The sequence below is a fragment of the Edaphosphingomonas haloaromaticamans genome (assembly GCF_001853345.1).
Lineage (GTDB): Bacteria > Pseudomonadota > Alphaproteobacteria > Sphingomonadales > Sphingomonadaceae > Sphingomonas_E > Sphingomonas_E fennica.
Genome location: NZ_MIPT01000001.1, coordinates 3,865,455 through 3,916,478, shown reverse-complemented (window position 1 = coordinate 3,916,478; position 51,024 = coordinate 3,865,455). Strand labels below are relative to the sequence as shown.

53 protein-coding genes and 1 other annotated feature are annotated in these 51,024 nt (G+C 63.3%); of the genes, 17 read left to right on the top strand and 36 right to left on the bottom strand.

Going from position 1 to position 51,024, the window contains the following annotated elements:
• On the top strand, positions 1-380 hold a 380-nt coding region (locus BHE75_RS18185), incomplete at its 5' end, for a helix-turn-helix transcriptional regulator (RefSeq protein ID WP_254684498.1).
• Positions 381-414: 34 nt separating this feature from the next.
• Here the strand turns inward: BHE75_RS18185 and BHE75_RS18180 are convergent.
• Complete coding sequence (locus BHE75_RS18180; protein WP_254684497.1) at positions 415-807, bottom strand: hypothetical protein; 393 nt, start codon at positions 805-807, stop codon at positions 415-417.
• Positions 808-1,173: 366 nt separating this feature from the next.
• On the opposite strand from BHE75_RS18180, the gene BHE75_RS18175 reads away from it, so the two are divergent.
• Positions 1,174-1,881, top strand: a complete 708-nt coding sequence (locus BHE75_RS18175; RefSeq protein WP_217494739.1) for a hypothetical protein — start codon at positions 1,174-1,176, stop codon at positions 1,879-1,881.
• 111 nt (positions 1,882-1,992) lie between these two features.
• Here BHE75_RS18175 and BHE75_RS18170 read toward each other — a convergent pair whose 3' ends face one another.
• The gene (locus tag BHE75_RS18170) at positions 1,993-3,021 is read right to left on the bottom strand and encodes a sodium:calcium antiporter (RefSeq protein ID WP_254684496.1); all 1,029 of its coding nucleotides are present in this window, start codon (positions 3,019-3,021) and stop codon (positions 1,993-1,995) included.
• Positions 3,022-3,257: 236 nt separating this feature from the next.
• Between BHE75_RS18170 and BHE75_RS18165 the strand changes: the two genes are divergently transcribed.
• A complete protein-coding gene (locus BHE75_RS18165) occupies positions 3,258-5,906 on the top strand; it encodes an HAD-IC family P-type ATPase (RefSeq protein ID WP_070936078.1) in 2,649 nt (882 codons plus the stop codon).
• Between the two features lie 139 nt (positions 5,907-6,045).
• A complete protein-coding gene (locus tag BHE75_RS18160; protein ID WP_438830598.1) occupies positions 6,046-6,486 on the top strand; it encodes a potassium channel family protein in 441 nt (146 codons plus the stop codon).
• A 49-nt stretch (positions 6,487-6,535) separates the two neighbouring features.
• On the opposite strand, the gene BHE75_RS18155 is transcribed toward BHE75_RS18160, so the two are convergent.
• The 6 genes from BHE75_RS18155 to BHE75_RS18130 are packed head-to-tail and all read right to left on the bottom strand — an operon-like array spanning position 6,536 to position 12,631.
• Complete coding sequence (locus BHE75_RS18155) at positions 6,536-6,961, bottom strand: Na+/H+ antiporter subunit G (protein ID WP_070934707.1); 426 nt, start codon at positions 6,959-6,961, stop codon at positions 6,536-6,538.
• Positions 6,958-7,227, bottom strand: coding sequence for a K+/H+ antiporter subunit F (locus BHE75_RS18150; RefSeq protein ID WP_070934706.1), 270 nt, complete (start codon positions 7,225-7,227; stop codon positions 6,958-6,960). The genes BHE75_RS18155 and BHE75_RS18150 overlap by 4 nt, the downstream gene beginning before the upstream one ends.
• A complete protein-coding gene (locus tag BHE75_RS18145; RefSeq protein WP_070934705.1) occupies positions 7,224-7,715 on the bottom strand; it encodes a Na+/H+ antiporter subunit E in 492 nt (163 codons plus the stop codon). The genes BHE75_RS18150 and BHE75_RS18145 overlap by 4 nt, the downstream gene beginning before the upstream one ends.
• A 4-nt stretch (positions 7,716-7,719) precedes the next feature.
• Entirely contained in the window at positions 7,720-9,243 is a 1,524-nt protein-coding gene (locus tag BHE75_RS18140; protein WP_070934704.1) for a monovalent cation/H+ antiporter subunit D, read from the bottom strand.
• Positions 9,240-9,596: a Na+/H+ antiporter subunit C gene (locus BHE75_RS18135; RefSeq protein ID WP_070934703.1), complete on the bottom strand. Its 357-nt coding sequence runs from the start codon at positions 9,594-9,596 to the stop codon at positions 9,240-9,242. The genes BHE75_RS18140 and BHE75_RS18135 overlap by 4 nt, the downstream gene beginning before the upstream one ends.
• Positions 9,593-12,631, bottom strand: coding sequence for a monovalent cation/H+ antiporter subunit A (locus BHE75_RS18130; protein WP_254684494.1), 3,039 nt, complete (start codon positions 12,629-12,631; stop codon positions 9,593-9,595). The genes BHE75_RS18135 and BHE75_RS18130 overlap by 4 nt, the downstream gene beginning before the upstream one ends.
• Before the next feature lie 339 nt (positions 12,632-12,970).
• Between BHE75_RS18130 and BHE75_RS18125 the strand changes: the two genes are divergently transcribed.
• The 3 genes from BHE75_RS18125 (at position 12,971) to BHE75_RS18115 (ending at position 16,030) form a co-directional block, all read left to right on the top strand.
• Positions 12,971-13,795 carry a universal stress protein gene (locus BHE75_RS18125; RefSeq protein ID WP_070934701.1) on the top strand — a complete coding sequence of 275 codons (825 nt, stop codon included), beginning with the start codon at positions 12,971-12,973 and terminating at the stop codon, positions 13,793-13,795.
• A 161-nt stretch (positions 13,796-13,956) separates the two neighbouring features.
• Positions 13,957-15,243 carry an NfeD family protein gene (locus tag BHE75_RS18120; protein ID WP_254684493.1) on the top strand — a complete coding sequence of 429 codons (1,287 nt, stop codon included), beginning with the start codon at positions 13,957-13,959 and terminating at the stop codon, positions 15,241-15,243.
• Between the two features lies 1 nt (position 15,244).
• Positions 15,245-16,030: a slipin family protein gene (locus BHE75_RS18115; RefSeq protein ID WP_070934699.1), complete on the top strand. Its 786-nt coding sequence runs from the start codon at positions 15,245-15,247 to the stop codon at positions 16,028-16,030.
• 74 nt (positions 16,031-16,104) lie between these two features.
• Here BHE75_RS18115 and BHE75_RS18110 read toward each other — a convergent pair whose 3' ends face one another.
• Complete coding sequence (locus BHE75_RS18110; RefSeq protein WP_139181768.1) at positions 16,105-16,959, bottom strand: hypothetical protein; 855 nt, start codon at positions 16,957-16,959, stop codon at positions 16,105-16,107.
• 155 nt (positions 16,960-17,114) lie between these two features.
• Here BHE75_RS18110 and BHE75_RS18105 point away from each other — a divergent pair, with 155 nt between their 5' ends.
• Positions 17,115-18,434 carry an SLC13 family permease gene (locus tag BHE75_RS18105; RefSeq protein WP_070934697.1) on the top strand — a complete coding sequence of 440 codons (1,320 nt, stop codon included), beginning with the start codon at positions 17,115-17,117 and terminating at the stop codon, positions 18,432-18,434.
• A 271-nt stretch (positions 18,435-18,705) separates the two neighbouring features.
• On the opposite strand, the gene BHE75_RS18100 is transcribed toward BHE75_RS18105, so the two are convergent.
• From BHE75_RS18100 to BHE75_RS18070, 7 genes are all read right to left on the bottom strand, one after another.
• A complete protein-coding gene (locus BHE75_RS18100) occupies positions 18,706-20,196 on the bottom strand; it encodes a SulP family inorganic anion transporter (RefSeq protein ID WP_070934696.1) in 1,491 nt (496 codons plus the stop codon).
• A gap of 67 nt (positions 20,197-20,263) precedes the next feature.
• Positions 20,264-20,319 (bottom strand) — a sequence feature (sul1 is cis-regulatory element that is thought to sense ions involved in sulfur or methionine metabolism; They are found in Alphaproteobacteria).
• Between the two features lie 360 nt (positions 20,320-20,679).
• Positions 20,680-20,955, bottom strand: a complete 276-nt coding sequence (locus BHE75_RS18095) for an HU family DNA-binding protein (RefSeq protein WP_070934695.1) — start codon at positions 20,953-20,955, stop codon at positions 20,680-20,682.
• Positions 20,956-20,998: 43 nt separating this feature from the next.
• A complete protein-coding gene (locus BHE75_RS18090) occupies positions 20,999-21,913 on the bottom strand; it encodes a HEPN domain-containing protein (protein ID WP_070934694.1) in 915 nt (304 codons plus the stop codon).
• Between the two features lie 19 nt (positions 21,914-21,932).
• Positions 21,933-22,385: a type II toxin-antitoxin system VapC family toxin gene (locus tag BHE75_RS18085; protein WP_070934693.1), complete on the bottom strand. Its 453-nt coding sequence runs from the start codon at positions 22,383-22,385 to the stop codon at positions 21,933-21,935.
• On the bottom strand, positions 22,382-22,678 hold the full coding sequence (locus BHE75_RS18080) for a type II toxin-antitoxin system Phd/YefM family antitoxin (protein ID WP_070934692.1): 297 nt from the start codon (positions 22,676-22,678) through the stop codon (positions 22,382-22,384). Before BHE75_RS18080 ends, BHE75_RS18085 begins: the two co-directional genes overlap by 4 nt.
• 95 nt (positions 22,679-22,773) lie before the next feature.
• Positions 22,774-23,334: an RES family NAD+ phosphorylase gene (locus BHE75_RS18075; RefSeq protein WP_070934691.1), complete on the bottom strand. Its 561-nt coding sequence runs from the start codon at positions 23,332-23,334 to the stop codon at positions 22,774-22,776.
• A gap of 6 nt (positions 23,335-23,340) precedes the next feature.
• On the bottom strand, positions 23,341-23,976 hold the full coding sequence (locus BHE75_RS18070; protein WP_070934690.1) for a hypothetical protein: 636 nt from the start codon (positions 23,974-23,976) through the stop codon (positions 23,341-23,343).
• A 116-nt stretch (positions 23,977-24,092) separates the two neighbouring features.
• Here BHE75_RS18070 and BHE75_RS18065 point away from each other — a divergent pair, with 116 nt between their 5' ends.
• Positions 24,093-24,566: a hypothetical protein gene (locus tag BHE75_RS18065; RefSeq protein ID WP_070936074.1), complete on the top strand. Its 474-nt coding sequence runs from the start codon at positions 24,093-24,095 to the stop codon at positions 24,564-24,566.
• Here BHE75_RS18065 and BHE75_RS18060 read toward each other — a convergent pair.
• From BHE75_RS18060 to BHE75_RS18045, 4 genes are read right to left on the bottom strand one after another with little or no spacing between them, the layout of a single operon-like run.
• Positions 24,563-28,330, bottom strand: coding sequence for a conjugal transfer protein TraG N-terminal domain-containing protein (locus tag BHE75_RS18060; RefSeq protein ID WP_070936072.1), 3,768 nt, complete (start codon positions 28,328-28,330; stop codon positions 24,563-24,565). The two genes, BHE75_RS18065 and BHE75_RS18060, sit on opposite strands and share 4 nt — an antisense overlap.
• A gap of 10 nt (positions 28,331-28,340) precedes the next feature.
• On the bottom strand, positions 28,341-29,765 hold the full coding sequence (locus BHE75_RS18055) for a conjugal transfer protein TraH (RefSeq protein WP_070934689.1): 1,425 nt from the start codon (positions 29,763-29,765) through the stop codon (positions 28,341-28,343).
• A gap of 53 nt (positions 29,766-29,818) precedes the next feature.
• Positions 29,819-30,394: a hypothetical protein gene (locus BHE75_RS18050; protein WP_070934688.1), complete on the bottom strand. Its 576-nt coding sequence runs from the start codon at positions 30,392-30,394 to the stop codon at positions 29,819-29,821.
• The gene (locus BHE75_RS18045; RefSeq protein ID WP_084653303.1) at positions 30,394-31,314 is read right to left on the bottom strand and encodes a conjugal transfer protein TraF; all 921 of its coding nucleotides are present in this window, start codon (positions 31,312-31,314) and stop codon (positions 30,394-30,396) included. The genes BHE75_RS18050 and BHE75_RS18045 overlap by 1 nt, the downstream gene beginning before the upstream one ends.
• Before the next feature lie 42 nt (positions 31,315-31,356).
• On the opposite strand from BHE75_RS18045, the gene BHE75_RS18040 reads away from it, so the two are divergent.
• On the top strand, positions 31,357-31,659 hold the full coding sequence (locus tag BHE75_RS18040; RefSeq protein WP_070934687.1) for a DUF1778 domain-containing protein: 303 nt from the start codon (positions 31,357-31,359) through the stop codon (positions 31,657-31,659).
• A 21-nt stretch (positions 31,660-31,680) separates the two neighbouring features.
• Positions 31,681-32,196, top strand: coding sequence for a GNAT family N-acetyltransferase (locus BHE75_RS18035; protein WP_070934686.1), 516 nt, complete (start codon positions 31,681-31,683; stop codon positions 32,194-32,196).
• Between the two features lie 101 nt (positions 32,197-32,297).
• Here BHE75_RS18035 and BHE75_RS18030 read toward each other — a convergent pair whose 3' ends face one another.
• The 16 genes from BHE75_RS18030 to BHE75_RS17955 all read right to left on the bottom strand — a co-directional run bounded on the left by BHE75_RS18030 (position 32,298) and on the right by BHE75_RS17955 (position 46,713).
• Positions 32,298-32,903 carry a S26 family signal peptidase gene (locus BHE75_RS18030; protein ID WP_070934685.1) on the bottom strand — a complete coding sequence of 202 codons (606 nt, stop codon included), beginning with the start codon at positions 32,901-32,903 and terminating at the stop codon, positions 32,298-32,300.
• Positions 32,875-33,732 (bottom strand): type-F conjugative transfer system pilin assembly protein TrbC, encoded by an 858-nt coding sequence (locus BHE75_RS18025; RefSeq protein WP_070934684.1) that lies wholly within the window; start codon positions 33,730-33,732, stop codon positions 32,875-32,877. The genes BHE75_RS18030 and BHE75_RS18025 overlap by 29 nt, the downstream gene beginning before the upstream one ends.
• The gene (traN, locus tag BHE75_RS18020) at positions 33,704-34,828 is read right to left on the bottom strand and encodes a conjugal transfer protein TraN (protein ID WP_070934683.1); all 1,125 of its coding nucleotides are present in this window, start codon (positions 34,826-34,828) and stop codon (positions 33,704-33,706) included. Before traN ends, BHE75_RS18025 begins: the two co-directional genes overlap by 29 nt.
• On the bottom strand, positions 34,825-36,681 hold the full coding sequence (locus tag BHE75_RS18015) for a hypothetical protein (protein WP_070934682.1): 1,857 nt from the start codon (positions 36,679-36,681) through the stop codon (positions 34,825-34,827). Before BHE75_RS18015 ends, traN begins: the two co-directional genes overlap by 4 nt.
• Positions 36,682-36,932: 251 nt before the next feature.
• On the bottom strand, positions 36,933-37,949 hold the full coding sequence (locus BHE75_RS18010) for a TraU family protein (RefSeq protein WP_070934681.1): 1,017 nt from the start codon (positions 37,947-37,949) through the stop codon (positions 36,933-36,935).
• Positions 37,946-38,626 carry a conjugal transfer protein TraW gene (locus BHE75_RS18005; RefSeq protein WP_070934680.1) on the bottom strand — a complete coding sequence of 227 codons (681 nt, stop codon included), beginning with the start codon at positions 38,624-38,626 and terminating at the stop codon, positions 37,946-37,948. Before BHE75_RS18005 ends, BHE75_RS18010 begins: the two co-directional genes overlap by 4 nt.
• Complete coding sequence (locus tag BHE75_RS18000) at positions 38,616-38,849, bottom strand: hypothetical protein (protein WP_070934679.1); 234 nt, start codon at positions 38,847-38,849, stop codon at positions 38,616-38,618. The genes BHE75_RS18005 and BHE75_RS18000 overlap by 11 nt, the downstream gene beginning before the upstream one ends.
• Positions 38,846-39,172: a hypothetical protein gene (locus BHE75_RS17995; RefSeq protein ID WP_070934678.1), complete on the bottom strand. Its 327-nt coding sequence runs from the start codon at positions 39,170-39,172 to the stop codon at positions 38,846-38,848. Before BHE75_RS17995 ends, BHE75_RS18000 begins: the two co-directional genes overlap by 4 nt.
• A gap of 5 nt (positions 39,173-39,177) precedes the next feature.
• A complete protein-coding gene (locus BHE75_RS17990) occupies positions 39,178-41,694 on the bottom strand; it encodes a TraC family protein (RefSeq protein ID WP_070934677.1) in 2,517 nt (838 codons plus the stop codon).
• Positions 41,691-42,329, bottom strand: coding sequence for a TraV family lipoprotein (locus BHE75_RS17985; RefSeq protein ID WP_070934676.1), 639 nt, complete (start codon positions 42,327-42,329; stop codon positions 41,691-41,693). The genes BHE75_RS17990 and BHE75_RS17985 overlap by 4 nt, the downstream gene beginning before the upstream one ends.
• 35 nt (positions 42,330-42,364) lie before the next feature.
• Positions 42,365-43,669 (bottom strand): TraB/VirB10 family protein, encoded by a 1,305-nt coding sequence (locus tag BHE75_RS17980; RefSeq protein ID WP_070934675.1) that lies wholly within the window; start codon positions 43,667-43,669, stop codon positions 42,365-42,367.
• Positions 43,666-44,445, bottom strand: a complete 780-nt coding sequence (locus BHE75_RS17975) for a type-F conjugative transfer system secretin TraK (protein ID WP_084653301.1) — start codon at positions 44,443-44,445, stop codon at positions 43,666-43,668. The genes BHE75_RS17980 and BHE75_RS17975 overlap by 4 nt, the downstream gene beginning before the upstream one ends.
• On the bottom strand, positions 44,429-45,028 hold the full coding sequence (locus BHE75_RS17970) for a type IV conjugative transfer system protein TraE (protein ID WP_217494737.1): 600 nt from the start codon (positions 45,026-45,028) through the stop codon (positions 44,429-44,431). Before BHE75_RS17970 ends, BHE75_RS17975 begins: the two co-directional genes overlap by 17 nt.
• A gap of 41 nt (positions 45,029-45,069) precedes the next feature.
• Entirely contained in the window at positions 45,070-45,336 is a 267-nt protein-coding gene (locus BHE75_RS17965) for a type IV conjugative transfer system protein TraL (RefSeq protein ID WP_070934674.1), read from the bottom strand.
• A gap of 107 nt (positions 45,337-45,443) precedes the next feature.
• Entirely contained in the window at positions 45,444-45,761 is a 318-nt protein-coding gene (locus BHE75_RS17960) for a hypothetical protein (protein ID WP_070934673.1), read from the bottom strand.
• A 187-nt stretch (positions 45,762-45,948) separates the two neighbouring features.
• Complete coding sequence (locus BHE75_RS17955; RefSeq protein ID WP_070934672.1) at positions 45,949-46,713, bottom strand: DsbC family protein; 765 nt, start codon at positions 46,711-46,713, stop codon at positions 45,949-45,951.
• 503 nt (positions 46,714-47,216) lie between these two features.
• Between BHE75_RS17955 and BHE75_RS17945 the strand changes: the two genes are divergently transcribed.
• The 6 genes from BHE75_RS17945 (at position 47,217) to BHE75_RS17930 (ending at position 50,933) form a co-directional block, all read left to right on the top strand.
• Positions 47,217-47,810 (top strand): hypothetical protein, encoded by a 594-nt coding sequence (locus BHE75_RS17945; RefSeq protein WP_139181766.1) that lies wholly within the window; start codon positions 47,217-47,219, stop codon positions 47,808-47,810.
• Positions 47,811-47,920: 110 nt separating this feature from the next.
• Complete coding sequence (locus BHE75_RS23530) at positions 47,921-48,340, top strand: helix-turn-helix domain-containing protein (RefSeq protein WP_084653299.1); 420 nt, start codon at positions 47,921-47,923, stop codon at positions 48,338-48,340.
• Entirely contained in the window at positions 48,337-48,966 is a 630-nt protein-coding gene (locus BHE75_RS17935; protein ID WP_139181765.1) for a GntR family transcriptional regulator, read from the top strand. The genes BHE75_RS23530 and BHE75_RS17935 overlap by 4 nt, the downstream gene beginning before the upstream one ends.
• 185 nt (positions 48,967-49,151) lie before the next feature.
• Positions 49,152-49,286 (top strand): benenodin family lasso peptide, encoded by a 135-nt coding sequence (locus tag BHE75_RS24180; protein ID WP_139181764.1) that lies wholly within the window; start codon positions 49,152-49,154, stop codon positions 49,284-49,286.
• 52 nt (positions 49,287-49,338) lie between these two features.
• The gene (locus BHE75_RS23525; protein WP_084653297.1) at positions 49,339-50,025 is read left to right on the top strand and encodes a lasso peptide biosynthesis B2 protein; all 687 of its coding nucleotides are present in this window, start codon (positions 49,339-49,341) and stop codon (positions 50,023-50,025) included.
• Positions 50,022-50,933: an asparagine synthase-related protein gene (locus tag BHE75_RS17930; RefSeq protein WP_070934667.1), complete on the top strand. Its 912-nt coding sequence runs from the start codon at positions 50,022-50,024 to the stop codon at positions 50,931-50,933. Before BHE75_RS23525 ends, BHE75_RS17930 begins: the two co-directional genes overlap by 4 nt.
• Positions 50,934-51,024 lie beyond the last annotated feature (91 nt).

Here is a 51,024-nt window from a genome sequence, read left to right as displayed (position 1 = left end):
GCTTCGATATCCTCGCTCATCACCGCTCCTCGCAAAAAGCGGCTATCAGCACTGCGGAGCAGCTTCCCGCAAGGCGGCCTTCAGAACACGGTTACGCTATATCCATCGCCGAAATTGCGCACCTCTGCCGGTTGTCGCTCAGCTATTTCGTCAGGGCTTTTTCCAATACGGTAGGGATCGCCCCCTATGCCTGGTTCGTGCAACAGCGGATCTCACGCGCAAAGCGGCTGCTGACCGGCACGAGCCTGCCGCTCGCGCAGATCGCGCTCGAATGCGGTTTCTCCGATCAGGCGCATTTTACCAATGCGTTCGTCAAAGCCACAGAAACAACACCGGCGAGATGGCGGCGCGAGGCACTTGCCCACCGACAGGCGGCGTGATCTGCAGACGGGTTGGCGACCCTCACAAGCTCGATCAGGATCGCTCCCCGGCTTTCTCGCCATTGCGTTCGGCCGCACGCTGAAGGGCTATTTGGAGGAGAGCCTTGTCGTGCTCTGGGCGCTTCCAGCGGGCGGAATCCCGCAGGGCGACCAGATCCTCCATGTGAGTGATGAAGGTATAGACCTTGTTGACCACCTCGATCATGAGCGCCTTCATTTCCTCATCGGAGATCCGCGAAAGCTGATTCCATGGGATGTCACCAAAGGGCGTAACCACCTTCACGTCGCTAAAATCGCCGACCGCAGTTCCTGGGGTCGTGCCAGCATGGAGATTCTCCAGTTGAGAATTGCGTACGCAATTCTCAACGAGGGTCAGCGCGAGCCGCCGCGCAGCGGCATCGGGTATCTGTTCGTCCACCATCTTCATCTCCCCGATGAAACTCCTTTATGCAGTTCATCTGGCCGTAGGTAAATCAGAAGGGGAGATAGGAGCGTCGTCTCGCTCGCTCGAATAGCGGGTTAAATGGATCCCCAAGATTGGTATGGCATACAGACTGGCTCTGCTAGCCGGATAATGATCTCGGCGTAGCGGCGCAGTTACGCTGTGTCGCAGCGGAAAAAGCAAGAGTCGGCTGGCACCGGTCGCGCCTCACTGAAAGATTATGAACCTCCTGGACTGCGCGCGTCGCCATTGTGCGACACCGCAAGATATTTGCGCAACTGTCAGATAACGATATTCGATGCGCCTACGCGGCGACTGTTCGCAGCACCGTTCAGCGTCTAGATTTCTAAAATGCCTGATAATAGTCCTTCAAAAGCAAATGCCTCCGCAAGCCCGAATCTTGCGAGGCGTGCCCATCTTACCGTCCTCACGATCACCCAACTGATCATGGCCGCCGAACTGTTGCTTCTGCTGCGCGCCGAGCGATGGATGCACGCCTTCCTCGTCGTGGCGGTCATGGCGGCAACCGTGGTTCCCTTCCTCGCGCCGAAGCGACTTGGTGTGGTGATCCCTGCGGAGCTTCAGATACTCGCAATCCTGTTCATCTTCGCCACCCTCTTCCTTGGCGAGGTCCGGGCCTATTACGAGCGGTTATGGTGGTGGGACCTGGCGCTGCACGCGACGGCAGGGCTTCTTCTCGGCCTGGTGGGTTTCCTGATCGTCTATATTCTCAACGAGAACGATCTCGTCGATCTGCAGATGCGACCGTCGTTCGTCGCTCTCTTCGCCTTCTTCTTCAGTGTCGGCATCGGCACGCTTTGGGAAATATTCGAGTTCGCAATGGACCAGATATTCGGCCTTACCATGCAAAAACCGATGCTCGGTGATCTGTCGGGCCTAACCGACACCATGTGGGATCTGATTGTCGATGCGCTCGGAGCAACGGTCATGAGTGTTACGGGCTGGCGCTATATGAAAGGTATTCGGAATGGACGTGTCGACACTTGGGTAAGCCGCTTCATCGCCCGGAACCCCCAGTTGTTCGGGAGAAAGGGGTAGAGCCTTCTCATCTCAATGGGTTCGGCAGGCGCGCCAGTGAGCAATTTCGGGAATCAGCGCCGGGCGATATATCGGCAGATGCTCGATCGGGCATCCTGCAGCACTTCTCGGCTAATGTCCCAGCAGGAAAATCGCGTAGGAACTCAGAAGATAGATCGCCAGCAGGAAGAGGCTGACCCAGCCAACCTTGCCAAGGAAGCGCGCTCCGGGGCGATAGAGCAGCGCGACGATGAATATTCCCGACATGATGACGGCGGCGAAGGCCGATCCCGCATGGGCCGATGAAGCGGAGGCAAGCAGGGAACCGTCGGTAAAAGCGATATCGTCGATCGCAATGACCAGTATGTCGAACAGATTGCTGCCGAGCAGGTTGCCGACCGCCATGTCGACCGCACCCAGGCGCAGGGCCGCGACGGTCACCACCAGTTCGGGAAGCGACGTCGCTGCGGCAATGAAGATCGTGCCCACGAAGCTGGTTCGCCATCCCATGACCTCGGCAATCTCGAGCCCGACGAAAGGTAGCCAACTCCCCGCTGCGCCGACTACGGCGGCGGCGGCGGCGTACCGGGCGATCGCCGCTCCGAGGCCGGGTTCCGAAGTGCCGGCACCCAGCGCGGAACCGGCACCATTTCTGCGCTGGTAGAAAAATGAAGCACGCATCGCGACGAAATAGAGGATGATCAGGAATGGCGTATAAATGCTGATGTGGAAGATCCGCAGATCGAGATCTCCCCGCCCGATAAGCAGCAGCGCGCCAACGAAGCCGATCAGGATCACGTCGAATGCCGCCGTCAGAATATGCCCCTGCTCCATGCGCCGATAGATCGGCTCGTCGGGACTGAGCACATCGAGCAGAACGAGGAGGACCAGATTGAAGATGCAGCTTCCCAATGCGTCGCCGACCGCGATGTTGGGTGCTGCGGCAGCGGCTGCCGCGCTCACGCCGGTGAACAGCTCGGGCAGGGATGTGGCCGTCGCGAGCAGCACCAGCCCGACCCACGAGCGCGAAAGACCGGTGATTCTTGCGATCGTATCGCCGGAACGCGCCAGGACTGGGCCGGCCAGTCCGATCAGGACGGCGCAAAGGGCAAACTTCAGCCACGGCAACAATAGCAGGCTCATGATCGCCTCGTTCTCCATGACTTCGCCGCTCGACCGAATCTGCGGTATCGGGCTCGGAGCGAACCTTATGCTGATCGTCGGGCCGTTTGACGTTACGTAGGTTCCCCGAGAGACAATAGGGTGGCCGGCAGCGACTCTAACATCAACTGGAGGCGACCCACCTAAGTCTTCGCTGGAGTCACGGGCCCTTGGGACGGCAGTTTTCAGCGGGAGCAGAATAAGTGCGGCTGGACGACGAACTCGCATGGCATGCCATGGAAGCAGAAGAGGCGCTGGCGAGCCTCGACAGCCGCCGCGCCGGTCTCGACCAAGAAGAGGCACGCCAGCGAAGGGCTCGGTTCGGGCCGAACAGTCTGCCGCCACCGCCGCCGCCGAATCCCCTTTTTCGACTGCTCGCGCAGTTCAACAGCGCGCTGATCTACTTTCTCCTGGCGGCCGCCGCCGCCGCGCTGATGCTGGGGCATCTGGTCGATGCGGCGGTCGTGTTGTTCGTGGTGCTGATCAACGCGCTTGTCGGATTTGCCCAGGAGGGCAAGGCCGAACGGGCGCTCGGGGCGATCCGCGACCTCATAGCGCCACACGCGACAGTGCTGCGCGACGGCGCGCGCCAGACGGTGGCGGCGTCAGACGTCGTGCCGGGCGACGTGGTGCTGCTGGAGGCCGGTGACCGCGTTCCGGCCGACATGCGGATCGTGCGCGCCCGCGGGCTGACCATCGACGAGGCGCTTCTGACCGGCGAATCAGTCGCGGCGGATAAGCATGAGGCTGCGGTCGCTGCCGAGAGTTCGCTCGGCGAGCACCGGTCCATGGCCTTCTCGGGAACGTTGGTGGCGGCCGGTCAGGCGACGGGCGTGGTCACGGCGACAGGGAGCCGCACACAGATCGGGCACATTAGCGGGCTCGTGCAATCGGTCGAAAAGGTGACCACGCCGCTCCTCCGCCAGATCAACAGCTTCGCGCGGCGATTCACGGCGCTGGTACTGGTCGGGGCAGCGCTCCTGTTCATTTTCGCAGTGCTGATCCGAGATTATGACTGGTCCGATGCGCTCATTGCGGTCGTGGCCCTTGCGGTCGGAGCCATTCCCGAAGGCCTGCCCGCGGTTATCACCATTACCCTCGCCATCGGTGTCCAGCGGATGGCGGCGCGCAAGGCGGTGATCCGCAAGCTCCCGGCAGTGGAAACGCTGGGGGCCACTTCGGTGATCTGTACCGACAAGACCGGCACGCTGACCCGGAACGAGATGACCGCGCGCCGGATCGTCATTGCCGGGCACGAAATTCGCGTCTCGGGGTCTGGCTATGTGCCCGAGGGGGCGCTGACGGCCGAAAACGATGACGATGATACCGCGGCCATCGCTACCGCTTCCCCCATCATCCGCGCCGCGCTGCTATGCAACGACGCCCGCCTGCGCCAAGGCGAAGCAGGCTGGATCGTCGAAGGCGACCCGATGGAGGGAGCGCTTGTCGCGCTTGCAATGAAGGCCGGTCTCAACCCCGACCATGTGCGCGATGAATGGCTCCGTCTCGATGAAATTCCGTTCGACGCCATGCACCGTTTCATGGCGACGCTGCATCGGGCGCCCGATGGCGGCGGCGTGATCATGATCAAGGGTGCCCCGGAAGCCCTGTTGGACATGATCCCGGCCGGCGACCGCTCGGGCTGGGCGGCCCGCGCCGCCATGGCAGCCGCAGCGGGCGAACGCGTGCTCGGCTTCGGCATGAAGCAACTGGCCGCTCCGCAGAACGACCTGTCCTTCGACGATCTTGGCAAGGGCGTGGAATTTCTCGGACTGATCGGCTTCATCGACCCGCCCCGGGAGGAGGCGCTCACCGCAATCGCACAATGCCGATCGGCGGGCATCGCGGTCAAGATGATCACCGGCGATCACGTCGCCACCGCGCTTGCGATCGCGCGCCAGCTCGATCTGGCCGACGATCCCCAGGCTATGACGGGCGCCGAACTCGACGCAATTTCCGACGATGATCTTGCGACCGCTATAGCCGATATTTCGGTTTTTGCGCGCACGAGCCCTGAACACAAGCTGCGCATCATCCGGGCTCTCCAGACGAGCGGTGCGATCGTCGCGATGACCGGTGACGGCGTAAATGATGCGCCTGCGCTCAAGCAGGCGGATGTCGGGACGGCCATGGGTCTCAAGGGGACGGAGGCTGCCCGCGAGGCGGCGCACATGGTTCTCCTCGACGACAATTTCGCCTCGATCGTCGCCGCGGTCCAGGAAGGGCGCACCGTCCATGACAATATCCGCAAGGTCATCGCCCTGACCTTGCCCACCGATGGCGGCGAGATGCTGGTCATCGTCCTTGCGATCCTGCTGGACTTTGCGTTGCCGATGACGGCAACCCAGATCCTGTGGATCAACCTGGTCACGGCGGTCACGCTCGGGCTCGTGCTGGCGTTCGAACCTGCGGAGCCGGGTGTCATGTGCCGGCCGCCCCGCGCCGCCGATGCGCCGCTGCTGTCCCCCTTCCTGCTCTGGAGGGTCGTCCTCCTGTCGCTGCTCTTCACTGCCATGTCGCTGGGCGTCTTCTTTCATGCACTGGACAGCGGGCGCGGGATCGAGACAGCACGAACCATGGTGGTCAACATGGTCGCGGTGGCGGAGATCTTTTACATGTTCAGCGTGCGATATCTCCACATGCGCTCGCTGACCTGGCGCGGGGCGCTGGGGACGCCCGCCGTGCTGTGGGCGGTCGGCGGGGTCGTCGCATCCCAGCTCGTGTTCACCTACGCGCCGTTCATGAACGACATTTTCGAAACCCGCCCGCTTGATGTGCAGGACGGCCTGCTGATCATCGGGATAGGCGTTGTCCTCCTGCTGTTCCTCGAAATGGAAAAGCTGCTGATGCGGCGGTTGGGATGGTTCGCGGAATTGAAGCCTTGACAGTCGTTGCTTTGATCCACGTCTGCGCAAACGGCGCCTGGAGCAAGCTCGGCGTATTCCGACGAACGTGCTTTCATCCGTTGGACGGCAGTGGGCGGGCCACGCCATTTATGCCAACCTCGATGCCATGACATTGTCCATGCAACTCGGGATCGCCACAGTGGTGGTCGCCGCAACCGTGCTCGTCCACCTCATCGGCCTTGCGGTCTTGCTCGCAATTCTGCGCCGTCATCGGCATGCCTCGAGCCGCTGGCTGGCGGCGCTGTTCAATACGGGTGTGATACTTCTGGCGGCGTTCGGCCTTTTCGCGCTTCATTCGGTCGAGATCTGGACTTGGGCCGGGGTCTATTGGTGGCTGGGCGCCTTTCCCGATTTCGAACATGCACTCTACTTCTCCACCTCGACCTATGTGACCATTGGATATGGCGATCTGGTCCTGCCTCCGGGCAGCCGCATCCTGGGCGCGATCGAGGGGGCCAGCGGCATCATCCTGATCGGATGGTCCACCGCCTTCTTCTTTTCCATCGTCGACCGCCTGAAGCTGCTCGAGCGGGGCCTCGAGAACGATCGGCCGGGATAGCCGGGTTCATTGGTGGACGAACGTCTGATGGAACGGGCGCCCAAGGCGGTTAGCGGCGTGGAATCGCCGAGCTGTCCTGCTTTTCCGCGGGTTCCGGTGTCCAGAATGTCGCCCAGCCCGTATCGGCGCTCGGCTCCGGCAGCTCTTCCTTGATACCGTCCGCAGCGTCCGCGTCCAGCCGGCACCGCTGGCGGTGCAGATGGGCTTTGGCGATCATATTGGCAGAAACTGGTGCCGTTATGAACAAAAAGAGCGTGACGAGCAGCTCATGGGCCGTCCAACTCGCGCCGCTTGCCGGAAAATAGATCATCGACCCGATCAGGCAGCCGCCAACGCCCAGGGTGGTTGCCTTGGTGGCCCCGTGCAGCCGGGTCATCAGCGACGGTAATCGGACCAGTCCCCAGCTGCCGATCAGCGCGAACGCGCCTCCAAGCAGGATCAGCAACGAGATGGCGAGTTCCGCGACGGAGCTCATTCCACGATGTCCCCGCGCAGGAGGAACTTGCAATAGGCGACGGTGCCGACGAAGCCCACCATAGCGAGCAGCAGGGCCGCCTCGAAATAGGTGGAGCTCGTCTGGTGGATGCCGAACAGGACAATCAGCGCGATTGCGTTGATCACCATGGTATCGAGCGCGAGGATGCGATCGCCACGGGTCGGCCCTGCGAGCAGGCGGAACAGGGCGAGCAGAAGCGCCACGGCAACACAGGCGAAGGCGATGGCGAGGGCATATCCGATCATCGGAAAATCCTTTGCAGACGCGCCTCGTAGCGTTCCTTGATGCGTGCGACCTCGGCCGCTTCGTCGCCCACGTCCAGCGCGTGGACCAGCAGGAACCGGCCATCGGCAGAGACGTCCGAGGAGACCGTGCCTGGGGTCAGGCTGATCGTACCCGCAAGTGCGGTGATCGCTTCGGCCGAGCGCAGATCGAGCGGAATGACCAGCCAGCGCGAACGCAGGTCACGGTTCCGCCGAAACAGGATGATCCGCGCGACGTGAAAGTTCGCGGCGACGATATCGCCGATCACGACAAGGAGATATTCGACGATCGGCCAGCCGAAATGCAGCCGGGGCCGGTCCGGCCAGAAGGGCGCGGAAAAGATCGGGATCACCGTGCCGAGCAGGACGGCGACCACCAAGCCACCGATGCTGAGGCTGTTGAGCATCAGCAGCCACACCGCGATCAGCAGCACCGTCAATCCAGGATGGGGAAAGAGTTTTCTCAGCATCGCCTCACCTCGCGACGCCCTTGCCGAGCACGGCCTCGACATAGCCCTGCGGCGCGAACAGCTGGGCCGAGACCATGTCGCAGAAGACCGTGATGGGGCCGGCGCCCACCACCAGAGCGACCATCAGGATGATGAGCGCGATGGAGGGCAGCAACTCCTTGCTGGTCACGCCTCCCGGGGCCGGGCGGGCGGCCTCGCCGCAGATACTGCTCTTCCAGAACAGCGTGCTGCCTGTCCGCGCCAGGCCGATGATCGCAATCAGGGTGGTTCCAAGGACCATCGCCCAGATCCAGCCTGCAGCCGGATGCGCCTCCACGGCATCGAGGATCAGCAGCTTGCCGATGAATCCCGACAAAGGCGGCATGCCCGCCAGCGCGATCGCCGCCAGCATGTAGAGCACAGAAATCACCTCGATATTGGCGAAGCGTGGTCCCACAGTGATGGCGTCGCCATAGTCCGGGCGACGGCGGGCGATCAGATCGCCGACGAGGAACAGCAGCGCGCCAGCCAAAGTGGTATGGGGCAGATAATAGAGCGCAGCCGCCATCGCGCGCGGCTCGAACAGGGAGACCGCCACGAGCAGCGTGCCCGTCGAACCGACGAGCCCGAAGGCAGCCTGTTCACGCAGCCCTCGCGCCGGCAACAGCCCGATAAAGCCGACCATGACGGTCAGGAGCGAGGCTGGCAGCATCCAGCGCGCGGGGAGCCAGGCGAGCGTGCCCGCGCCTGCCCCGAAGATCAGCGACGTTACGCGGATGAGCGAATAGACGCCGATCTTGGTCATGATCGCGAACAATGCCGCCACGGCAGGCGCGGTGCTGGCATAGGTGCGCGGCAGCCACAGATGCAGCGGCAGCAACGCCGCCTTGAGCGCGAACACAAGGGTCAGCAGCAGCGCCCCGGCGCCTGCGAGCCCCTGGTCGCCCGGGGTCAGCTTTGCGATGCGCAGCGCCATGTCCGCCATGTTGAGCGTGCCCGTGACGCCGTAGAGAACGCCGATGCCGATCAGGAACAGCGTCGAACCCACCAGATTGATGACGATATATTGGATGCCGGCCTTCAGCCGGCTCGCACCCTGGCCGTGGAGCATGAGCCCGTAGGAGGCGATCAGCAAAACCTCGAAGAAAACGAACAGATTGAACAGATCGCCGGTGAGAAACGCGCCGTCGAGCCCGACCAGCAGAAACTGGAAGAGAGGATGGAAATGCCATCCTTTCCGGTCGAGCCCCGTGATCACGGCATGGCAAAGGACGATCATTGCCAGGACCGACGTCAGCAGGAGCATCAGTGCTGACAACCGGTCGAGCACCAGCACGATGCCGAAAGGCGCCGGCCATTTGCCCAGAGCGTACACCGAGATCGCGCCATCATAAGCGCGTGCAAACAGGGCAAGGGCGACCAGCAGGAGCGCCCCGCAGCCGGCAAGGCCGATGGCGGCGCCCAGCCAACGTCGCCGGCGGCGGAAGAGCAGCGAAAGAGCGGCGATGATCGCGGGCAGGACGATGGGAGCAACGATGAGGTGCGTCATGCCCCGCCATCCTCCGGCTGCCGATCGGCAATCCCGTCGACCTGGTCGGTTCCCGTTTCGAGATAGGTCCGTAGCGAAAGAACGACGACCAGTGCGGTCATCCCGAAGGAGATGACGATCGCCGTCAGGACCAGCGCCTGTGGCAGTGGGTCAGCATAGTCGGCCAGCCCCTTTTCGTAGATCGGTGGCCGATCGACCACCAGCCGGCCCATCGCGAACAGGAACACATTGATGGCATAGGAGAGCATGGCCAGCCCAAGAACCACCGGAAATGTGCGTCCGCGCAGGCACAGATAGATGCCCGCCGCCGTGAGCACGCCGATGGTGCTGGCGACCAGAAATTCGAGGCTCATGCGGGTGTTTCCTGCTGGCGGGCGGGATCGACATCCATGGCATGCTCGCTGCGGGCGTCCTTCTCGGCCCGCTGGGCGATATGGCTGAGTTCGGCCAGCGCGAGCATCACCGCCCCGACGACCGTCACCGCAACGCCGACATCGAACGCCATGGCGCTCGCCAGCTCGAACGATCCGATGACCGGAAGATCGAGATGTCCAAAGGCGCTGGTGAACAAGGGCCGTCCGAACAACAGCGCACCGAGCCCGGTCGCGGCAGCGACGAGCACCCCGCAGGCGATCATCGCATGTTCGTCGAGTTGTCGGCGCTGGTCGGTCCAGTCGAACCCGGAAGCCATATACTGCATCAGGATCGCGATCGAGATCACCAGCCCGGCAATGAAGCCGCCGCCAGGCAGATTGTGACCGCGCAGGAAGATATACACGCCGACCAGCATCGCGAGGGGAAGCAGCAGCCGGGTTGCCACGACGAACATCATCGGATGGCGTTCGGGCGAGCGAACCAGATCCGGGATCCACTGCAACAGACGCCGGCCCGATGCGCCGCGCGTGGCGGTCTGAAGCAGCGAGAAGATTGCGAGCGCCGCGATCCCGAGCACGATGATCTCGCCGAAGGTGTCGAACGCGCGGAAGTCGACGAGGGTGACGTTGACGACATTGGTGCCGCCGCCGCCCGAATAGCTGTTGGTCCAATGATAGGCGGAGATCGGATCGTTCGGCGCACGCGTCATGACGGCCCACGCGAGAAAGCCAGCGCCGCACCCGCCGATGACTCCCAAGGCCCCGTCGCGCAGGCGCAGCGGGGTCGAACTCAGGCGCAGCGGGCGCTTGGGCAGCAGGTTGAGCGCCAGCAGCAGCAGCAGGATGGTCACGATTTCCACGGAGATCTGCGTGAGCGCCAGATCGGGCGCCGACAGGTAGATGAAACCGAGCGAGACGACGAGACCGATGACGCTGATGAAGATGAGCGCGACATAGCGATGCCTTTGCGCGCGGATCACTGCAAAGGTCGCCGCGATGAGCGCGGCCCATGCGACGATCGCCACCGGGGACGCGGGCAATGTCGGGCGCTCGCCGGGGACATAGCCGCCGGCCATCAGTCCGGCCGTACCTGCTGCGATGGCGGACAGGAAGAGTATGCCAAGATAGCGCTGCAGGGACGCATTGTGGATGGCAAGGGTGATCCGCCGGCTTGTCTCCACCAGCGCGGTAACGCCATGGTCGAAGAGGGTCTTGGCCACGGGGAGGGGCAGCCGGTCCCACAAGCGTAGAAGCGGCGCATAGCCCGCCAGGATCAGCGCACCGAACAGGATCGCGATACCGCTCATGCCCAGGGACGGGGTGAAGCCATGCCAGAGCTTGAGTGCAAGAGGCGGCGGCGCAGCGCCGATGACTGCCCCGGCCGCTCCCCGTATGAGCCCGCCGGCAAGCGCCATCGGAAACAGGCCGATCGCGACCGCGCCAGCCACCAGCAGCGCCGGCGGTCCCCACAGGCCCACCGGCGGATCATGCGGGGCGAGCGGGGTTTGCGCGCGCCGTCTGCCTAGATAGACATGCACGGCGTAGCGCAACGAATAGGCGACCGACAAAGTCGCCGCGATCGTTGCGAGCAGCGGCACCAGCCAGTCGATCCCGGCTAAACGGGTATGCGCGGCTTCCTCCAGCATCATTTCCTTGGAAAGGAAGCCGCCGAGCGGCGGCAATCCGGCCATCGAGGCAGAGGCGAGCAGCCCGAGCGTGGCCGTGATCGGCATCAGCGTCGCCAGGCCGCCGAGCAACCGGGCATCACGCGTGCCGGTCTCATGGTCGACAATGCCCGCATTCATGAACAGCGCCGCCTTGAACAGCGCGTGGTTGAGCAGGTGGAACAGGCCGGCCACCGCCGCCATCGGCGTTCCCAGTCCGAACAGCATCGTCAGCAGGCCGAGCTGGCTGACCGTCGAATATGCGAGGATCGCCTTCAGGTCATGTTTGAACAGGGTGGTCGCGGCGCCCAGCAGCATGGTCACCAGTCCCGTAGTGGCGACGAGATGGAACCAGAGGTCGGTTCCGGCGAGGGCAGGCCACAGGCGGGCCAGCAAGAACACGCCGGCCTTCACCATCGTCGCCGAGTGAAGATACGCGCTGACCGGGGTGGGCGCGGCCATTGCATGGGGAAGCCAGAAATGGAACGGGAACTGCGCCGACTTGGTAAAGGAGCCGAGCAGAATCAGGACAAGCGCAAGGGGATAATGCGGCGATGCCTGGATCAGCGCGCCGCTGCGCAGGATCCCGTCCAGCTCATAGGTGCCGGCAATCCGACCGAGCAGGATCAGGCCCGCGATCAGCGCAAGGCCGCCGCCGCCGGTCACCGCCAGCGCCATGCGCGCGCCCTGCCGTGCCTCGGCGCGGTCCCGCCAGAAGCCGATGAGCAGGAAGGAACTGAGGCTCGTCAGTTCCCAGAAGATGAGCAGCAGCAGGACATTGCCCGCAAGCGCGATGCCAAGCATCGCTCCCTGGAACAGCAGCAGGAATGCATAGAAGCGCCCCATCGGATCGCTCGCCTTCAAATAGAAGCGCGCATAGATGATGACGAGGAGGCCGATGCCGAGGATCAGGACGGCGAAAAGAAGCCCGAGCGCGTCGAGGTAGAGGCTGGCCGACAGGCCGAGTATCGGAATCCAGTCCATCCGCGCCGAAACCCGTCCGTCCGCGATCACCGCTGGCGCCTGAACCAGCAGAAGAACCAGCGCCGCGCTGGCGATCGCTCCTGCGGCCGCGGCCTGCGTCGTCCGGCTGGCGTGCGGCATGAATCCCACAAGAATGGCGCCCAGGAACGGCAATAGGAACAGGAGAAACAAAGACATGGGCGGTTCCGAGCTACCTCGCAGGGCTTTTGCTCCCGGAGTTCGCGGGGAACCAGGTGGGCGGCGTGGGATCGAGCTGCCCCCTGCGACCAGCCCAGTGACCCTATGCAAGGCGAGGCCCGGTTCTGCAAGTTGTTCAAGTGGCTGCTCTCTCGGGTGGACAGCCGATGCCAGCGCGAGGTTACGCAAATTGGTTCTGGAATCCGTGCATTTGCGAAGTTGGACCACAGTGCAGTGTCCATGGCTCGTCGAGCAAATCACCGGCCGCTGCCGGCGCCGATGTTTCGATCTCGCGCATCCGGCAGATTACATAGAGACCCCAGCAGGTCTTCTCGATAGACGTAAGATCGCTCGGTCCTGACGGCTTCATTCGAACCATGTACGGCGTCGTCCGGGCTGAGTTGTCGGTCTGGGCCGGCCCCGAAAACTGGGCGGCACAAGTAGATCGGCAGGAATGTCGGAACCCGACCTGTCAATGACAGGACTGGTTCCTTGATGTTATGGGGACAAGGAGAGGCGCGTCCGCCCATGCCAATGAAAATTGAATCCATTCTCGTGGCGAGCGATTTGAGCGCCCGCTGCGATCGCCCGGTGGACAGGGCAATCGCGCTGAGTCGGAATTGGCAGGCGCACCTGAGCGTGCTGCACGTCCTGGACTCCGATAAGGTGTCCGATGACGAAGCCGACGTGCGCCGTCGGATCTTGGCTACGCTGCCGGAGGGCGAGGCAGAACCGGAGATATTGCTCTTTGCGGGCTCTGCTCCGGAGACGATCGTGCGGACAGCGCAGGAACGTGGCAGCGACCTGATCGTCACCGGCGTCGCACGATATAACAGTGTTGGCGACTACGTCCTTGGCACTGCCGTCGACCACGTCATCCGGAATGCGGGCGTTCCGGTCCTGGTGGTCAAGCAGCGGCCCCACGGTCAATACAAGACATTGTTGGTGGCGACGGATCTTTCTCAATGCTCTCGAGCGGCACTCGTGAAAGCCGCAAAGCTGTTCCCCGATGCCGCCCTGCATCTCGTGCATGCCTATCATGTGCCGTATGAGGGATGGCTGACGTCCGATGATGTCAGCGAATATGTTCGCGCGGAAGCGCAAGGCGAACTTGATGCCTTTCTCCAAGAGCCGGCAGTGCCAGAAACACTACGCGCCCGCACGGCGGCAAAGCTGGGATATGGCGAGACCGGGCAGGTTGTGGCGCAGGCGCTGCGTGAGACTGGCGCCGATCTGATCATACTGGGTACCCACGGCCGGAGCGGCTTTGCCCACGCGACGATCGGCAGCACTGCCGAATCCCTGCTGTCCTGGGTACCCGTGGATACACTGATGGTCCGGGAACAGACTTGAAGCATTGCTGAAGAGGAGCACCGATGGCCAGGACAGGAGAGAGAATGCTTCGGCCCGCTGGTGTCCTGGCGCTCCTGGCCTTGCTGGTGGGTGCGATGCTGGCTTGGCCCTCGGCCGGTGCGCCAAGCGGCCGGAGCGCGCCGGTGCTCCATATCGATGGCGTGATCGGCCCCGCGACGGCGGACTATGTGACACGAGGCCTCACCCGGGCCGCCGAGGATCGCGCCCCGTTCGTTGTCATCGAGATGAATACGCCTGGGGGACTCGACGCCTCGATGCGCAAGATCATTCAGGCGATCCTGCGCTCGCCGGCGCCGGTGGTCGCCTATGTGAGCCCCAGCGGGGGCCGGGCGGCAAGCGCCGGCGCCTTCATCCTCTACGCCAGCCACATCGCGGCGATGGCGCCTGGCACCAACGTCGGCGCCGCCACGCCCGTCCAGCTGGGCGGAAGCGGCAGCCCGTTCGCCTCGCCGCCTGACAAGACCGATCCGGACAAGCGATCGAGCACCCCGCCATCGGGCCGAGCCAGCGAGGCAAAGGCCGTCAACGACGCCATCGCCTATATCCGGTCATTGGCCGAACTGAGAGGGCGCAACGTCGACTGGGCCGAAGCCGCGGTCCGAAATGCCGCGAGCCTTTCCGCTCAGGCGGCGCTCGAGCAGAAAGTTATCGACGTCATCGCGCGAGACCGGACCGAACTGCTGGCTCAGGTCAATGGCCGTTCGGTCACGGCCGGCGGCGTCGCGATCACCATCGCCACGCACGATCTGACGCTTGTCGATCTCGACCCCAACTGGCGCACGAGGCTGCTGGCGGCCATCACCGACCCCAACATCGCGCTCATCCTGATGATGGTCGGCATCTATGGCCTGCTGTTCGAGTTCATGAATCCGGGCGCCCTGTACCCCGGCACGATCGGCGCGATCTGCCTATTGACCGGACTCTACGCCCTCACCGCATTGCCGGTGAACTATGCTGGCGTCGGGCTGATCCTGCTCGGGCTTGGACTCATGACGGCCGAAGCGTTCGCGCCATCCTTCGGCATCTTGGGAATAGGAGGAACCGTGGCGTTCGTCCTGGGCGCGGCGATCATGATCGACACCGATATCCCCCAGTTCCAGATAAGCTGGCCAGTCGTTGGTATCGTGGCCCTTGCAAGCCTGGGACTGACCATCGTCTTCATGCGCCTCGCGCTCAAGGCCCATCGGCGAAAGGTCGTCACCGGCCGCGAGGAATTGGTCGGATCGACCGGCACCGTTCTCGACTGGAAGGATGGCAAAGGCCATATCTTCGTCCACAGCGAGCGTTGGCAGGCGCAGGGAGTTGGGACAATGAATGCCGGCGCGACCGTCCGCGTCACGGCCTTGAAGGGGCTGGTGCTGCGCATCGAGCCCTACGAACATGCAGGGCTCGATGAAAGCGCTGCTCCTCACCTCAAGGAGACCTGAAATGGAAACGCTCGGCAGCTTTGCCTTTTACATTCCCGCGGTCATTGTCCTGCTTGCGCTGTTTGCCGCAACCATCAGGATATTGCGGGAATATGAGCGCGGCGTGGTGTTCACGCTCGGCCGTTTCACCGGCGTCAAAGGCCCGGGGCTCATCCTGCTCATTCCCTATGTGCAGCAGATGGTTCGCATGGACCTCCGGACCGTCGTCCTTGATGTCCCTACGCAGGACGTCATCTCGCGTGACAATGTGTCGGTGAAGGTCAACGCTGTCATCTATTTCCGAGTGATGGATCCCGAGCGCGCGACGATCCAGGTCGAGAACTTCATGCAGGCGACGAGCGAACTGGCCCAGACCACATTGCGCTCGGTGCTCGGCAAGCACGAGCTCGACGAGATGCTCGCCGAGCGGGACAAGCTCAACATCGATATCCAGGAAATACTTGACGCGCAAACGGATGCCTGGGGCATCAAGGTCGCCAACGTCGAGATCAAGCATGTCGACATCGACGAATCGATGGTGCGCGCCATCGCGCGCCAGGCCGAAGCCGAACGCGAGCGTCGCGCCAAGGTGATCAACGCCGAGGGGGAGCAGCAGGCGGCGGCCAAGCTGCTCGAGGCAGCCGAAATCCTGGGCCAGCGGCCAGAGGCGATGCAACTGCGCTACCTGTCGACCCTCAATGTCATAGCCGGTGAACGCAGCTCGACGATCGTGTTCCCGTTCCCGATGGACCTCAAGGACTTCTTCGGCGTGGTGCCGCGTGCTCGCGAAACGGCATCACCGGACTAAGGCTGCCCGATCGCGCGCTTGCGGGCAATCGAGAAGACAGCGCGCAGCCGGGCGTCGGTCCGTCTCTTTCCGCGTCAGCGCCACTCGGTGAGGGTTTTGGCCTGCGCGTCCTCGAAGGCCACTTGCGTGAACTCGACATTGATCACGCATATCGGCCGTTCGGCGGGCACCTCATTGCGGCAATGGATCGGCTGGCCGTCGGCGAAGGCGACGATGCGGCCGTTGATCCGCAGGCGGAAATCACCCGGCACGGCTTCGGCCTCCTGCCGTATCGTGAACGCATAGGGCCGCTTGCCCCGCCTCAGATTTCTCGGCGTCTCCGGCCGGAAAAACTGCGCCAATGCCACGGTCTGGCGGACAGAAGCCTCGGTTGTGTCGGAAGAGGCGCCCGCATCGCCCCCAACAGGACAAGCTTCCGATACTGTCCACGGTCGCCGTATCCAGAAACCCTCGACGGCTTCGAATGCAGTGTCTCCGGCAAGCTGATGCACCCAATTCCCGGTGTCCCAGCGTTCGGGATGCACGATCAGCTTCAGGGCCTTGGTCCCCGGATTATAGGTCCACCCGGCCCAGATATTTCCCGCTTCGGGAAGCGGCCCATCACAGCCAAATGGCAGGCGCAGCGTGAAGGCGCGGCCAGCCAGCTCCGCATTCTCCGCAGGGAGCGGACCGCCAGAGGCCGTTGCGTCCGCAGCGGCGGCAACGGCCGCAAGCAGGCTAGCCCGATCGATCGGCCCGGTGCTGACCGGTGGCTCGGTCGTGTGCGTGGTCTCGACCCTGGCCGGCGGGGCGGTCACCTGCTGCGCGGGAGCGGCGGGGGGCACGCTTCGCTGGCCGATATAGAAGCCTGCCATCGCCGCGACGACAATGCCCACCATTCCGGCCGCTACCCAGACAAGTCTCCACTTTCGATTGGCGTCGCGTTCCATCGCGCCACCCTAGCAGAGACGCCCTTTAGATGAACCCCAGCACGGTCGAGGACGTAATCTCCCCTGTGTCGGGCCTGTGTGGCCGCAAATCGAGGTGGNCGCAAATCGAGGTCGGTAGTCTGCGGGCCGGGGACGAATATGCTAGGCAGGTCTCCATGACCCTCGACCAGATCATCACATTGCTTGTCCTCGTTGGCGTCATCGCCGCGCTTGTCTTCGACAAGGCGCGCGCCGATGTGGTCGCGCTCGCGGGGGCGGCGCTGCTTCTCATCTCCGGCGCGGTGCGACCCAGCGAGGTCCAGGGCGCGTTCGGAAGTCCCGCCATCGTGACGCTGGCGTCGCTGTTCGTGATCGCGCACGCGATGGAGCTTTCCGGCCTGCTCGATCTGCTGATCCGCAAGGCGGTGGCGCTGTGCCGGCGCATCGGTTCGGCGGGGCTGTGGATCCTCATCGGCCTGTGCGGCGCGGCGTCGGGCTTCCTCAACAACACCCCGATCGTCGTGCTGGCGGCTCCCGTGGTCCGGGACGTAGCGATGTCGCTCCAATTGTCGCCGAGGCGCTATCTCATGCCCTTGTCCTATGTGGCGGTACTCGGCGGCACCTGCACGCTCATCGGCACCTCGACCAATCTTCTCGTCGACGACATGGCCCGCTCGTCGGGGCAGCCCGCCTTTGGCCTGTTCGAGATCACCCCGGTCGGACTCGCCGTCGCCATCGCTGGCGGGCTCTATCTCCTGCTGTTTTCTGGTCGCCTATTGAATAGGATGCCTGATCAGCCGGGCGCCCCGCGCGCTTTCGACGAACATCATCCCGTTTCGCACGTGGACCTTGCGGGCGATGCGATCGGCGACGTGCAGGATTTCGCCGAGCACAGGCCATTGTCACCGGGCAGGGCCGCGGTCGCGACGACTGTCTTCGTCGCCGTCATTGTGATCGCGGCGCTCGATTTCGCGCCGATCGCCGCATCCGCCTTCGCCGGTGCGGTGCTGCTAATTCTGCTCCGGGTGATCAGTCCCGATGAGGCCTATGGCGGGCTTCGTCCGCATATATTGCTCCTCATTGCCGGCATGGTCGTCATCGGCATCGCGCTCGAGCAGACCGGACTGGCGGCTGCCGCGACCGATGGACTCGTCGGATCGGTCCAGGCATTCGGCCCGCTGATGGCACTCATTCTTCTCTATGGCGCGACGCTTCTGCTGACCGAACTTCTGTCGAACGCTACCGTCGCGGTCCTGGTCACGCCGATCGCGGTCGCGCTTGCCGAAAGCCTGAGCGTGAGTCCGCGGCCCTTTCTCGTCGCGATCATGATGGCCGGCAGCGCCGCTTTCGCGACCCCGTTCGGATACCAGACGAACGTCCTCGTCTACCAGATGGGCGGCTACCGCTATCTTGATTTCGTAAGGATTGGTCTGCCGCTAAACCTGCTGACCTGGGTGGTCGCAATCATCGCAATCCGCTGGTCCTTCCCATTCTGAGGGCGCTCGATGCCCGTAGTACCTGCTGTTGTCGCCGATGGCGCGGATTGGGTCGTTTGCACATGTCGTTAGAATAGCACGACAGGAGGTGGTTCCTCGTCTGCCACCGTCGCGGCGGACCCGACAAGGGACACACTCAAGCCTGGGCGTCGCCATTGCGGCGCTGGGCGCGAATGATACAGGCTCCCTGAGAAGCAATCCGGTCAATATGAAGCCCGGAAACTGAGGGTCGAGGGGGCTTGAGATGGGCGTGACGTCCCGCTTGTTGTTGTCAATGCGGCACTGCTCCCATTTCCACACCCGTCTTGTCATGCAGGGCGAACCGGTCGATGATGTCCGCGCTGGCGCGATTATAGCCGACCACATCCACCGCGCACCCTTCACGGCGCAAACGGGCGATAATCTTGTCCAGTGCCGCGACACCTGAGATGTCCCAGAAGTGGGCGGCGGACACATCGATGAGGACGCGAGCCGCCTGTTCTTCGGTCTGGAAGGCACGGGTGAAGCGGTCCACCGAGGCAAAGAAAATCTGGCCGGTAACCCGATAGACAAGGCCGTCCGCACTGCTCTCACGCTCGACCGACATCATGCGCTGGACCTTGCCAGCAAAGAAGATGCCCGAGAGCAATACGCCCGCCAGCACTCCGAGCGAGAGATCATGCGTCGCGACCACCACGACGACGGTCGTCACCATCACGATCGAGGATGTCGCGGGATGATGGCGCAGATTGGGAATGGAATTCCAGCTGAACGTGCCGATCGACACCATGATCATCACCGCGACCAGCGCTGGCATGGGTATGCGTCCCACGAACGATCCCAGCACGGCCAGCAGGAACAGGAGGAAAGCGCCCGCCACGAAGGTTGAGAGGCGCCCGCGCCCACCGGAAGTCACGTTGATGACCGATTGGCCGATCATGGCGCAGCCGCCCATCCCGCCGAAAAACGCCGCGACGATGTTCGCAGTACCCTGTCCGGCGCATTCCTGCTTCTTGTCGCTATCCGTGTCGGTCATGTCATCGACGATCTGCGCCGTCAGCAGGGATTCCAGCAAGCCGACGGCGGCCATGGTCAGCGAGTAGGGCAGGATGATCCGCAACGTCTCTATCGAGAGCGGCACGTTTGGCAGCGCCAGGCTCGGCAGGCCTTCCGGCAGTTTGCCCATGTCACCAACCGTGTTCACCGGCAGGCCGAGCCCGATGCTGACTGCGGAGAGCACGAGGATCGCGACCAGCGGCGAGGGTACGGCCTTGGTGATGCGTGGAAAGAGATAGATGATGGCCAGGCCTCCGGCGACCATCGCATAGGTCTCCCATGTCACCTCGGTGAGCTGGGGCAGCTGCGCCAGGAAGATAAGGATCGCCAGCGCGTTGACGAAGCCGGTGATCACCGAGCGCGAGACGAATTGCATGAGCAGGTCTAGCCGAAGCAGACCCGCCACAATCTGAATCAGGCCCATCAAGATGGTCGCGGCGAAGAGATATTCGACGCCATGATCGCGCACCAACGGTACGACCAGAACCGCCACGGCGGCGGTCGCTGCGGAGATCATCCCCGGCCGTCCGCCCACGAACGCGATGACCATCGCGATGGCCACGGAGGCATAGAGCCCGACACGCGGATCGACGCCGGCAATGATGGAGAAGCCGATGGCCTCGGGGATAAGCGCCAGTGCCACGACGACACCGGCGAGAAAATCTCGGCGCACGCCGCCACCGTCACTGAACCATTGCTGGCGATAGCGGGAGAGAAAGTCTGTCATCTAAGGAAAATTCCACAACAAGGCACATGGCGTCCGCGAGGGGCGCTGCATCTGGTTTCATGTGTGATGTTGTCCGGCGGATCGGCGGCCGGAATAGCCACCCGGATTTGCACCGGGTCCATGCGAATAAGCCCGTCATAGCTCGCGGCGGCGCAAGCGCAAGAGACCCGGATATTTTTTGAGGCTGGTCTCAATGGAGCATTTTGATTGAACGTCATCTCTCGGGTGTTTAGCGGTGGCGACCGACGAAGGAGATTGGGCACGCAGCTTACACTGCGTCGAATGAGTTCGCGGCGGCAAGCAGCATCAATTTGCGTTATCCATCAACCGATGAAGCGTCCGCAACCAATGCCGCTCCTTTCTGCCCGATTTGTCAACGATTGTTGATCTGCTGGCATAGGGGAATGACGGGAATCGGCCGCACAGATGGATTTATCGAACAGCTTTGACCGGCGACTGAAAAAATCGCCGGTCGTTTGAACATTAGCCGTTCAGCTTATCCTTGATCGCCTTGGCGGGCGCGAAGGTGAGCTTTTTCGACGCGGCGATCTGGATGGTAGCGCCCGTAGCTGGATTGCGTCCCTCCCGCGCCGGCGTGTCTTTGACCTTGAACTTGCCAAAGCCGTTGAGCGAAATTTCCTCGCCGTTCGACGCGGATTCCGCGATTGCGGCGAAGACCGTATCAACCGCCTTACGGGCATCAGCCTTTGTGATGTCGATGACCGTTGCCAGCTTTTCGGCCAAGTCGCTGTTGTTCATTCATTTCCTCCTGCAATGTTCGTCTTAATATGGGGCAAAGCGCCTATAGCTCGGCGCGCAGCTCTGCCAACCTCTTCTGGCAAAGTTCGTTGACGATCGTGCCAAGCACCTCAATGCGCTCGGCGAGGTAAGCGAAGTCCTCTTCCGTCATCTTGAAATGTTCAGAATGCTTTGCCTTGACATACGCTTCTTTAAGCTTGAGGAAACGCGCCTCGATCTTGCGCTTGTCCCGCGGCCACGCCTCAATCAGATGCGGCGACAGTCGTTCTGCCAGCTGACGCAGGAATTTGATGTTGTGAGTGTATGGCGTGTAGAAGGTATAGACGAGCAGCACGCAATAATACAGCCGTTCGCATGCCTGCTGCAGGCTATAGGCTGCGTCCTCATATTGTCCGTTGCTGTAAAAGAACTGAAATCCCATCCGCGCCGATACTGATAGTTTGAACCATTTTTCATAATATCCTAAAGCCATGTCATATGCTTGCTGCGGCGTTTTAGGATTCGGCGATTGTAACTCACTGTTGTCAACCTGATAGAGAGCGATCCCCTCCCGCGCGATGTCCATGAAGAAATAGCGGCCGTGCGCCAGCCCATCGTTTACCTCCTGGAGGGTGTGAACGATGAAATTGACTGGGGTGCGCAGCCGATTGAGTATCATGGTCTCCCGGTCGAGACGCTCTGCTGCCTTCTCCCAATATTGGATCCAGTCAGTCAGTTCCTTCTGGTTGACGATGATGAGCAGGTCGAAATCCGATCGATAGCCTCTCGCGGTATGCGGCTCGTGCACCCAGCGGCCTGTCGCATAGGAGCCGTAGAGGATGATCTTGAGGATGCGGCCGAGCTTGCGAGAACCTGTCGGTTCGCCATGGGCATCTTCGAACTCCTCAAAGAGGATCTGAATGACCCGATCGAGTTCGCGTCGCTTGTTTGCCGGAAGGTGATCGAGTTCGGTTTTCATCGTCCCATTGTCATTCGGGTCAGGTGAGAGGGAAACGGGCTGGCTCGTCTTCCCATGGATTGAAGATCACGGCGCCGCTATGCCGTGTATCCTTGATGTTTCGCGTCACAAGGAAGAGGCCATGCTCGATCGCTGTTGCCGCGAGCAGCGTGTCAATTACCGGCGGGGACTGCCCGATCCGCCGCTTTACCTCACCCGAAATTGCGCCCCAGCGATAGACGATGGCGTCATCGACGGAGAGGAGCCGATCGCTGAAGCGTTCGGCCAGCGCGTCGCGGGCCGCGATATAGCGCGAACGATCGGGATGGTCTGGCTCGAGATTGTAGATGCCTTTATCGTATTCCGCGAGCGCCAGGACGCTCAAGAACATCCGGTGCTCGGGTTGCGCCGTCGCCCATGCCTTGACGCTCGGCGCACCGTTCGGGTTCGCTAACGCAGATACGATATGGGTGTCCAGCAGCCAGCCTTTCACAAAGCCACGTCCCGCCCGCGGTCGATCTCGCGCTCAAGGTTGAGGCCATCGAGCCCGAGGCTCTCGAGGAACGGAACGAACGCAGGCTTGCCCGCATCCTTGGGCAGCAGCCGGTCCAGTTCATCAACGCTCATCACCACCACGGCCTCCCGGCCGCGGACAGTGACGCGCTGCGGTCCCTCGCTCTGGGCGCGCCTGACGACCTCGCTGAACCGGGCCTTGGCATCCTCGAGTTTCCAGGTGCCATCCCGACCGGACTTGTCGCGTTCGCCTTTGCGAATGGCTGTGCCCATGGTGCATTCTCCTGACTAGCTAGTCAGACATAGCTGGTCAGACCTGGGTCTGCAAGCGGGTCGAGGGGCTTTGGATGGATTGCCAGCGGTCCGCGTCAGGGCTCGACATAAGTTTTTCCAAAATGGCCAGCGAGCGAAGCTGCCTCGGCAGGGCCAATTACCAAATCGCGCCTGGACCCCAGCTCGATCGCTTCGGCCGCCCGGTCGAAGATCGCCACGCAGCGCTGATTGTCGAAACGCGACGTGTAAAGGATGCCGTCCGCCGACGTGGTCTCATGAATGACCCGGCTTACCTCCCTCGTCTTCGCGTAAACATCGCCGTGAAGGTCCGTAAACGAGAGCCCGTGCGCCGAGACGCCCGCGTCCAGGAGCGGGTAAAGTCTCAGTGTCCGTGTGGCCACCAACTCGCTACGCAGGCGACTTTGCACTGCGGTGGAGGTGATATGGGGAATCGCCGGCAAGCGGACCAGGGTTTCGCCGAACGCGGTTTCGAGCGATCGTGCGGCATACAGAACCTTGTAGCTTCCATCGGGCGCATCGAACCGCGCGACCGGCGTGCCATCGAGCGGGCCGAAAAAGATCGCATTGTGACCGATGCGATGGATTCTATGAAGACGTGCGCCGACGTTGATCCGACGCAATAGCGTAGCCGCCATGTTGGGTCAGGACGTCCAAGCTGTCGCGAGGGCGACCAACTGGCTAACCGTCTCCTGATCGGGTTTGCGTCGCAAGATTTCGAGCGCGGTTTCCGGCTCGCCGCCAAATCCCTCGAGCGGGGTCGTCAGCAGCATCAGCTGTTCCCAGGGGTTGGTGTCGTCAAACGCCTCGAGCACCCGCTTGAGATGCGGGACCGTCTCGCCATTGACGAACTGTGCGGCCGGGAACCGATTTTCGGAACCATAGGGCACGCCAAGGATCTGACGCCGCTGCCTCTGCTTTTCGATCGCCGCGACGGAGACGCCGAGCATTTCCGCGACATGACCGCGATCGAACATCCCGCCGGCGCGCTTTGCCATGTCCTCGCGAAATTGGCCGGTCCGCTCGCGCGCCGCTTTAAGAGCTTCCAGATCGGCCGGTGCTTCCGGCGCGATGTCTCGCGGTGCGACGACCAGGGCATGGCGCAAATCATGGGAACCCACGATATCTGCCAACGTATCGTCGCTTGCGGACTCCACCGCTTTGGCGATGGCAAGCGTGAGCTTCTCCAAGGCCTTCCGGCGGAGCGTGTCGATTCCGGAAACGACCCGACGAGTGGTCGGTCGCCGATCCGATTTGACGATGGAGGCGTTGCTGGCCATGTCTGTCCTTCCTGTCCCAACAATAGGGAGTTTGACAGTAAAGACAAGGCTTCTCCGTCATTTTCTGATGACGGTTGATGCCGAAGATGCTAAGGGAAAACCGAAAGGATTTCCCGATGGGTACTACCATCGACAAACATCAAGCGGAAAGCGCCGCTGACCAGCCGAAGCTGTCGAAGTGGTTCTGGCAGCCCTGGTATGCCAAGCTTTGGTGGTCCGCCATTCCCGTCTGGTGGCTGGGGATGGCGACGACGGCGCGCGTTGACGTTCTCGCCGCATTCTATGGCGGCGCACTTGCGGGCTATCTGAACGTCCTGTTTTTCCCGATGACGGCGCTCATGGTGCTGGGTGTCGGCTATGTCCGGGAGCGTCTGGACGGATTCGTGGGTCCAGGCGATGGAACGCCGCTGTCCGATGAAGAGGCATCGGACGCCGCAAGGCGCATTTGGGAAGACCATGACCGGGCGGTGAAAAACTCCCGGGCTGGGTTTGACATGTTGGACCCGCGGTCGGGATTGCTCTGGATCGGCAATCCGGCGAACCCTAACAACCCGGGGTACATTGACCCGCATACAGGCAAGCACCGCTAGCGCTTCTTGAAGCTGCTATCGCCGTCGCCAAGGCTGCCTTTGATGTCAGTAGAAAAGCTTCCTCTGGAGAGGACGGAGTTTTGTTCCACTGACGTCAGTGGCCCGGTGATGTCGAAAGTGGCGCGACCATCATCTGCGTTCTGGAGGTAGCGATTGCGCATGCCTTCGCTACCGAGGATGCGGTTCGACAGCTCCCGGGAAAAAGTCGCTTCGGGATTGCTGGAGCGGGCCGCAGCTCGTTCAGCGGCAGCAATGGAATCACGCACATCATAGTTGACGACGTCCATGGTGGACTGCGCGGTCTCGCTCGTAACCCCCTGATCCGTGCTTCGGAAGCCAACGTCACCACCGAACCGACCAACTGTGGTCTTCCCTTTACTGACAGTTTGGGTGGTTCCTCGTTGCCGTCCCTTGCCGCCCGACGATGAGCCAGTACTCGTGCCTTCGCTATCTGATGTAGATACCGTTCCCCCAGCTTCGATACCGACTGTGGTTCCCATCGTTGTCTGATCCTGGGCCGATCGTGACAGCGTTCTCTGCCATCCGGTCTGGGCCATGATCGCCTGCACATCGCGCTGGAGTGTATCGGCGACCTGCGGCTTCAGGCGCCATTCGCCCTTACGGTCCATCTCGAATCCGCCGCGCAGCCAGTTGGCGAGCATGGCCTGGCCTTCGGCGCCGCCGCCCATGAAGTGCTCGATCGTATCCGGACCCGCCTGCTTGCCGGCTTCGAACCGCGTGCTGGTATCGCTGCGCGCCGATCGGCTGAAATCCGTTCCGCTGGAGACGAGGAGGTCGTTGTGCGCGAAACTGAAGCGCGCATGCCCGCCATTGGCGATCGCGCCGAGCTGGCTTTCGTTGATGAGGCCAGCCTTCCACATGGTAGCCGCCGTATCGGGAGAAAGGTTGAGGCTGAGATCGCCATTCTGGTCCATCGCGATTTGCCGCTTCGACAGCTTGATGCCGTTTTCGGCGAGCAGCCCTTGCATCCGCGTCAGCCGCTCCTTGTCGACGATCGAGGTCAGGCGCTCGTTGCGCGCACGATCGGCGATGCCGGCCGCACCGCCTTCGGCCATATCGACCTGGTTGCCTGCCGTCCGGCTCAGCGCCTGGATGAAGCTGTCGAGCCGCGCCGCCTCGCGTGTCGAGACGCCTGCCGCGGCAGCACCCTCGGCATAACCGAAATTCTCCGACTGCCGCCGCTGCTCGCCGATGCGCGCCGCAGCGCGCGTGCCGCTGGTTCCAACCTCGCGCTGCGCGTCGAGCCTGCCCGAACGCTCGGCGAAGTCATAGCCCGCAGCCTCCCGAGTGCGCCCGTAGACGCTTGTCCCCTCGCGACCCGCTTCGGCGCTCGCGCCATCGGCGGTCCCGACCTGCACAGCGGCATTGTAGCGCTCGAGCGCTGCCACGACCTGCGCCTCATTCCTGCCCGTGGCGCGAGAGAGCTGGGTGATGGCGGTGCTGCGGGCTTCGCCCGAAAGCGCGTTGATGAAGCCGACACGGCGGGACGTTTCGTCGACGGAGAGACCGAGCATCGAGGCCGCCTCGCGCTGCCCTTGATTGCTGCCGCTGCGCCAGCCCTGCTCGGTCGCGACATTGGCGCGCTCGACACCGGCGACGTTATCGCCGGCATAGTCCCGGCGTCCTTCCATCGCACCGACCTGGATCTGCGCCGACGTGAGGTCGTTTCTCAGCATCTGCTCCTGGTCGAAGGTGTTGGCGATCAGCTTGGCGAATGTCGGATCGGCCTGGGCCTCGCCGATCACGCCCGACGCCTTGAGCTGCGCATCGCTCGTCGAGTAGCCGGCCCGCTCGTAATGCCGCGTCACCGCCTGCATCATCATGCCGTAAGCCCTCTGATCGCCAAAGGCGCGCCATTGCACGAGGTTTTGGCTGAAGGCGGCGAACGCCTTCTCACCGGCTTCACCTTCCCCAAAATAGCCCGTGCCGAGGCTTCGCAGGGCATCCTTCTCGGCGAACTGATGGATCGCCGTGGTGGCGGCATTGGCTTGCACGGCGCGCGCCACTGCCGGATCTGTCACGTCCCGGCCACCCAGAGCCGGGGCAAGGCTTCCCAGCTGGCGGGAACCCTCGATGCTGCCAAGCGCCATTGCCGTCCCACCTGAGGTGCCGGGGCGCTCGCCAAGGATACGGTCTGCCTCGCCGAAGACGCGACTGGCGCCAAAGGTCGAGCGTTCTCCGAAGTCACCGAAGCTCGATGCCACAGCCGCGCGCGAGCGGGTGCCCAACGCAGAAGCCTGCGCTTCGAGTGCCGAGGCTTGGCCTTCGGCCGTGCCCATCGGCGCGGCAGCAGCCGTGCCCTGGCTCGCCACACCGAGCGAACCCGATGTGAAGGCCGTGAACACATTGCCGCTGAAGCGGAACACGGTAAAGACGAACGCGCCGGCAAGGCCGGCGGCGGCCGTGCGAAAGCTCCCGAAGATCGCCAGCGCTTTCATCGCGGACGAAGGCGCGAGCAGCCAGGCGTTGGCCGCGAGCGCGTTCGAGCGCAGCTCCGCGAGCGTTGCCGTCGCGCGACCAAGGGTGAGCTGATAGATGCCGGCGTCGATAACGCCCCAGAGGGCGACGAAGACGAACATACCGAGCGCAAAGCTCGCGACCCGCAGATTGATCGGCGTCAGGATGAACAGGAGCGCGATCGGGATCATGAACAGCATGATGCCGAACACGGTGGCGCGGATCGTCGGCATCCATTCGTTCGCGACCGACATCGTGGCAAGGCCGTTGGAAATGACTGCGCGATTGGCCATGACCCGCGCCGCGCTTGCCGGTGAATCCTCGAACAGCACGTCGCCCACCGTGTTGCCAAGGAGGATGTGCGTCAGGAACGCCTGTGCGCTCAGCGGCCGCCCCAGCATCATCTGGCCCATTTCGCCGAGCTGCTGCCGGCAGCGCGTCATCTGCTGGGCATTGCCGGTGTCGTATCCCGTCCGCGCACAGATCTGTGTGGTGTAGCCGTCGAACAGGACCGGGTCCGAGAGGCGATCCGAGATATGCGTCCACGCGTCCGTGCAACTGACCGTCGTGCCGCCCTTGTCGGCCTCGGCATAGACAGTCGAGAAGGTAGCGGGCCCGGCCATCGCTGCGAAGGAGGCGGGCAGGTCGGTCGAAGTCCGGAAGAGCTGGTCATCATCGACGCCATAGGCGGCCGACACTCGTGCGACGGGATAGCATTGGCGCACATAGTCCTTGATCGTCGCGTCGAGGAAGACATCCGTCATTGGGCCGCGTGGAGAGACGGCGTTGAGAAACAGATCAAAGCTGTGCCCGCCGGCGCCGAACTCGATCTTGGCATTGGGATCGAGGGTGTTGTCGTCGATCGTCTCGACCATCGCGCGCTCGATCATGTTGGTCGCGCCGGCGACGAGCACGAGGAGATTGGGGACACCGCCGACCGGCTGATAGGCGTTGCGCACCCGGTCGTAGACATGGACAGTCCCCGTCGTGGCGATGAGCCCGACGAACAGACCTACACCGATGAGAATCTGGAAGCCGAAAGCGACCAGACCCATTCCAGTGCCGCGCACGCTGGCGATGATCGCGCCGAGGCCGATCCCGACCGTCGCAACGATCATCACCAGCGTCTCGTAGCGCGGATCGCCGAAGATCATCGAGACGAGACGGAAGGCGTCGACCGTCTCGGCAAAGCCGTCATAGGTGTGGAAGCTCGTGTCGACCGCAAAAGCGGGCGAAGCGAGAAGGAGGGCGGGAAGGGCGGCAAGTAGCCTCGGAAGCCGACGCATCTGGACGATCCTATTGGTTGCGCGCTGCGGCGCCGGCAGCGTCGCGTGCATCTCGATCCCGGTCGCGCAGGAGCCCGGCATAGTTGGCGGAGAGGTTGGCCTGGTTGAGGGCCGCCATATAGCTCTGGCGCATCTGCGCGCGCTGGCGTAGCACCTCGTCTCTCAAATCCCGTAGCTGCTCGATGCCCTTGGACAGGATCCGCGTCTGACAGACATTGGCGTTGTTGCCGTCGGCCGACCCCGCCACCGTCGCTCCCCGCTCTGCATTGGTCACCGTGAAGTCGATGGTGCGAGTCAAGTCGTTGAGCATCTGGTAGGCGAGGGTGAGCGCGACCAGCTCATCTGTGTCGGCAATTACGGAGTCGATCACACCCTGGCGCACGCCCCATTCGAGCATGCGGTAGACCGGCAGCGTGCGAACATTGGCCACGAACTGCCGCTCCTCGGCCGACAGGGCTGCACGCGTGCGGATCTTGGTGGCGATCGACTGCATGCGCTCGCGCGCCAGAACGAGCGCGCCGCGGCCGCTGCCGTCCTGCACGCAATCGGCGCCGGTGGGCGGGAAATTGAGCGTACGGCGCTGGACCCGGCCAGTCAGGAAATCTTGCGCGCTTTCAGTATCCTGCGCGGGGCACTGGGGAATGGCCGTGAAGAGCGGAACACGGTCCCCATCATCCCAGCGCATGTACACGTCGCCGACCCGGGCACGCATCACGCTTGCCCAGTCGCCGGCGCCGACGCGCGAGGCTGCATGGGCGAGGAGTGAGCCGGTGCGGAAGATGTCTGTCACTTCTGCCGGACAGTTGGCGAGCGCGTCCTTCAGATCCTCGGTGGGATTGTTGTTGTTGGCCTCGATCTTCTCGCGGCTCTGCTGGTAGCTCTTGGCGAATCCTTGCTTGACCGAGCGATAGCCGGTCATCTCCTCGATGATACCCGACATATTGTCGTCGCCTTTCGCGATCTGCACCATCCGGTTGGCGAGCCGGCAATCGTTGACCTGGATCGAGTTCAGGAAGTTGGTCGCCGCCTCCATCTTCGAAATGATGTTCCCCATCTTCTCGTCGAGCGTCTCGAGCAGATACTGGAACGCGACCGCGGGAGCTGCCTGGAGAATGCTTTCGAGCTTTTGGACGAGATAGTCGGGATCGAGGAACGACATGCCGCCAAGGAACATGTCGATGCCGCCGCAGCCGGCGCGTACCTTGGGCAGGCTCACCGACATCAGATAGTCATTATGGACATCGACGCGGCCCGACATGCCGCCCGCCGTCACATAACCTCGAGTCTGGTCCTCGAAGCTGCCCGGCGAGGTGTAGGTCACATTATCGAACCAGCTCTCCGCCCAGCTCTGAGCATGGGCGGGCGCCGCGGAAACGACCGTGGCGAGGGCAAGGGCGATCAGCGAACGGACGGCGGTACGATACCAAGCGGACATGGTGGACTCCCGACGATAGGAGATGAAGAAGGAAAGACTGAGCCCGCCATCGCTCAGTGCCTTGCCTTACGGATCGCCGGCAGCCCCACGATGCCGGTGAACTTGGACATGGCCCTGACGCCGACCGCGGGCCTCACCCCGGTCAGCATCTTGGCGGCCAGATAGAGATTGCGGGCCAGATTGGGCGAATGGTCGGTGCCGATCGCCACCGGTACAACGCGCGTGTCGTTGCCGACTGGCCTCACCCAGGCGACCGGATGCCCGACCCAGGGCAGACCAAGGCGGCCGGATCGGATCATCGCTTCCTGACCGCTGATCGTGCGGACCTGCCAGCCATAGCGCGTGCTGAGAGCCGTCAGCTTGGTCCAAAGGTCGCCGCATGGAACGCAGCTGGGCGCCGTCGTCATCTCGATGACGAAGGCAGCCCCATGCCCGCGCAGGGTCGTATTGAAATCGTCGGGAAAGTCGCGCGTCATCGGAACGCGCGAGAGCCAGGCCTGCATGGTCTTCGCGTCGCCGACGGGGTGGATCGCGGCCCGCATGGCGTCGTCGCGCGTCACGGTCTGGGCCGCAGCCGAGCCCATGCTGATGACGAGACCCGGAATGCCGAGGAGAATGAGCCCGCGCATCACGGCCTCGGCTCGCTCGATGCCCCGACGAGATCGCCGCCCAGAGCCCTTGGGTCGCTCGCCGATACAGGGCCGTTGCCCAGCGCGTCGAAGAAACCCGCATCCTCGCCCGGGCCGGTCATGAACTGCTCCGGGCGGATGTCGCCGCGCAGGAGGCGCACCGCCTGATAGGCCATCTGCGCGAGGTTGGGATAAGCCTCGACGCCCGAGGCGATGATCATGCGCTGCTGGCTCCCTCGGCGGATGACCATCGTCGTCGGTGTGATCTCGACGCCGAACCGCTCCCGGACCTCGGGCCGCTTGTCGATATCCATGAGCGTGACCTGCCAGCCCATCTCTTCCTGGAAGCGCTGGATGATCGGCCACTGGACGCGGCAATAGCCGCAGGTCGAACGCGAGAACATGACGAGCGCGAATTCGCCACCATGGGCGCGCAGATAGGACCGGCGAATGGCATCCTTCTCGGCGGTCAGCTCCGAGCGGGCGTCACCGACCATCGGGTTAGCGGACTTCGAGTTGAGTTCGGGATATTGCAGCATCGCGATCTGGGTGATGCCGGCGAACGCTCGCGCCTTGCGCCGCGCGAAATCCTGCAGTCGCCAGAAATCCGCGACGGCATCGACCGTCAGCACCGTCGCGGCATAGTCGCGCTGCTGCTCGATGAGCTTGCGGATCTTTGGCGGCGCCCAGGTCGCAAGCTCCGCCATGGGCGGGATGACCGGCTTCACCAGCGCGTCCGCGTCATCCGGCTTTTCGGGGGGCGACGGCGGTGCCTGATACCACCAATAGCCTTGCTTCGACACCGCAGCGGCCGGACGTTCGCCTTGCGCATTGACCGATTGGGGAACGGCGAGGAAGGCTACCCCGGCCAAGCCCGCGACGTAAAGTCGATGATGCGGAAAGCGCGAATGTATTGACATTGTCGTGGCAAATCGCCAAATGCCTACAAGGAGTTTAGCGATATGGCACAGCAAGCCCGTTCCGACCGAAGCGCCTCTGCGCGTAAGGACGATGTCATCCAGATCAGGGCTGCAGCTGAGCTCAAGGCGATGCTCAGCCGTGCCGCTTCTCTGCGAGGCCAGAAACTGTCCGAGTTCATGCTTGCGAGCGCGCGGCGGGAAGCCGAGGCCGCCATCCTCGATCAGCGAACCTTCTTTCTGGATGCCGAGCAGCACGAGCAGTTTCTTAGCCTTCTCGATGCGCCGCCCGTGCCGTCGCCTAGCCTCGAAAAGCTGATGAAGCGCGAACCGCTCTGGAATCGATGATCGGACGCGTCGCTCGTTTCCATGTCCACGCGCCATGTTACGCCACCTGAGCGATTGAACGCCGGCCATGGTGTCGATGCGTTCCGCAATGGACGGCACGCCTCGCTCGATCTTTGGCTCAACGAACGCGCGCTCGCCAGTGAAGGCGCCTCGGCCCGCACCTACGTCGTCTGCGACGCTGACCGGACCGGTCAGGTTGTGGGTTATTACACCATCACCACCGCGATGGAGGAGCGGGCGGCGCTCCCTACGGCAAAGCTGCGAAAGGGCATGCCGGACAAGGTGCCCCTGCTTCTCATCGCAAGGCTGGCCGTCGATTCCACCCTCCAGGGGCTTGGCCTGGGGGCCGATCTGCTCGCCGACGCGCTCCGCCGCTGTGCGGCCGCCTCGGAGATCGCCGGCGTTCGCGCCGTCATCGTGCACGCGATCGACGACGACGCCGTGGGCTTTTACGAGCGGCATGGCTTCATCGCCTCGCCGCTGGGAGAGCGCGTTCTCCTGATGCCCATCGAGGCCGTTCGGGCCTTGCAAGACTGACGACGACCCGCATTGCGTACGGGCGATCACAGCCTCCTTAAGATCGCCAGAATCACTCTGCTGTCGGATATGCTCGGCGAGCGTCCTTTGATCGCGCGCGGTCACAGGATGCGCTCCATCCGGGTGAGTCGCGCGATCGGCAGGAGCCCGAAATAGCGGCTGTCGAACCCCCGCGGATGCGTCGAGCCGACATAGACCATCCCGATGGGAATGATCCCGCTCCACCTCATATGGTCGAGCTTCATCCCGTTATGGGCGTGCGAAAGGCTGACGCCCAGGAACTCGTCGTTGCAATAATAATGACCGTCCCTGCTATGGGGGACCAGGGGCGACGGGGTCTCGAACATCGTCAGTCGATCGCCCGCCATGCAGAGCGCGTGCTTGGTGACGGACACCGGGTTCGGCCCGGCGATTGGATGATGAAGCGTGAACATGACATAGTCTCCGCGGGCAATCGGCCCCGGGCTCTTGCGCACCGCGAAGGCCTCGATCGACGGCGTCATGACCAGAGTGACCTGCGGGACGACGAGCGACGCGATCGTGGCGACCGGCAGGACGACGAGCATGGCGCGCAAGAGCCGCTCGGGCCGTGCCGGCTGATCCGGCCCCGGGGCCCCGAGCGCGATCGCCGCTTTGCGGGGCAATCGGCGCAGGCGCGGCCAGAGGCCGGCGATCGCCCTAACGAGCGCCCAGAAGAGCCTGAGCATGGCTTACCTCCTCCTTCCCGCCGAGGCGGGCATATTCTTCAAGCAGGCCGGAAAGCGCGCTGTCGCCGTAAACGACGTGAGCTGCGCGCGGGCTTTCGTCGTCGCGCTCGCAATAGGCCTGGGTCGGATCGCCCGGGATCATGGCGAGCGCCGGAACACGCGCGATCCCATGCTGGCGAAAGACGATCGGATCGACGATGAGCTGGACGTCGCGCATGACGCAGGCGGGACCTTCGCAGCCCGGGTCGAGCCGCAGGATCTCGGCCGTCAGATTCGCCATCGGACCCATCTTCCTGAGGCCGCCGGGCACCCCGCGGAATGCCAAGACGCCGCGGACCTTTTCGAGCTGGACCGCATAATTGCGCAGTGTCGAGATCGGCATGGATGAGGACACGAACAGGACCGGTACCCAGCCTTTGGCGATGACCGCCGGCGCGGCCTTGGCGAGCGCCTGCTCCTCCGCCGGCTCGAGCCCCAGGGCCTGGCGCAGCGCCTTGGCCTGTCGCTCTCGCTCGGCGGCGAGGCTTGCCTCGCCGCGCGCTTGTGCGGCGCGAGCGCGGGCTTCCATCTCTGGCGCTGACGCTCGGTTGCGCAGGCCTTCGAACGCGCGTCGGCGGTCGGCAGGGTTGTCCGTTCGTGGAAGTCTGGGGTCGGGTATGTGTCCCGCCGCATCCTTGCCGCGCGCGACCGCGCCTTCGAGGCGATCCATGCTGGCCTGGCCCTGGTCGGCAGCGGATTGCCTTCCACTGTCCTGAGCGAGCGCGGCGGACGCCACGCCCAGCAGCACGGCCAGAGAGGCGCTACGGATTGACCGCTTTGAGATACGCATCGATGCGCTCCCCCATGTCGATTTGGATGTCGGATTGGGTGCGGGCTTCGATGTCAGCATAATATTCGGAGAGATCCATCTTGCTGAAATCGAGCGCCTGGAACTCCTCGGGCGTGAACCCACGGCACATCGGCTTCTTGGCCGTGCCCCAGAGGTCGCCGTTGAAGGCCTTGAGCTGGGGACGGCCCTGCTCCTGGATGATGCGGCCAAGCTTGGTGTTGAAGCAGCAATGGCCACGGGCCTTCTGCAGGCAGATCCCAAGGAAGCTCGAGGTGCAGTAGCTGCCGATCTCGTGGCACATGCCCGACGAGCGCAGCATCGCCGTCTCCATGTCCTGCTGGTCGCAACCCGCGAACAGGAACTCCATCATGAAGTTGATCGCGAGACTGACTGCGATCGAAGTTGGGTCGAGGCCGATGATCAGAGCATTGGCGCCCGAACTTGCCGCCTGGCTTGCCGTCGCGCCTGCCTTGAACGCCGTGTAGGCCGCCTTCATGCCCGTGAACACGCCCTTGGCGACCGCGATCTTGGTGCCGATCGACGAGATGGACGAACCCATCCCGTCCTTGACGATCTTGCCCTTGTCCTTGCAGCAGTTCGCGAAGGTGGTCGAAAGCCCGGCGGGCCGGCACCGCACCCCGCGGCCTGAGAATATCTCGATCTTTCCCAGGCAATTGCCGTCGGCATCGATGCCGCCATCCGGCTCGGTGCCCGGATCGTCCATCGGCGGCTCATCCACGATGGGATTGGTCGCGAGATCGGCGCATTGATTGGGCGAGCAAGCCAGCGGGCCGCCCTCGGTCTTCACAAGGCAGGCATATTGCGGGCCGGCCGGGCAGCTATATTGGCCCGTGGCATCGGCGACGCAGTCGACCTCCTGGATCGGGCAGAGCCAAGCGCCGCTGGTGGTGGAACGGCAGTTCGCCTGCTCGCCTTCATCGGCCGCATCGCCGTTGTTGTTGAGATCGGCTGCGCAGATCTGCTGCGCCCTGGCGGCGCTCGGGCAGCCGAGCGCGAACCCCATGCCGAGCACCAGTGCGAGCGCGGCGCCGCGTGGACCCAGATACCAATATCTCGTTGTCGGCAGGCCCGTCATTGCACGCTCCCCGTGCAGACCATGTCGGCGCCGGCGAGGCGCACCGTCTGCATCATCACGACCGCTTCGGGAAAATCGTCGAGGCATCCGCAGGCGGAGACGACTTCCTCGCCGGGATCTGCCGGGCATTGATTGTCTGCAGTGCAGGCGTGGAAGAAGGTGTCGTAGCCGACCGGCACATTCTGTTTTGCGCCCACGACGCCATCGGGCGCTGCCTCGCTATTGGCCTTGGGCGCGCGGGTCTTGCAAACGGGCTCGCAGGCCGCGACCGACCCCCGGTCGGGAAGGCTGAAGGCACGCGTCGATGTCGCATAGCTTCCGTCGCTCTGGCGCGTCCGGTCGGCCAGCAGCGTCTCGGTCGAATGGTCGATGACATAGGCGCCGCGGCTTGTGTCGGGCTTCGCGATGTCATCGACAGCACAGCGATAGGTGCGATCCTTCAGGTAGAAGTCGCGTGTGAGTTGTGTCGGGCAGCTCGGCCCGCCCAAGACGCGGGTCTGGGGGAGGGGCCGCAGCCCGGTCGCGACCCCGTTGATCCAGGTTTGGACACCATCAACCAGCTCGCTGTCGAGCTTGCATTGCGGATCGGCGGCGATCGCCCCGCAACCGTCGACGACCTGCTCCAGCGTCTTGCAGCTGTTGTCGACATCGACATGGACCTGCGCGAAGCCTTCGCCGCCCTCCGCGACCGCGACGCGCAGCCAGATCTCATGATCGCCAGCGGTGAGAAAGGTGCGCAGATCGAGGTTCGGGTAGGCATAGAAGGTCTTCTTGAGCTCGCATTTGCCAGGTGGAAGTCCAAGGCTAGTCCAGGCGGAGGGCCCCGAGCCGATGAGCTGCCCATCGATCCGAACCTGCGCCCAATCGTCGGCGAAGAACCGAGCAAGCCGCGCGTCAACGATGCGGTCAGGCTCACTCACATGCAACGTCATGCGGAAGTCGATGAGCGTGCAGCTTCCTCCGGCCAGGCTGTTGTCCGCCGGTGAGCCCATCAGAAAATCGAAGGACGAGCCGTTTTGTATCGTCGAATAGCCGCCCGCGGTTCGGCTGATGATATCCTCGGCGCCGGGCTTCAACACGGTCACACGCCGCTCGATCGAGCAATGCCTAAATGCAAGCGCCGTGCCGGTGCCGATCGCCGATCCCTTGAGCGCCTGGAACACGGAATTGCCCGTGGACGCGGCATAGGCATCCGACGCGATCGTCGCGGGATTGGCGCGATAGGCTGTCTGGGGCAAATCGGGGTTGGCCGAGCAGGCTGTCGATTGGGCGCCGACATAGCGGATGGAGGGACCATCGATCACAGCCTCGGCGACACCATAACGCGGGTCGGCCGTGGTGAGCGCGCCGATCATCCCGCCGCCAAGGTCGCGCAGCACCGAGGCCATATTGCCCCAGGCTAGGTTCGTGCCGCAGCTATTGTTGAGACAATAGCAGCCGGCGAGCTTGGGCATATCGACCGAAGTCAGCTTGAGCGCCTTGGCTGTATCGACATCCCAGCGATAGAAGCTGCAACCATTCCAGGTGCCGGGCTGGCAGGAGACGATCCCATTCGCACAGATGCCCGAGACCGGCACAGACAAGTTCGCCGTACTATCGACAGTGCCGTCGAGATCGGTGTCGCGCGCGACGGTGACCTTACCGAGATCACCGCTAGACGCAGGTTGCACCAGTACCTCCAGCATCGTTGCGGTTTTCTGGCACGCGATGTTCGGCGCGAATGTCCGGCTGTTGTCGACGGTCGATATCTGCTGGCCGGCGAGGCCCGGCGTCACATAGTTCTGCTGAAGCGTGTCGCTATCGCTGGTCTTCGCGCGCGATGCTTCGGCTGCGGCGCGCGCGCGTTCTTCCATCGTCTGCGCCCCGGCGGGCGAGGTGAGCGAAATGGCCAGCGCGGTCGCGATGAGGGAACAGGCGGAGAGGAAGCGCCGATCCCATCTGGGGAGCGATGCGGCCGCGCTGGCCGGGGGTGGAGCGGCGCCGCCAGGGGGGCATGGCGACGCCGCTCCGGTCCCGCGCCCCAGCCATCGGCCGTAGGGGCCTTGGCGAACAGACCTCCGGAATGGACGGCTGTCTCGCGCGGGAACCAGAGGAAGCGACCTGCTCATGGCACCGGTATCCCGGCGCAGCAGATCACCTTTTCGAAGAGCATGAATTGAGCGTTGTCCTTGCCCGGCGCATGCTTGGCCGACGACCAAAGCGCGCCCGGGCGGCCGATATTGACGCACTTGCCGCCCTTGACCGGCTCCATGATCTGGAGCTTGTAACGGGACTTGGTCCAGATGGGCTGAGGTACGAACGAGCAACCATCGGCCGAGCTGATCGTGAGCGCGCCGAGCCGTCCCATCATGAAGACGCCGCGCGCGGCGAGCCCCGCCCAAGCCTCGACGCTGTCGTCGAAATGGATATCGCCGGCGATCGGATAGGTCGCGCCCCAGCTCCCCATGCACCAGAAGAGTGGATCAATGACCTTGCCGGCGGCCGCCGCTGCGCTGTCGCCCATGCAGGCAAGGCCGGCGGCGGGATTGCCGAAGAGGATCCCCTCGGGCTGGATGATCGCGCCCAGCGTCCCCGACTGCCAGGTTGGCAACACCTCGGTGATCATGGCCACGTCGAAGCCGTCATTCTCGAGGCATGGCAGGTCCGTGAACATGTCGAGCATCGCCCAGACCGGCGAGATATAATAGTGCATCTGCGCGAACATCTTACGGGTGTTGGTGCCGTCCGAGATGGATGACTGACTGCCCTGCAGCTTGCCGCCGGTCGGCAGGAGATCGGCGCCAAGCGCCATCATGCAGCCGGGCTCGGTCACGATGTCGACCATCCGGTTCGGCGACCAATAGGAGACCTTGACCCCGAACCAGAACTGGATGCCCTTGCGGCAGGCGCACAAGGGCTTGGACGCGGATTGCGCGTCGAGCGCCTTGTCGAGCTTGTCGAAGCTGCCGACCCGGATGCCGCCCACCGTGATCGGAAAGATACAGGTCCAGCGCACCTTGGTGATGGGGTTGAAGACCGTGCCGGCCTCGCATTTTGAGGCATGGGCCTGGCTCGGCCAGGCGAGCGTCATGAGAAGACCGATGACCAGTCCCATGACGAAGAAGGGAAGACGGCCGATCATTGCGCCCCTCCCGTCGCTGAAGCTCGGCTTTTCGGCCCATATTCGGTGAGGACGAGGCGCGTGCCCGACTGCTGGACGATAACCGGCGCGACGGTGAGACCGAGCCGCTGCTTGACCCGCTCCTCGAGGATGTAGATCGGGCGGCCCGTCTTTTCGCTCAGATCGATCGCGTCGCCATTCTGCCCACCGAGCGCCGAAAGCAGGATGAAGTCGCTCGCCCGAGCATTGCGGAGCGCCCAGCCAAGGTTGCGCGGATGGACGATAACGAGCCGCTGCGGCAGCTTCACATAGGTCAGCGGATTGAAGGTGAAGCCCTTCGGATAGAGCGTCTTGCCATCCGGCAGTGTGATGTCGAAATCGAGCGTGTAGAAGGGCACGACACTACGAATCCGGTCGGCGTTGGCGACGCCCAGCGAGGCTGCCTTGAGCGCGCTCCACTTGTCGCGCGGGCCGAACGCCTTGCTCATGTCGCGCGGCAGCGTGGCGACCTTGGCCTCGATCTCGCCAAGCGCATCAGGCTCCGCGATCGGCCAGGTCCGGCCGATTGTGCTGCGCGATTGGGCGCCGCCTGCGATCGGTGCGGCTGCGATCGCGGCCGCACCGACCAGCGCATTGCCCGTCAGGAGCACCAGGAAGATGGGTCTGCGACGGACCCGGCGCAGCAAGTCAACGGCCATGGCGCTGCCTCCAATGCCCTTCGGGGGGCTCGGGAATGCCGATGAGGGCGGCGACGAATGCGCAGAAGGCGAGCGGGGTCAGGGTCCAGATCAGCACGCCCGCCTCGGCGCCGAGCGACGACGACATGAGCAGGAGCGTGCTCTGGACCAGCATCAACAGGAAGCCGCTAATGGTGAGCCGGATCGCCGACTGCGAGGGCGTGGAAGAGGTGAGGCCGTTCATTGGCCTCTCCTCCGGCGCAGGCGGCTCATGATCTTCGCCGTGCCCGCCGAGAGGCTGAGCAGCAGCAGGCCGGTCGCGAGGCACGACGCGGCGATGATGAGCGAAGCGCGCAGCACCATCATTGTCGGTTGCTTGAGGAACAGCCCGGCGACGAGCACAAGCAGACCCATCATCACCGTCTCGATTATCACGAGCCGGAAGCGCCACTGGAAGGATTCCGCTTCGAACCGTTCGGCAAGACGCTGCTCGACGATCACTTCGATGGCTTCGTTGTCGGACCAGTTGAGCGGCAGCTGATCGGGGTGCGGAGTATGGCGTCCCATGATCCTCATACCCCCACGAGGCCGGACACGGCCGGCGTACCCAGGATTTCCGTGGGGTCGACACCGGCCAGGCGGCACACGGCTTCGAGCGGCGAGAGGCCTTGGCGCATCAGCGCCTCGAAAGCGGCGACCTCGTCGGGCGCGGAGGTGTTGATCCAGTAGGAGAAGGGATCGACCACCAGCCGCGCGATGCCGAGGCCCAGTGGCGAGTCGATGAACACCTCGGAATAGTTGGGCTTCGAATTGCGGACCGACTTCAGGAGGTCGAGGACGAACCCTGAATAGTCGAGGATCTTGTTGTCGACCGCGCGGTCATAGGTCGAGCCCTGGAGCAGGAAGCGCGTCGCGGCATTTTCGAGGATGACCTGTCCGGTGCCGCCGAACAGCATGAGGTCGTTAATCGACTGCAGCACGATACCGAATGAACCGCGATATTTGCGGGCGCGCCGATATCCCTGGCCGAAAGCCTCCGCCAGGCGCGAGAGGTCCTGCCCATCGGTGCTCGTCATGAACTGAGCGGCTTCTTCGCACAGCACGAATCGGGGCTTGTCACGCGCGGAGAGGTAGAGTTCCTGCGTGACCGCGTTGACCACGACCATGACGACGACGTTGAAGAGGTCGGGCATCGCCTTGAGGCGCTCGAGCTCGAGCACCACGAATTCGTCGTTGCGGATGTCGAGGGTCGAGGGCCCGTTGAAATAATGGCCATAGGCGCCGCCCGAGCCGAAATCCCGCAGATTGAAAGCCAGTTCGCGTGCAGTCGGCACGAGATGGTCGACGCGGTCGAGATCGGCCTCGACGAGCGAGGGATAGGTGCCGAGCCATTCGCGCACGGCGTCGATGCCATGATCGGCCCTCCCTGTGTCGATCGTCCATTGGACAGCTGACTTGAGGAGGTTCCATTCAGAAGTGGTCACCCCCTTGCGAGTCGATGCGTTCGCCATCTCGGCGACGATCGCGACCGCCATGGTGATCGCCGACTGCTTGTCGTCGCCGTCGAGCGCGAGCCCCATATCGAAGGGGTTCAGCACCAGATGCTCTTCGCCGATGTCGATATAGCGGCCCGAGCAGAGCGTGCAGAGTTTCCGGTAGCTCCCGCCGATATCGATGATCCGGATCAGTGCCCCATTGGCGTAATATTGCTGGCAGAGATTGTTGAGCAGGAAACTCTTGCCCGCGCCGCTCTCGGCCGAGACGATGAAGTTGTAGTTGTTGATCCTGGGGTCGAACAGATCGAGCGTGACGAGCTGGCCCTTGCGGCCTGTATAGAGAAGCGCCGGACGACCGCCGCCGCGGAAATCGGTCTGGATCGGCGCCATCAGCACCGCCGCCTTCACCGGCATGCGGAAGTCGCGCTCCAACAGGCGCAGCGTGGTTCGGTCGGGGTAGAGCCCGAACGGCAGGCTCATCACGAGCAGGGTAGGGTTGAGATAGCTCTCTTCCTGCATCGAGAAGGGCAGGGGTTCGCCTTCCCACAGGCGCTTGGCGCGTGCGGCAAGGTCGCGGGCATGCGCGCGGTCGCGGCCGAACACCCAGATCGTCGGGATCACGCGGACGAACTTGCTGTTGCCCGCCTCGTCCAGGATCCAGCCGATCTCCTCGATCTGCTTGCCGACCTCGACCGCAAAGCTGCCCGCCGCCTTCTGCGCGGAGAGGATCTGCGCGCGCTTGTGGATCTCGAACTGCGAATGATCGAACAGGACGTTGAGCGTGTAGAGGAACGGGCCGCCGATCTGATCGCTGTCTTCCGATGCGCCGCGCATGCCGCCCATCAGGCGATTGGTGCGTTCGGCGGTGATGCGCCGGGCCGGCGCCTTCGGCGTCAGACAACGAGCGACCTGGTTGCCGAGGAACACCTCAGCGCCCTCGAACACGAGATCCGGACCCGCATTGATGATCTGCTTGGCGATCGGCGGCGCCCCTGTCTCCGAGCCGTCGGCAAAGACGCCGGGCGCCGGATCGGCGACACCGTTGAAGATGCGCCGATAGAAGGCGACCATCTCCTCAGGCGGCAACCGGCGGATGCCGAGCTTGGACAATTGCTCCTCGACCTGACGCCGCAGATCCTCGCCCAGCGGGCGCCGCGTCTTGATCGAGAGAAGAGTACGGAAGTTTCGGACCGGGATGCCGTGCAAGGCCTTGAGGCCATGACGTCCATTGCTCAGATAGGCGTGGGTGTGACGCGCCGAGGCCTGAATGAGAGGATCATCGCGGGTCTTCAAATCGAGAAAAGCGTCGAGCGCGTCGTCGATCAGCGGGTCGGCAAAGGTGTGGAGCTGGAGAACCGTCCCGTCCGGGAAGTGGATATTGAGGAGGCCCTGCAGCGCGCCCTGAACATGGGCGAACATATAGGCGGTCGGGACCAGCTCCCAGGCATGGCCCCAGGTGTCGTCGATGCAGAGAAACGCTTCGGTCTCATTCTCCCAGGCGACGAGCGGCAGATAGTCCGAGAAGCTGTCGCGCCGCACGGCGTTGCGAAGACGGGCGTAGGTGAGGCCGCTGCGTGATGCCGACGCGCTCATGGCCGTGGCTCCGGAGCTGGTGCCGCAATCGCCGGCGCAGGCGTGGTGACCTCTGTCGATGCAGCTTCACCGTCGGGTGCGGCGGAATCGCGCACCTGGCCGAGGATCGGCGCTTGCGATGCGCGATCCGGCGCGCCGACGAGCGCACCGCCCACGACCCAGACCGGCTTGTCGACCACCGAGTAGACGTACCGCGGCATGTAGAGGCGATCGGGACGCTGACGATCGGCATAGGGCAGGATCAGCGTGCGCACGGTCCGCGCGGGCTTCAGCATCGGCGTGACTGGCGCCTCGACCAGGCCTTTCAATTCGCGATAGACGCTATCGCGATAGCTGCTATAGGCACCGCCGCCGCTTTTGCCCCGCGATCTCTCGCGCCCTCGACCGGCTTCCGCACCGCGCAGCATCGCCCGGTCATTGGTGACCTTGGGATCCGACTTTGAGGCGACCCCAGCGACCGCATCGGCATAAGCCTGGTCCGGATGGATGCATTGGCCGTGATCGTCATTCTTGCAGGAGAATTTCTCCGAATAGGGCGACATCATCGAACCGACCGTCGCACATCCGCTGAGGCCCACGAGGAGGCTTAGACATAGCAAAGTCCTGTGGAAGGACTGGTGAGCCAGCAAGGGCATGGCGAAACCTCCTGTGGAGTGAGGGGAGCGTCGCATCAGAACTTGGCTCCAACCGATGGCTTGATCTCGAGGGCGAGGCCCTCCTGGATGACGACCACGACATCCTTCGCAGCGCCGACTTCGACGACCGGACCCGCCTGGCGGGCGAGATCGAGATAGAAGTCGGTAAGCTTGTCCGACGATTTTGAGAGCCCGCCGGCAACGCCCGACTTGACGGCATCGCCCGCGTCGAGACTGCGCACGCTGCCGAGCGCAGATGTCGAAAGGCTGCCAAACGTGCCTTCGACCGACTGTGAGATGCCGGCGATCGTGCCGGCGATGAACGAGCGCGCGAGCGTCGCGCCGGCCCGAGTCACCACCTTGCCGGACAGCCCTTTCTTGCCGTCGGCGTCGACGAAGAAGCCCTTGATCGCCTGGTCGACCACCGCATGGCTTTCGAAGTCGACGCACGAGATCGAGACGAGCTGGATCTCCACCCGCTCCTTGGCGAGGCTCCCGGTCGCATTGCCGATGACGAAGCAGCCGGCGAGATTGGCCTTTACCTCGTTGGGCAGGACGGCGGGCGCCTGGACCCGGGCGATGATCGGTTCGGGATTACTGGTCGCGTCCCGGCTTGCCAGCGCGTCGATACCGGTCAGCAGCCGCGCCTTCATGAAACCAGGTGGCAAATAGATCGTCCGCTTCCCTTTTTTTGACGCGGCCCCGCCGCCCGCGCCTCCCTCCGTCGCTTGCGTCGCGGTCGCCGCGCCGATCGCGCCGACCTGCCGTTCCGTCGGCGGCGCAGGCGGGGCGGGTGGTGCCGCGGGAGCACTAGGCGGCGCAGGGATCTCGTCGGCCGCGCCCCTGGCCTCGGGCGGAGCGGGCGGATAGGCTGGGGCTTCGCCGGGAAGGGCAGGCGGCAGGTCTCCGTCGCCGCCCGCGCTTTGGGCGTGGCCGGAGCTGGCGGCACCCGGGACCACCTTGCCTTCCTCGATCGCGGTCACCCGATCTCCGAGCAGGGTCTGTCCGTCGAGGATCTTCTGGAGGTCACCGCGCAGCTTCACCTCGAGGCTGTCGCCGCGAAGGCCCGCGCCCATGTCGAGATTGGAAGCCTGGGGCGCCTGGGGCGCTTCCTCCTGTCCGCTCCGGCTCGCCGTGTAGAGGCCAAGACCGAGCAGTGCGATCGACGAAACCACCCCCAATTGCTTCGCACGGAGCTTCTGATCCGATGTAAGCTTTGCCCATTGCGCCGGAAGATCCAGAAGCGCGGGTCGAACGGGTGGCGCATTTTCGCTTCCGTCCGCGCTGGGGCGTGGCGTGGCGGCGGACTGCCCTTCCGGTGATTCCTGGGACGCGCTCATTGCTGGGCACTCCGGCGGACGACGATCAGCCGCGCGGTCTCGTTTGGCCCCAGCGTCAGCCGATCGATCGTGATCGCGAAAATGTCGGCGCCGAGCATAGCGTCCAGGAAATCGCGCTCATCGAGCGCCATCGCAGCATTCGCGCGCACCAGATATTCGCTCACCGAGAGTCCCATCCCCTCGACCTCGAGGCGCCGTCGCTCGCTGAGCGATGCACCAGGCAGGCTGGCAAGGATCAGTCGATCCCCGGAAGGCGCGACCTCGGAAAAGGAAGCGGGCACCCGGTCCTGGAGGATCGCCAGCGCAATGCCGACCGCGCGCTCTTCCTCGACGAGCGGACCAAGCAGCGCGTCGTTGGAGCGGGCGCGCTGCGCGCCGCCGGGCACAAGCGTCACCGTCTGGGCTGGGATGTCGGCCGGCTCGGCGTAGAGCGGATAGATCGCGCCGTTGCAGGAGACGAAGAATTCTGAGGGCGTCGTCACATAAGTGCGCGTCTTCGCGCCCATATCCTCCGTCTCGAGAACCAGGAACTTGATCCATGCGTCCGACCCACCGCGCTCGACCGCCAGCCCTTTTTCCGCAGAGAATTTCACGTCATCGATCTCGCCGCCGACGCACACCAAATGATTGACGTCGCGGTTGGAGAGGCGGATGCGGCTCGTTTGGTCGGGAAGCGCCGCGATCGACTGGGCGAGGGCGGGACTGCCGGCCGAGATGGACGCGGCAAGCGCGCCCGTGAGGCATGTAAGCCTCGCGAGACTACCGAACTTCGGCACTGAAATTCTCCTCTTGCAGGGCGGTCAGCCAGAAGCGGCCGTTCTCGAGCGCGTAACGAATGCGCAAATTGCCGCGGAACTTGCGGATGACACCTCCGATCACGCGGACCTTTTCGACGGGCACGAGTATCTCGCCGCCCGACCAAGTGACGGGCTGGTCGCTTCTGATGTAGGTCGCGATCGAGAGCGTGGGATTGCTGCGAAGCTCGTCGAGCAAGCGGTTGAGGCTGTCGCGCAGGCCGTTGTACGCACTGGGGTGGACGATGCGCAGCAGTTCCTGGAACTGGCGGTCGGCCGAATAGGCTGAATAGGTTCCGGCCAGCCCTACGATGTTGAATGTGATCGAACGAAGGTAACCCTCCGAGGGCTTGTTGCCCGTCACATAGAGGTCGCCGTCCGCGCCGAACGGCACGACCACCGTGCGCGTGTTCTGGTTCGAGGTGTAAATGAGCGTGCCGAGCACTGCGGTGATGCCGAACAGACCCGCGATCGCGATCTTCAGGAGCCTGTTCTCCTCGAAAAGGTTCGCGGAGCCCTGCAGGTAGCGATGCAAATGCCAGCTCGGGCGCGTATCGCCGATCATGTCTGCCTGCGCCTTGCGTCGAAAAGGATGTGCCATCGCGCTCACTCGAAGAAGCGGGTCTGGGTCGGACCCGGATAGTTGCGGAAGCGGGCGAGACCCCAGCGCCAGGCCAGGTGCGGAATGAAACCGCGCGGCTTGGTCCGCTTCCAGGGAATGAAGAGGAGAAGAGCGCCGATGAGCGCCCAGCCGATCATCCCGCCGACGATGACCGCGACGAAGATCACGCTCATCACGACGATGAATTCCTGACTGTCGAACCAGAGGATCTGGACCGGCCGATGCAGGAATTGCGGCAGACGTTCGTCCACGCCCTTCTCCCTTGCTTCACCACGCTGCTGAGCGTGGTCTCCGGAGGGTGACCATCACCCTCCGTTCCGGTGGACGGGCGCCGGCAGGCCGGCGGCCCGACCTGTCTTCAGATCACCATGCCGAAGGTCTGGAGGATCGAATCTGCCTTGATGAGGCAGACCGCCGCCACGATCGTCGGGATGCCGATCATGATGTTCGAGAAAAGCCGCGAGACGCCGAACAGGAAGGCGGCGACGCCGCCCACGAAGCCGAGCGGTCCCTTGACTCCCTGGTTCACGACGATGTCGTAGATGTCGTAGCCCAGGTCGCCGACGGCGGGTGCCGCGAACGCATGGGCCACACCGGCAGCAGCGAACGCGGCCAGGAGGAAAAGGACAGCCGCGTCGATCGTGCGGAACGTCCTTCCCCGGATCAGAGTCAACATATGCAGTCTCCTTGTCGTCGATGGAGCCGTCCGGATCATGCTTGCCGGTACCGATGGTCGTCGTGTCCGGCCGGCGATGGCGCTGGACGACTCCTGGAGGTGCGCTCCCGCCGGCATTCCGGTCCTCGCGGGCGCAATGGCGAGCGCGCACACGGACGAGGTCCGCCAAAGTTCGAAAGCTTCGCCTTCAGGGGCTGGATTGGCCTTTCTTCGCCTCGGTCTCGAGAAAGGCTTCGAGTTCTGCTTGCTGGAAGCCCGAGATGAGCTTGCCGTCCACGAAGAGGGTCGGCGTGCCGGAGACGCCCATCTTGCGGACGGTCTCCGCGTCGCGAGCGACCTTCTCAGCGCCGGGGCGGCATTTGTGCAGCGTGGCAGGCTGAGCGCCGGCGTAGACGGATTTGAAGGCCGCTTGGCTGTCCGGGGAGCAGAGGATATGCTCGGCTTTTGCTGCCGCCTGCGGGTGAATACCGCTCACGAAGTAGATGAGGCGCTGGACCGGTTTCCCCTCGGCTTCCTTGGCCAGCCAGAAGCGTTCGAGCGCCTGGCAATAGGGGCAGTCGGGATCGGTGAACTCGATGACCTTGGGCGCGCCTGCAGGCCCTACCACAAGGGCCTCGGCGGGATTGATCGCGCCCAGTCGCTTGCTGGCGCTTGCGTCCAGCGCCAGCGCCGTCAGGTTGACCCCGTTCTTGTCGTAGACCGCCGCGAAGAGAAGATGCTCGCTCTCCGGCGCGAAATAGATGACTCGTCCACCCGCAATAGCCTGATATATCGGACCGCTGACAGGCGCCGGACCGAAGTCCTCGAAGGTCAGATTGGTGAAGGTCTGGCGCAATTGACGCTGAGCTTCCGCGGCAGCCGCCGTGAGCGGCTCGGCGCTGTTTTCTTGCGCATAGGCGGGGGCCGAAGCGCAAAGTAGCGCAGCCAGGATCAGGTTACCGCTGCGGGACATCGGAGGACTCCGGACGAACGAGGGAGGTGCGCGCGAAAATTCGGCTGTCGAGAGTGAGCGAGTTTCCGAGTTTGATCGCCGCCGGCAGGGGCAACGGTGCCGCTGCAGGGAGAGGCGGGACAGAGTTGGTCTTCTCGCGGATCGAGAAGCCCGCCTCGTTCTGGACGACCGCGAGCTCTGCGGTACGGGCGCAAGGGTAGCCTTCCGCGTCGGGACGATAGGTTTGGGCCCTGGCGGGGTTGGTGCCGATGACCAGCAGAAGGGCTCCTGCAAGCATGGGCGGGGAGCATGGAAAGTCCATGGCACGCGTCTCCTCGTGGCGCCGCAAGGCGCTCGGGTTTGGGGTTTGGCTAGTCCGGTGCGGTGGAGCTGGGACTTAGGGTCGTAGTCTCCGCCGATCCGGTGCGTCCCGAGCAATGACCATCACGAAAGCCCGCCGCAATAGGCAGGGCACTGAAGTGCCGAAGCGGCGAAACAAAGCATAAGAGAAGCAAACCCGGTCAATGGAGCTGATGCGCGTTGGAATGAACAGGGTTTGGCACAAGCGGCATTATAGTGCCGCTTGTGCCTCGCTTCGTCGTGGAAAAGCACCCATTTGGGGTCCCGGACGGGTGTTTGAGCGCCAGTTTTGGCAGGAGAAGAAGGCAATGGGTCGAGCACGACGCAGCTTTAAGCTCCGGCTTTCACCGGCCGGATTGGACGTCCTGATCGATTCGCACTGCCATCTGATTCGCGCGACGCGCTCATTGATCGCCTGGGGAACCACGCTCCACGTCGCGATCGAATATCTGAACAGCATGCCCACCGATGAGATCATCGATCAGTTGAAAGGGCAGCAGTTGAGTTTCCTCGGCGGAGGGGCAGAGCACCACGTCGGGGCTTCTTGTCAGCTCTGGGATATTGCAACCAGCATCACCGAGCGCGTCCAGAAGGACTCGCCCGAGGCCAGGCAGCCCACTCTCGGCAGAATCTACATCGTGGCGCTCCTACAGATCACAAAGGCGGACCAGACAGCATTGCTGCGCGCTTTTGATCGCGCCCTGCAATCGGGAGCAAGAACACCGGCTTCACGGGATACCAATGATCTTGCTGGGTAAATCCCGACAAGTTGGCCGAGGTTCCGTTTGACAGTGGTGGTAAGTACACCTTAGCGTTCGACCTATGGAATTGCCTTGGCGGGCGGTATCTCCCGTAAGGAGACGCGGATATGTCGCATCAATTGGCGACTTCCGTTGCTGAAAGTCCGCTACTGTACGTCAAAGTGCAGTCGGGGCGGCAAATAGAAGAGGCACGGAAGAAACGACACCTGACGCAACGCGATCTGGCGCGCGAGCTCGGCATGGGTGTGCGCTGGCTTCGCGAGATCGAAGCCGGTAACCCGCGCTCTCGACTGGATGACCATCTGGCCTGCGCCTATCGACTGGAACTGTCGACCGGCCATATCCTCATCCCACTTCTCTTCGCGGGGCAGAAGATGTGCTTTCCGCGGCAGCTCGCGATGGGCGACCTCAGCGATCTCGAGCGACTGTGCATCGAAATGATTGCGCAGCGAAATTTGGATCGCCTGACCCAGGCTCTCACCCCGGCGTGGACGAGTCCTCCGGTCCCGGCAGGACCGGGGCTATGATGTCGGCAATGGACCCTCCGCTACAGGAGCGTGTCTATCTCGGCCTGAAGGCCGACTACCTGGCCGGCCATTTCGTCCCGGGCAAACGGATCGACATCCAGGACCTCGCCAACCGGCATCACTCAAGCAAGACCCCCGTTCGCGAGGCCGCCTTCATCTTCGTCGGTGAGGGACTTTTCATACACCATGAAGATGGGGGTTTCTTGGTTCCTGTCCTTGAGCCGGCCGAACTCATCCCGCTTCTCAGGTGGCACATGCAGCTCGTTTTAGCTTCCACCTCGGACCTGAAAGAGCCTGCACTGAGGCGCGCTCTTCAACAAGGGTCAAACAATGCCGGGAATCGTTCGGCCGTGGCTTTCGCTGCACGGGCAATGGAAATCTTCACCTCGTTGGCAGAGGCAGGGGGAAACAAGCAGGCGTCAATCGATATTCGTCGTTTGAACGAACGGCTTCACTACACGAGAATAGCAGATGCCGTTGAACCGAAGTCTGCCGAAAGGGAACTTTCGGCTCTCACGAGCCCTCTGGCGGCCGATTTCCGGAAGGCTCTGCGAAGGAGAATAGAAACCTATCACTTGAGGAAAATCCTCCATCAACAGCAGATCGTCGAAACGGCGACGGCATAGCAGCGAAGAAAAAATCTCAACGATTTACTTGGGGTTTCGATATGGCAGCTATCCGCTACGGAGCGATCTCCCGCTTCTCCCAGAATATCGCGCCAGCTTGTCGCGATATATTCGCACCTATGGCACAGCCATTCCCATTACCATCACCGCGCCGTGCTTTCGCGGCAGATGATGAGGAACGTGTCATGGAACGCAACGAAGAACACACTGTCGAAGAGCTGATCGACCTGGGCTCGGCGAGCGTCGAGACCAAGGGCGAACAGATCGGCGCTGGTGAAAGCCTCGGCCGCTTCGGCCAGATGGGGCTCTCCGACGACTGAAGGTCCCGGCGTGTGCCCCACACGGGCACACGCCCATTCTCGGCATGGGCGCATGAGTGTCTCAAACTTCTTCTTCGAAGTGTCTCCGGACATCACCTTCTGCGGGATCGATGGTCGCATCATTGCCCTTGATTTGGAGGCGGACCGATATTGGGCGCTTCCCGCGACTTTGGGGCACATGGTTTATCTGGCCATAAGCGAACGTGGGGACACGTCCGCTTTGCCAGTCGACCTTTTGGCCGCCCTGCGCCGACAATTCAACGGACATCGTGGACTATTTGATGAGCCCAAAAGGCTCTTCGTGAAGCGCCCGGCTAGGCACTTGGATTTAGCGCCGGTTGAACGGGAAAGAAATGGAGGCCTCGCCTTTGCTGCAGTAGCAAGCGCTACAATCTTCGCGCGATGGTTGATCCGGCAGAAAGGGATCCGCGCAGCGGTACGACACCCGTTAAAATATCGGTCAGCCGATCCGCCGAAATCACAGTGGGACGAGATTCGCTCAACGGTTCGAGCGTTCAACAAATGGCGCGGCCTCGTGCCAATCGAACGGCGCTGCCTAGTCGATTCTCTGGCACTTCAACTCATGCTTGCAAAGGAGGGGCTGCCCGTACCGCTTGTCATCGGTGTCCAGGCCAATCCGTTCGCAGCCCACTGCTGGCTACAGTCTGACGATGTTGTGATCGATAACGAACTGGACGCCGTCCGCTGGTTTGCTCCTCTTCGAGCAGGCATGCAATGAACGACCTGCTCGTGATCGCTGGCGATAAGGATGCCATCGAACATAGATTGCAAGCCCTTCAAGACACGCTATCGAGTGCCACAGACTTCGACACGCTAATCTCGACATCTCGCAGCGTCACACTGGCGGGCCGCTCGCTTCCCAGGATCGTTGCGTCCGATCGACGTTCAATCTGCTTTGGCTACTGCCATGGAGTGTCCCCCCTCACCGAGGATCTCGGGTCCCCATCTGTGGAGAAATCAATCCGGTCCGGTGGCCTGTGGGGAGATTTTGTCGCGCTTTTTTTCCGCGACGACGGAAGGACGGAGATCGTCACCTCACCATTTGGGCAACTCAGGCTTTATCGCGCGCAGGTGCAAGGCGCCTTAATCATCTCAAACTCGCTGGAGTGGATTTTAGCCGCCGGACAGCTGAGGCCCGCGATCGATTGGGCTGGGTTGAGGAACTTCATCGTTCAGCCTGAATACCGACCCGCAATGACCAGCATCGACGGTATCAGCCGCATTGCACAGGGAACCGTCGTCGATCTGGCAACGCCGATGGTTGAGACGCCCTGGTGGATGCCCAGTGACTATCTCACCGAGGCCAACCNCGCGGACTGCGCCCCGGAGGCGCAGCTTGCGGAGGTAACTTCCTGCTGCGTCCGGTCTTGGGCGCAAATGTTCAAGAAGCCGATGCTCGAAGTCTCCGGGGGCCTCGATTCCTCGATCATCGCGGGCATTCTGTCCCATGACGATGCGACTCTCGTCACGACCAGCCCTTCCGAAATGGAGGGCGACGAACGGCATTTTGCGAGAACTCTCTCGACACACCTTGGAAGATCCCTCGTAGAATTCGCTGTCGGCTCGTGCGACGTTCGGGTCGCAGCCCCCTCCGATATGCTTTTACCGCAGCCAGGTCCTCAGTAAGCGTGGTCAGGAAACCGCCATCGCTTAGCTGTCGCGGGATTTAGCGTCGGTGTAGGCGGCTCTTCCCTGTGCCCGTCGCTTGGCGAGCTTC

Bases quoted from the DNA above. Each gene is read 5' to 3' on its own strand.
- BHE75_RS18180 (WP_254684497.1), bottom strand. From the start codon at position 807: ATGAAGATGGTGGACGAACAGATACCCGATGCCGCTGCGCGGCGGCTC.
- BHE75_RS18175 (WP_217494739.1), top strand. From the start codon at position 1,174: ATGCCTGATAATAGTCCTTCAAAAGCAAATGCCTCCGCAAGCCCGAAT.
- BHE75_RS18170 (WP_254684496.1), bottom strand. From the start codon at position 3,021: ATGGAGAACGAGGCGATCATGAGCCTGCTATTGTTGCCGTGGCTGAAG.
- BHE75_RS18165 (WP_070936078.1), top strand. From the start codon at position 3,258: ATGGAAGCAGAAGAGGCGCTGGCGAGCCTCGACAGCCGCCGCGCCGGT.
- BHE75_RS18160 (WP_438830598.1), top strand. From the start codon at position 6,046: ATGCAACTCGGGATCGCCACAGTGGTGGTCGCCGCAACCGTGCTCGTC.
- BHE75_RS18155 (WP_070934707.1), bottom strand. From the start codon at position 6,961: ATGAGCTCCGTCGCGGAACTCGCCATCTCGTTGCTGATCCTGCTTGGA.
- BHE75_RS18150 (WP_070934706.1), bottom strand. From the start codon at position 7,227: ATGATCGGATATGCCCTCGCCATCGCCTTCGCCTGTGTTGCCGTGGCG.
- BHE75_RS18145 (WP_070934705.1), bottom strand. From the start codon at position 7,715: ATGCTGAGAAAACTCTTTCCCCATCCTGGATTGACGGTGCTGCTGATC.
- BHE75_RS18140 (WP_070934704.1), bottom strand. From the start codon at position 9,243: ATGACGCACCTCATCGTTGCTCCCATCGTCCTGCCCGCGATCATCGCC.
- BHE75_RS18135 (WP_070934703.1), bottom strand. From the start codon at position 9,596: ATGAGCCTCGAATTTCTGGTCGCCAGCACCATCGGCGTGCTCACGGCG.
- BHE75_RS18125 (WP_070934701.1), top strand. From the start codon at position 12,971: ATGCCAATGAAAATTGAATCCATTCTCGTGGCGAGCGATTTGAGCGCC.
- BHE75_RS18115 (WP_070934699.1), top strand. From the start codon at position 15,245: ATGGAAACGCTCGGCAGCTTTGCCTTTTACATTCCCGCGGTCATTGTC.
- BHE75_RS18110 (WP_139181768.1), bottom strand. From the start codon at position 16,959: ATGGAACGCGACGCCAATCGAAAGTGGAGACTTGTCTGGGTAGCGGCC.
- BHE75_RS18105 (WP_070934697.1), top strand. From the start codon at position 17,115: ATGACCCTCGACCAGATCATCACATTGCTTGTCCTCGTTGGCGTCATC.
- BHE75_RS18100 (WP_070934696.1), bottom strand. From the start codon at position 20,196: ATGACAGACTTTCTCTCCCGCTATCGCCAGCAATGGTTCAGTGACGGT.
- BHE75_RS18095 (WP_070934695.1), bottom strand. From the start codon at position 20,955: ATGAACAACAGCGACTTGGCCGAAAAGCTGGCAACGGTCATCGACATC.
- BHE75_RS18090 (WP_070934694.1), bottom strand. From the start codon at position 21,913: ATGAAAACCGAACTCGATCACCTTCCGGCAAACAAGCGACGCGAACTC.
- BHE75_RS18080 (WP_070934692.1), bottom strand. From the start codon at position 22,678: ATGGGCACAGCCATTCGCAAAGGCGAACGCGACAAGTCCGGTCGGGAT.
- BHE75_RS18075 (WP_070934691.1), bottom strand. From the start codon at position 23,334: ATGGCGGCTACGCTATTGCGTCGGATCAACGTCGGCGCACGTCTTCAT.
- BHE75_RS18070 (WP_070934690.1), bottom strand. From the start codon at position 23,976: ATGGCCAGCAACGCCTCCATCGTCAAATCGGATCGGCGACCGACCACT.
- BHE75_RS18065 (WP_070936074.1), top strand. From the start codon at position 24,093: ATGGGTACTACCATCGACAAACATCAAGCGGAAAGCGCCGCTGACCAG.
- BHE75_RS18060 (WP_070936072.1), bottom strand. From the start codon at position 28,330: ATGCGTCGGCTTCCGAGGCTACTTGCCGCCCTTCCCGCCCTCCTTCTC.
- BHE75_RS18055 (WP_070934689.1), bottom strand. From the start codon at position 29,765: ATGTCCGCTTGGTATCGTACCGCCGTCCGTTCGCTGATCGCCCTTGCC.
- BHE75_RS18050 (WP_070934688.1), bottom strand. From the start codon at position 30,394: ATGCGCGGGCTCATTCTCCTCGGCATTCCGGGTCTCGTCATCAGCATG.
- BHE75_RS18045 (WP_084653303.1), bottom strand. From the start codon at position 31,314: ATGTCAATACATTCGCGCTTTCCGCATCATCGACTTTACGTCGCGGGC.
- BHE75_RS18040 (WP_070934687.1), top strand. From the start codon at position 31,357: ATGGCACAGCAAGCCCGTTCCGACCGAAGCGCCTCTGCGCGTAAGGAC.
- BHE75_RS18035 (WP_070934686.1), top strand. From the start codon at position 31,681: ATGTCCACGCGCCATGTTACGCCACCTGAGCGATTGAACGCCGGCCAT.
- BHE75_RS18030 (WP_070934685.1), bottom strand. From the start codon at position 32,903: ATGCTCAGGCTCTTCTGGGCGCTCGTTAGGGCGATCGCCGGCCTCTGG.
- BHE75_RS18025 (WP_070934684.1), bottom strand. From the start codon at position 33,732: ATGCGTATCTCAAAGCGGTCAATCCGTAGCGCCTCTCTGGCCGTGCTG.
- traN (WP_070934683.1), bottom strand. From the start codon at position 34,828: ATGACGGGCCTGCCGACAACGAGATATTGGTATCTGGGTCCACGCGGC.
- BHE75_RS18015 (WP_070934682.1), bottom strand. From the start codon at position 36,681: ATGGAAGAACGCGCGCGCGCCGCAGCCGAAGCATCGCGCGCGAAGACC.
- BHE75_RS18010 (WP_070934681.1), bottom strand. From the start codon at position 37,949: ATGATCGGCCGTCTTCCCTTCTTCGTCATGGGACTGGTCATCGGTCTT.
- BHE75_RS18005 (WP_070934680.1), bottom strand. From the start codon at position 38,626: ATGGCCGTTGACTTGCTGCGCCGGGTCCGTCGCAGACCCATCTTCCTG.
- BHE75_RS18000 (WP_070934679.1), bottom strand. From the start codon at position 38,849: ATGAACGGCCTCACCTCTTCCACGCCCTCGCAGTCGGCGATCCGGCTC.
- BHE75_RS17995 (WP_070934678.1), bottom strand. From the start codon at position 39,172: ATGGGACGCCATACTCCGCACCCCGATCAGCTGCCGCTCAACTGGTCC.
- BHE75_RS17990 (WP_070934677.1), bottom strand. From the start codon at position 41,694: ATGAGCGCGTCGGCATCACGCAGCGGCCTCACCTACGCCCGTCTTCGC.
- BHE75_RS17985 (WP_070934676.1), bottom strand. From the start codon at position 42,329: ATGCCCTTGCTGGCTCACCAGTCCTTCCACAGGACTTTGCTATGTCTA.
- BHE75_RS17980 (WP_070934675.1), bottom strand. From the start codon at position 43,669: ATGAGCGCGTCCCAGGAATCACCGGAAGGGCAGTCCGCCGCCACGCCA.
- BHE75_RS17970 (WP_217494737.1), bottom strand. From the start codon at position 45,028: ATGATCGGCGATACGCGCCCGAGCTGGCATTTGCATCGCTACCTGCAG.
- BHE75_RS17960 (WP_070934673.1), bottom strand. From the start codon at position 45,761: ATGTTGACTCTGATCCGGGGAAGGACGTTCCGCACGATCGACGCGGCT.
- BHE75_RS17955 (WP_070934672.1), bottom strand. From the start codon at position 46,713: ATGTCCCGCAGCGGTAACCTGATCCTGGCTGCGCTACTTTGCGCTTCG.
- BHE75_RS17945 (WP_139181766.1), top strand. From the start codon at position 47,217: ATGGAGCTGATGCGCGTTGGAATGAACAGGGTTTGGCACAAGCGGCAT.
- BHE75_RS23530 (WP_084653299.1), top strand. From the start codon at position 47,921: ATGTCGCATCAATTGGCGACTTCCGTTGCTGAAAGTCCGCTACTGTAC.
- BHE75_RS17935 (WP_139181765.1), top strand. From the start codon at position 48,337: ATGATGTCGGCAATGGACCCTCCGCTACAGGAGCGTGTCTATCTCGGC.
- BHE75_RS24180 (WP_139181764.1), top strand. From the start codon at position 49,152: ATGGAACGCAACGAAGAACACACTGTCGAAGAGCTGATCGACCTGGGC.
- BHE75_RS23525 (WP_084653297.1), top strand. From the start codon at position 49,339: ATGAGTGTCTCAAACTTCTTCTTCGAAGTGTCTCCGGACATCACCTTC.